This window comes from Brasilonema angustatum (assembly GCF_059505445.1).
Window position 1 is genome coordinate 1 of sequence record NZ_JCACKO010000149.1, and the last position, 57,671, is coordinate 57,671.

Annotated in this window: 47 protein-coding genes and 1 CRISPR repeat array (1 of these 48 running past the window's edge); of the genes, 27 read left to right on the forward strand and 20 right to left on the reverse strand. The window is 43.7% G+C overall.

Features of this window, described 5'->3' with window-relative positions; all coding sequences use genetic code 11:
• A partial coding sequence (locus tag AC5JM2_RS31105) for a hypothetical protein (RefSeq protein ID WP_495839262.1) occupies positions 1-190 on the forward strand: 190 nt, incomplete at its 5' end.
• Positions 191-201: 11 nt separating this feature from the next.
• Here AC5JM2_RS31105 and AC5JM2_RS31110 read toward each other — a convergent pair.
• Complete coding sequence (locus AC5JM2_RS31110; RefSeq protein WP_495839264.1) at positions 202-3,069, reverse strand: two-partner secretion domain-containing protein; 2,868 nt, start codon at positions 3,067-3,069, stop codon at positions 202-204.
• A 729-nt stretch (positions 3,070-3,798) separates the two neighbouring features.
• Here AC5JM2_RS31110 and AC5JM2_RS31115 point away from each other — a divergent pair.
• From AC5JM2_RS31115 to AC5JM2_RS31140, 6 genes are all read left to right on the forward strand, one after another.
• Positions 3,799-4,797, forward strand: a complete 999-nt coding sequence (locus AC5JM2_RS31115; protein ID WP_495839266.1) for an AfsA-related hotdog domain-containing protein — start codon at positions 3,799-3,801, stop codon at positions 4,795-4,797.
• 128 nt (positions 4,798-4,925) lie between these two features.
• Positions 4,926-5,753, forward strand: coding sequence for an alpha/beta fold hydrolase (locus AC5JM2_RS31120; RefSeq protein WP_495839268.1), 828 nt, complete (start codon positions 4,926-4,928; stop codon positions 5,751-5,753).
• A gap of 9 nt (positions 5,754-5,762) precedes the next feature.
• Positions 5,763-6,410: a methyltransferase family protein gene (locus tag AC5JM2_RS31125; RefSeq protein ID WP_495839270.1), complete on the forward strand. Its 648-nt coding sequence runs from the start codon at positions 5,763-5,765 to the stop codon at positions 6,408-6,410.
• 12 nt (positions 6,411-6,422) lie between these two features.
• Positions 6,423-7,454 carry an NAD-dependent epimerase/dehydratase family protein gene (locus AC5JM2_RS31130; RefSeq protein ID WP_495839467.1) on the forward strand — a complete coding sequence of 344 codons (1,032 nt, stop codon included), beginning with the start codon at positions 6,423-6,425 and terminating at the stop codon, positions 7,452-7,454.
• Positions 7,435-10,125, forward strand: coding sequence for a PEP/pyruvate-binding domain-containing protein (locus AC5JM2_RS31135; RefSeq protein WP_495839272.1), 2,691 nt, complete (start codon positions 7,435-7,437; stop codon positions 10,123-10,125). The genes AC5JM2_RS31130 and AC5JM2_RS31135 overlap by 20 nt, the downstream gene beginning before the upstream one ends.
• Positions 10,126-10,137: 12 nt before the next feature.
• Positions 10,138-11,091 carry a UbiA prenyltransferase family protein gene (locus tag AC5JM2_RS31140; protein ID WP_495839274.1) on the forward strand — a complete coding sequence of 318 codons (954 nt, stop codon included), beginning with the start codon at positions 10,138-10,140 and terminating at the stop codon, positions 11,089-11,091.
• Positions 11,092-11,482: 391 nt separating this feature from the next.
• On the opposite strand, the gene AC5JM2_RS31145 is transcribed toward AC5JM2_RS31140, so the two are convergent.
• From AC5JM2_RS31145 to AC5JM2_RS31155, 3 genes are all read right to left on the reverse strand, one after another.
• On the reverse strand, positions 11,483-14,023 hold the full coding sequence (locus tag AC5JM2_RS31145) for a CHASE2 domain-containing protein (protein WP_495839276.1): 2,541 nt from the start codon (positions 14,021-14,023) through the stop codon (positions 11,483-11,485).
• Between the two features lie 100 nt (positions 14,024-14,123).
• Positions 14,124-15,308, reverse strand: a complete 1,185-nt coding sequence (locus tag AC5JM2_RS31150) for a DUF1822 family protein (RefSeq protein ID WP_495839277.1) — start codon at positions 15,306-15,308, stop codon at positions 14,124-14,126.
• A 10-nt stretch (positions 15,309-15,318) separates the two neighbouring features.
• Entirely contained in the window at positions 15,319-16,515 is a 1,197-nt protein-coding gene (locus AC5JM2_RS31155; RefSeq protein ID WP_495839279.1) for a sigma-70 family RNA polymerase sigma factor, read from the reverse strand.
• Between the two features lie 126 nt (positions 16,516-16,641).
• On the opposite strand from AC5JM2_RS31155, the gene AC5JM2_RS31160 reads away from it, so the two are divergent.
• The 4 genes from AC5JM2_RS31160 (at position 16,642) to AC5JM2_RS31175 (ending at position 26,185) form a co-directional block, all read left to right on the forward strand.
• Entirely contained in the window at positions 16,642-17,331 is a 690-nt protein-coding gene (locus AC5JM2_RS31160; RefSeq protein WP_495839469.1) for a Uma2 family endonuclease, read from the forward strand.
• 2 nt (positions 17,332-17,333) lie between these two features.
• Complete coding sequence (locus AC5JM2_RS31165; RefSeq protein ID WP_495839281.1) at positions 17,334-18,272, forward strand: RluA family pseudouridine synthase; 939 nt, start codon at positions 17,334-17,336, stop codon at positions 18,270-18,272.
• 327 nt (positions 18,273-18,599) lie between these two features.
• The gene (locus tag AC5JM2_RS31170) at positions 18,600-20,705 is read left to right on the forward strand and encodes a caspase family protein (protein ID WP_495839283.1); all 2,106 of its coding nucleotides are present in this window, start codon (positions 18,600-18,602) and stop codon (positions 20,703-20,705) included.
• A gap of 125 nt (positions 20,706-20,830) precedes the next feature.
• Positions 20,831-26,185: an nSTAND1 domain-containing NTPase gene (locus AC5JM2_RS31175; protein WP_495839285.1), complete on the forward strand. Its 5,355-nt coding sequence runs from the start codon at positions 20,831-20,833 to the stop codon at positions 26,183-26,185.
• A 28-nt stretch (positions 26,186-26,213) separates the two neighbouring features.
• On the opposite strand, the gene cpcF is transcribed toward AC5JM2_RS31175, so the two are convergent.
• The gene (cpcF, locus tag AC5JM2_RS31180) at positions 26,214-27,026 is read right to left on the reverse strand and encodes a C-phycocyanin alpha-cysteine-84 phycocyanobilin lyase subunit CpcF (RefSeq protein WP_495839287.1); all 813 of its coding nucleotides are present in this window, start codon (positions 27,024-27,026) and stop codon (positions 26,214-26,216) included.
• 157 nt (positions 27,027-27,183) lie between these two features.
• Here cpcF and AC5JM2_RS31185 point away from each other — a divergent pair, with 157 nt between their 5' ends.
• The 3 genes from AC5JM2_RS31185 (at position 27,184) to AC5JM2_RS31195 (ending at position 28,599) form a co-directional block, all read left to right on the forward strand.
• Entirely contained in the window at positions 27,184-27,375 is a 192-nt protein-coding gene (locus AC5JM2_RS31185) for a hypothetical protein (protein WP_495839288.1), read from the forward strand.
• Entirely contained in the window at positions 27,368-27,709 is a 342-nt protein-coding gene (locus AC5JM2_RS31190) for a type II toxin-antitoxin system PemK/MazF family toxin (protein WP_495839290.1), read from the forward strand. The genes AC5JM2_RS31185 and AC5JM2_RS31190 overlap by 8 nt, the downstream gene beginning before the upstream one ends.
• A 173-nt stretch (positions 27,710-27,882) precedes the next feature.
• Positions 27,883-28,599: a hypothetical protein gene (locus AC5JM2_RS31195; protein WP_495839292.1), complete on the forward strand. Its 717-nt coding sequence runs from the start codon at positions 27,883-27,885 to the stop codon at positions 28,597-28,599.
• Positions 28,600-28,785: 186 nt separating this feature from the next.
• On the opposite strand, the gene cpcE is transcribed toward AC5JM2_RS31195, so the two are convergent.
• Positions 28,786-29,613: a C-phycocyanin alpha-cysteine-84 phycocyanobilin lyase subunit CpcE gene (cpcE, locus tag AC5JM2_RS31200; RefSeq protein WP_495839294.1), complete on the reverse strand. Its 828-nt coding sequence runs from the start codon at positions 29,611-29,613 to the stop codon at positions 28,786-28,788.
• A gap of 608 nt (positions 29,614-30,221) precedes the next feature.
• Here cpcE and AC5JM2_RS31205 point away from each other — a divergent pair.
• The gene (locus tag AC5JM2_RS31205; protein ID WP_495839296.1) at positions 30,222-30,635 is read left to right on the forward strand and encodes a hypothetical protein; all 414 of its coding nucleotides are present in this window, start codon (positions 30,222-30,224) and stop codon (positions 30,633-30,635) included.
• Between the two features lie 42 nt (positions 30,636-30,677).
• Positions 30,678-33,248: a CRISPR direct-repeat array (repeat unit 37 nt; unit sequence GTTTCAATCCCTAATAGGGAGAAAGAGAAATTTCGAC).
• 340 nt (positions 33,249-33,588) lie between these two features.
• Here the strand turns inward: AC5JM2_RS31205 and AC5JM2_RS31210 are convergent.
• The 4 genes from AC5JM2_RS31210 to cpcB all read right to left on the reverse strand — a co-directional run bounded on the left by AC5JM2_RS31210 (position 33,589) and on the right by cpcB (position 36,732).
• Positions 33,589-34,440, reverse strand: coding sequence for a phycobilisome rod-core linker polypeptide (locus AC5JM2_RS31210; protein WP_495839298.1), 852 nt, complete (start codon positions 34,438-34,440; stop codon positions 33,589-33,591).
• A gap of 75 nt (positions 34,441-34,515) precedes the next feature.
• Positions 34,516-35,331, reverse strand: coding sequence for a phycobilisome rod-core linker polypeptide (locus tag AC5JM2_RS31215; protein ID WP_495839300.1), 816 nt, complete (start codon positions 35,329-35,331; stop codon positions 34,516-34,518).
• 266 nt (positions 35,332-35,597) lie between these two features.
• Positions 35,598-36,086: a C-phycocyanin subunit alpha gene (gene cpcA / locus AC5JM2_RS31220; RefSeq protein WP_495839302.1), complete on the reverse strand. Its 489-nt coding sequence runs from the start codon at positions 36,084-36,086 to the stop codon at positions 35,598-35,600.
• 127 nt (positions 36,087-36,213) lie between these two features.
• Positions 36,214-36,732, reverse strand: a complete 519-nt coding sequence (gene cpcB, locus AC5JM2_RS31225) for a C-phycocyanin subunit beta (protein ID WP_495839304.1) — start codon at positions 36,730-36,732, stop codon at positions 36,214-36,216.
• A 405-nt stretch (positions 36,733-37,137) separates the two neighbouring features.
• Between cpcB and AC5JM2_RS31230 the strand changes: the two genes are divergently transcribed.
• Positions 37,138-37,293 (forward strand): ribbon-helix-helix protein, CopG family, encoded by a 156-nt coding sequence (locus AC5JM2_RS31230; RefSeq protein WP_071654251.1) that lies wholly within the window; start codon positions 37,138-37,140, stop codon positions 37,291-37,293.
• A gap of 75 nt (positions 37,294-37,368) precedes the next feature.
• Here the strand turns inward: AC5JM2_RS31230 and AC5JM2_RS31235 are convergent, their stop codons facing one another.
• The 3 genes from AC5JM2_RS31235 to AC5JM2_RS31245 all read right to left on the reverse strand — a co-directional run bounded on the left by AC5JM2_RS31235 (position 37,369) and on the right by AC5JM2_RS31245 (position 39,745).
• Complete coding sequence (locus AC5JM2_RS31235) at positions 37,369-38,121, reverse strand: phycoerythrobilin:ferredoxin oxidoreductase (RefSeq protein WP_495839306.1); 753 nt, start codon at positions 38,119-38,121, stop codon at positions 37,369-37,371.
• Positions 38,122-38,266: 145 nt separating this feature from the next.
• On the reverse strand, positions 38,267-38,998 hold the full coding sequence (locus AC5JM2_RS31240) for a 15,16-dihydrobiliverdin:ferredoxin oxidoreductase (protein ID WP_495839308.1): 732 nt from the start codon (positions 38,996-38,998) through the stop codon (positions 38,267-38,269).
• Positions 38,999-39,112: 114 nt separating this feature from the next.
• A complete protein-coding gene (locus tag AC5JM2_RS31245; RefSeq protein ID WP_495839310.1) occupies positions 39,113-39,745 on the reverse strand; it encodes a phycobiliprotein lyase in 633 nt (210 codons plus the stop codon).
• Between the two features lie 11 nt (positions 39,746-39,756).
• Here AC5JM2_RS31245 and AC5JM2_RS31250 point away from each other — a divergent pair, with 11 nt between their 5' ends.
• From AC5JM2_RS31250 to AC5JM2_RS31265, 4 genes are all read left to right on the forward strand, one after another.
• Positions 39,757-39,882, forward strand: a complete 126-nt coding sequence (locus tag AC5JM2_RS31250; protein WP_495839312.1) for a hypothetical protein — start codon at positions 39,757-39,759, stop codon at positions 39,880-39,882.
• A 39-nt stretch (positions 39,883-39,921) separates the two neighbouring features.
• A complete protein-coding gene (locus AC5JM2_RS31255) occupies positions 39,922-40,743 on the forward strand; it encodes a pentapeptide repeat-containing protein (RefSeq protein WP_495839314.1) in 822 nt (273 codons plus the stop codon).
• 307 nt (positions 40,744-41,050) lie between these two features.
• Positions 41,051-41,728, forward strand: coding sequence for an AIM24 family protein (locus tag AC5JM2_RS31260; protein WP_495839316.1), 678 nt, complete (start codon positions 41,051-41,053; stop codon positions 41,726-41,728).
• 224 nt (positions 41,729-41,952) lie between these two features.
• The gene (locus AC5JM2_RS31265; protein WP_495839318.1) at positions 41,953-42,918 is read left to right on the forward strand and encodes an acetamidase/formamidase family protein; all 966 of its coding nucleotides are present in this window, start codon (positions 41,953-41,955) and stop codon (positions 42,916-42,918) included.
• A 130-nt stretch (positions 42,919-43,048) separates the two neighbouring features.
• Here AC5JM2_RS31265 and AC5JM2_RS31270 read toward each other — a convergent pair whose 3' ends face one another.
• The gene (locus AC5JM2_RS31270; protein WP_495839320.1) at positions 43,049-44,254 is read right to left on the reverse strand and encodes an MFS transporter; all 1,206 of its coding nucleotides are present in this window, start codon (positions 44,252-44,254) and stop codon (positions 43,049-43,051) included.
• A 616-nt stretch (positions 44,255-44,870) separates the two neighbouring features.
• Between AC5JM2_RS31270 and AC5JM2_RS31275 the strand changes: the two genes are divergently transcribed.
• Entirely contained in the window at positions 44,871-45,062 is a 192-nt protein-coding gene (locus tag AC5JM2_RS31275) for a hypothetical protein (RefSeq protein WP_495839322.1), read from the forward strand.
• Position 45,063: 1 nt separating this feature from the next.
• Here AC5JM2_RS31275 and AC5JM2_RS31280 read toward each other — a convergent pair whose 3' ends face one another.
• From AC5JM2_RS31280 to AC5JM2_RS31295, 4 genes are all read right to left on the reverse strand, one after another.
• Complete coding sequence (locus tag AC5JM2_RS31280) at positions 45,064-45,834, reverse strand: SDR family oxidoreductase (RefSeq protein ID WP_495839324.1); 771 nt, start codon at positions 45,832-45,834, stop codon at positions 45,064-45,066.
• A 122-nt stretch (positions 45,835-45,956) separates the two neighbouring features.
• Entirely contained in the window at positions 45,957-46,865 is a 909-nt protein-coding gene (locus AC5JM2_RS31285) for a helix-turn-helix domain-containing protein (RefSeq protein WP_495839326.1), read from the reverse strand.
• Between the two features lie 281 nt (positions 46,866-47,146).
• Positions 47,147-48,127 (reverse strand): 2-dehydropantoate 2-reductase, encoded by a 981-nt coding sequence (locus tag AC5JM2_RS31290; RefSeq protein WP_495839328.1) that lies wholly within the window; start codon positions 48,125-48,127, stop codon positions 47,147-47,149.
• Positions 48,128-48,134: 7 nt separating this feature from the next.
• Positions 48,135-49,667, reverse strand: coding sequence for an acyl--CoA ligase (locus AC5JM2_RS31295; protein ID WP_495839330.1), 1,533 nt, complete (start codon positions 49,665-49,667; stop codon positions 48,135-48,137).
• A 381-nt stretch (positions 49,668-50,048) separates the two neighbouring features.
• Between AC5JM2_RS31295 and AC5JM2_RS31300 the strand changes: the two genes are divergently transcribed.
• The 3 genes from AC5JM2_RS31300 (at position 50,049) to AC5JM2_RS31310 (ending at position 54,173) form a co-directional block, all read left to right on the forward strand.
• The gene (locus AC5JM2_RS31300; RefSeq protein ID WP_495839332.1) at positions 50,049-51,191 is read left to right on the forward strand and encodes a BMP family ABC transporter substrate-binding protein; all 1,143 of its coding nucleotides are present in this window, start codon (positions 50,049-50,051) and stop codon (positions 51,189-51,191) included.
• Between the two features lie 339 nt (positions 51,192-51,530).
• Positions 51,531-52,112: a sporulation/spore germination protein gene (locus AC5JM2_RS31305; RefSeq protein WP_495839471.1), complete on the forward strand. Its 582-nt coding sequence runs from the start codon at positions 51,531-51,533 to the stop codon at positions 52,110-52,112.
• 534 nt (positions 52,113-52,646) lie between these two features.
• Positions 52,647-54,173 carry a DICT sensory domain-containing protein gene (locus AC5JM2_RS31310; protein ID WP_495839334.1) on the forward strand — a complete coding sequence of 509 codons (1,527 nt, stop codon included), beginning with the start codon at positions 52,647-52,649 and terminating at the stop codon, positions 54,171-54,173.
• Positions 54,174-54,386: 213 nt separating this feature from the next.
• On the opposite strand, the gene AC5JM2_RS31315 is transcribed toward AC5JM2_RS31310, so the two are convergent.
• Together AC5JM2_RS31315 and AC5JM2_RS31320 are read right to left on the reverse strand one after the other, a co-directional pair.
• Complete coding sequence (locus tag AC5JM2_RS31315; protein WP_495839336.1) at positions 54,387-54,587, reverse strand: hypothetical protein; 201 nt, start codon at positions 54,585-54,587, stop codon at positions 54,387-54,389.
• 509 nt (positions 54,588-55,096) lie between these two features.
• Complete coding sequence (locus AC5JM2_RS31320; RefSeq protein ID WP_495839338.1) at positions 55,097-55,759, reverse strand: HEAT repeat domain-containing protein; 663 nt, start codon at positions 55,757-55,759, stop codon at positions 55,097-55,099.
• Positions 55,760-55,877: 118 nt separating this feature from the next.
• Between AC5JM2_RS31320 and AC5JM2_RS31325 the strand changes: the two genes are divergently transcribed.
• The 3 genes from AC5JM2_RS31325 to AC5JM2_RS31335 all read left to right on the forward strand — a co-directional run.
• Positions 55,878-56,117: a DUF8630 family protein gene (locus tag AC5JM2_RS31325; RefSeq protein ID WP_495839339.1), complete on the forward strand. Its 240-nt coding sequence runs from the start codon at positions 55,878-55,880 to the stop codon at positions 56,115-56,117.
• A 133-nt stretch (positions 56,118-56,250) separates the two neighbouring features.
• On the forward strand, positions 56,251-57,168 hold the full coding sequence (locus AC5JM2_RS31330; RefSeq protein ID WP_495839341.1) for a HEAT repeat domain-containing protein: 918 nt from the start codon (positions 56,251-56,253) through the stop codon (positions 57,166-57,168).
• A gap of 280 nt (positions 57,169-57,448) precedes the next feature.
• On the forward strand, positions 57,449-57,671 hold the start of the coding sequence (locus tag AC5JM2_RS31335) for a DUF3598 family protein (protein ID WP_495839343.1). The gene runs 737 nt beyond the window's last position; only the first 223 of its 960 coding nucleotides appear in the window; its start codon is at positions 57,449-57,451; its stop codon lies beyond the right edge, outside the window.

Sequence of the window (57,671 nt, forward strand, 5' to 3'; positions counted from 1 at the left end):
TCCTAGACTTTGCCACCAGTACAAACGTTTAGATACCCCAGACATTGCACTCTCCTATGAGAAAGGAAATTCAGCTTGCAATCCTCAATTAAGTATAGGTGTCAGGGTGCTCGACTTATTCACAAGCTTTGGATCTCAACACATTTCCAAACAAGAGCTTCTACCGCCGAGGAATGGATTAATCAGATAATGTCAAATAAATCATTTTGAATTTAGACAAGAAGCAGGAGTTTGCCAAGAACTGTGAGGCGTGACACCAGGTGCTTGCGCCACGAGTTCTACATTTCCATTGCGATCAACTACCCAACCAGTAGCTTCCAGAATTGTCGTTGCAGCAGCAACTTTGGTACTATTTGAGACTGCTGTTGGTTGTGGGGAAATTGTTGTTTTAGCAGAATTTTCTGGTTTTGGTCTTAATCTCACCCACGCAGACAGAGTGCTTGTATCTTGTAATGGTTCAGTCGGACTGATGGGTAGTCCACCGCGCCCTGTTGACACAAACGAACTTTGGCTTTGCCGACTTCCAGGAGTGCAGGCGGTGGAAATTTGCCCAGAGACATCAACCAGATTTGTTGGGAGTTCGATTAAGCCGTTAGTGGGGTCTAAATCAAGTACAGCGATTTGCACATTACCGCTCAAGGAGCGAGTTAGCCCGGTGGCGGTGATGTCGCTATCCGGCGTGAGTGCATCCCGAAACTGAAGACCAAAGATACCTTTAGTATTGATTCTGACATTACCGCCACGAAAGTCCTCAGAGTTGGCACTGATGTTGCTATCTTGAAAGCCAGCCAGGACCGAGGCATTAATATTGATGTTGCCGCCGATCACGTTTGCTCCTGTGGCGTCGGTTCTGATGTTGCTACCGCGAGTCATGATCAAATCTTTGGAGTTAATGTTAATTGTCGCCTGTTCTTTATTCGAGTCAACTTTAGGGCTGCCTGTATTGGCGCTGAGTGAAGCATTGTTGTCTAAACGGATAGAGCGAGCATTTATTGTCAGGTTGCCTGCGGTTCCTGTTTTTAAACTCTCCACAGCTACTTCAGCTCCATCTTGAACTAGCAAGGTATTAGTTCTTAGCGTAAGATTACCCGCATCCCCTGTTGAACTTCCCACTGTAGAAGCACTCAAGCTACTAGAATTCTTAGAGCCTTTACCAATCACTTGTACACTATCAGCAGTGACTGTTAAATTCCCTCCGTTGCCAGTAGCACTTTCTCCTGTGTCAACACTTACACGTGCTCCATCCCGAATTAGTAATTCACGAGTGTTAATCGTCAAGTCTCCTGCATCGGCTGTACCTTGAGTTTGAACACCCAAGCCACTGAATTTTTTAGGATCAATGGAGGAAGTACCAACCACTTGTACACTATCAGCAGTGACAGTCAATTTTCCCCCCTTGCCAGTAGGAGCAACATTATCATCACGGTTCTTAATTGCGCCTGCACCTATCTGTCCCCCACCTTGAATCAGTAATTCACGAGCTTGAATATCTAAATTCCCCCCGTTGCTTCCACCAAGACTGCCAGCATGAATCCGTGCCCAATCTTGAACCAGTAATTCACGAGTGTTAATCGTCAAGTCTCCCGCATCCCCACTTGCCTTGCTGTTAGCTTGAGCAGTCAACGTGCTGGGATAGGGTTTGGCATCACTACCAATCACTTGTACACTATCAGCAGTGACAGCCAACTTCCCCCCCTTGCCTGCATCATATGTGCCAGCATCTATAACTGCTCCATCCTGAATTAGTAATTCACGAGTGTTAATCGTCAAATCTCCCGCATCGCCTTTACCTTCAGTTGCAGTAGACAATTTGCTGCTGGTTTGAGGATCGGAAGAACCAATCACTTGTACACTATCAGCAGTGACAGCCACATTCCCCGCTTTGCCAGCAGCACCAGGTGATACAACAGCACGAACCTGTGCTTCATCTCGAATTAGTAATTCACGAGTGTTAATCGTCAAGTCTCCCGCATTGCCTGCACCATGTGTGCTATCTTCTACAGATGCCCGATCTCGAACTAATAATTCACGAGTGTTAATCGTCAAGTTTCCCGTATTCCCAGTTGCCCTTGGGTAAACAAAAGCGTTCAAGCCTTTGGGACCACCTACTTCTACTGACTCAGTAGCATTCACTACTAAATTTCCTCCCTGTTTTGCCCCCAGAGTACTTGTCTCTATCTGCGAACCATTTGTTACGGTGACACGTCTGCCTTGCACTTGAATATCACCACCACCTTCCCCGCTTGCATCCACGTTTGCCTGTTGGGATAATTGAATATTCCCAAAATTTTGCACGCCACCATAGCCTAAAGCAAAACCTTTGTTAGTCGGTGTGAGGCTAACTAAACTATTTGGGGCGACAGAGCCTAATTCTATCCTTCCACCTGCAGTTTTCAGTGTTGCCCCTTCTAAATTAACATCACCACCGACCAATGCTAAAGTTTTATCAGGTTGCACCCGCAATGCATTTTGTGTATCAATGATCGGAGAATCAACCTCTCTTGCTCCCTGACCATTACCCTGTACCTGAATCAAACCAGGATTCGCTCCAAATTGCAAACCAATAGGTACGCTAATAGTTAATAAAGGTGTAGGTTGAGGATTTTGAGCACTAAATTCAAACCCATCCGCAAATTTCATACTATTGGCAGATGTGGCAAAAAAAGAACCGCCAATATCTAACCGAGCATTCTGACCAAATATAATGCCGTTAGGATTGATCAAAAACAGATTCGCCGTACCTAAGCTGCGAATCAAGCCATCAATATTAGAAATTGACTTACCCGTTACTCGTGTGAGGATGTTCTGAATATTGAGTGCATTATTGAACAAAGCTGTCTGGCCTGTGGGTACAGAAAACTCAGAGAAACTGTGGAACAGATTAGCACCTCTTGTGGTTCCACCTGAAATAATTCTAGTATTGCCTTCTAATCTGACGTTGGAATTATTTGGCAGAGTGTTATCTGGCGTAATTTGAGCAACTGAGCTATTTGTATATAAGGCTATTACGCTCCCAATCACAATTCCTAGACCTTGCCACCAGTACAAACGTTTAGATACTCCAGACATTGCACTCTCCTATGAAAAAGGAAATTCAGCTTGCAATCCTCAATTAAGTATAGGTGTCAGGGTGCTCGAGTTATACACAAGCTTTGGATGTCAACAAATTTCTCGCTACTGGTATGACTTGCAAAAAACGAATCGTCATCCAAAGCAGGCATTGTTGTCAAGTATAGTGCAGTGGAAATTCGGTTAAAAAATATTAAGCTAACCGTCATTCAAAGCTCAAGACTTATAGGTAATTTTCCCCCTAATCAAGGCTCAGCCTTGCTTTGCGCCTATCCGGAGTCCTCCCAACGGCTCCAGATCCGTGAATAAACTTATCTCACTGCTACCAATTAAGAATCAGAAGGCAAAGCTAAAAAACCTCTGATTCCCAGCCGTGAATAAACTTATCTCACTGCTACCAATTAAGAATCAGAAGGCAAAGCTAAAAAACCTCTGATTCCCAGCCGTGAATAAACCAATCTCACTGCTACCAATTAAGAATCAGAAGGCAAAGCTAAAAACCTCTGATTCCCAGCCGTGAATAAACCAATCTCACTGCTACCAATTAAGAATCAGAAGGCAAAGCTAAAAACCTCTGATTCCCAGCCGTGAATAAACCAATCTCACTGCTACCAATTAAGAATCACAAGACTGATTACTTGGGTAAAACTTGTGGGAGAACTACTGCACTCAGGCCTATGATCCACAGACAATTTTGTTTCAAAACAAACATAAAGGATTTATAAACAAATGACAAACGTCGTCGATGCTCTGGTCGTTAACGCGGGTGATTCGGCAGTGGTTAGTTTCGAGCAATTAGTGCCCCGGCATTGGGTACACAAGACGTTGCAGGAAAACGTGTATCTAACCAGTGTGGCACGACAGAGCGACAACAAGTTTTTATGCGGCGCCATTATTCCTCAGTTGCAGCAGCACTTTTTAAATGCGGCTACCAGACCGGCCGAAAATATTCTACTGCTCACCGAGATCGCTCGTCAGGTAGGGATCGCCTGCACTCATCGCCTGTTTAATGTGCCCTTTAATTTTACTTTTTTGTTGAGCCAATTCGTTTGTGACTTAGATATCCACAATCTATCATTGCTGCGAAACCGCATGATTAACGAAGTCACAATCTATATGACCATGCGTGATACCGTAGACGGTACCACAGAGAAACTCACCACCATGAACTCGGATTTCAGCTTTTTTTATGAACAGAAGTTGATTTGGCGAGGCAAGTTTGATTGGTCGTTTATGCCGTCCAAACGCTACAAACGGTTGCGCAGTCTGACGCGGCAGAAACAGGTTTTGCCAAGCAACAATCTCCCCCCCCTACCCACTCAGGTCAGCTGGGAGGCACAGCGGAAGCAACGCGGCACAAGATCTCCTACTGCCAGCGTGCTTGCAGTCAGCAGCGATGCAGTGGAACTAGTCAAAGAAGCCACTTTAGTTGTGGATGAGCAAGACTTGTTTTTCTTCGATCACTATTGTGACCACGTGCCCGGTATGCTGATCTTTCAGGGCTTTAATGAGTTGGCAATCCGTTACTGTGCAGACTCTGCTCCCAACTATGTCACGCAAGCAGAGTTAAATTTCCATAACTTCGCCGAGCTAAATCTTCCAGTAAGACTAAGCGTGCTCGGCTGCAACAGCAACTCACTGAGCCGTAGCGTGCAACTGCAAGCGACACAAAACAATCACCTGCTGGCTCAAGCGACTCTCAGGGTATCCAATTTAAAGGAAATATGATGGATAACGCTCAAATCGCTTGTTATTGCACTACTTGAACAAAAAAACGTCCAGCAATCCCCATGTTCTCGGTGTAGGACTGGTTAGCGATTGCTTGTGACAGTTGCGTAAGTCCTGGAGAAGTGATTATGCCGACAATTCAAATCAACGGAATTAATTTGTTCTACGACATTAAAGGAGTACCTGACAACGAATCGTTGCTATTAATTGCAGGTTTTATCGCTGACATTTCGGCGTGGGACGCAATGATGCCATCACTGGTTGATCGGTATCAGGTGATTCGGTTTGACAATCGAGGAATTGGTCAAAGTTCAGCCCCAGATAAACCTTATAGTACCAAGCAGATGGCTACTGATGCAGTAGCACTGTTAGACTATCTGGGGATTTCTAAAGTACACCTCATCGGACATGCGATGGGGGGTCAGATTGCTCAGGAAATGGCGTTGACGTATTCAGAAAAAGTCACAAGCCTGATATTGCTTTCCTGCTGGGCAAAAGGGAATGACAAATTCCATGCGCTCGTCGAGACGTTTGGTGATCTGCCCTCAGCATTAAATAGGCAGCTTTATTGGAGAGTCTTACTTCCCTGGATGTTTACCGAGGAGTTCTATTCAACTCCAGGAGCAATAGAACAAATCCTCAGCATGTTCGAGAAAAATCCATTTCCACCAACATCCCACGGAATTTATCATCAGAGCCGAGCTATTCTGGACAGTGATACTTCAGAACGGCTCAAAGATATTAAATCGCCCACGCTTGCTATGGTGGGGAGGAAAGATCTAGTCACGCCTGTGCAATTTTCTGAGCAACTTGCTCAAGGCATTCCGAATGCTGAATTTGTCATTCTTGAGCAAGGTGGTCACGCGTTCGTGGTAGAGTCCGCCGACGCTGTGGCAACAGGTATACTCAACTTTCTGACGAAGCAAAGCACACAACAGTTGTATTTCAAAAACTAAGAGAATGGTATGACTCAACTGAGCGGACGTATACCCCTACTTTTTGGCACGCTCCTGTTAGTGCTGTTAGTTGTTTTTGGCTACTGCAAACAGAGCGCTTGGGACGGAATAATGTGGTGGATTGGTTGGGGTATCTTAATTATATATATGCTGTGGCTGCTTTTAGAGGCAAATGTGGCAATCACTGAAGTGAGTAAGGGCGGTAGCCCGCAGGACAAGGGCAGCTGCGAAGCCTACGCGCTGAGCCGCGCTGCCTGTATTTTATCCGCACTAGGTTTTGAGACCTGGTGGCAGTCACCAGGGTTGTCGATACCGATAGGGGTAGCACTATTTCTTGGCGGCATTGGCCTCCGCTTATACGCTATCAAGACCCTAGGTCACTTCTACTCTCATCGAGTGCGAATTGTGGACAACCACCAAATCATCACCCACGGTCCCTACCGCTTTGTCCGTCATCCGGCGTATACAGGGATGCTATTGGCACACTGTGGTATCGTGGTGCTGTTTTTCAACCCCTACTGCTTAGTGGCGCTATTGGGCTTGTTACTCCCGGCGATGATCCACAGGATCAAGGTAGAAGAGCTGTACCTCTACCAGTTGCAGGGATATACCGAGTACGCCAGGCAGTGCTGTGGGTTGCTCCCCTTTATTTGGTAGAAACTAAGCGTGATGACAGCCTCCTTTACCTTGATAGTCACCGGTGCCAACGGCTTCATAGGCAATGCCTTACTACATGGTATCGCCAGACATATGCCGGATCTGTCTGTCATAGCACTAGTGCGCAGCGAAGCCGCCTGCGAAAAGTTGACCAAACTGCCTATCAAATTGACGCTACGGCGCGGCAGTTTACAGCAGCTGCCGAGCGATCTCTTACCGCAGACACCCCATGTGTTAGTGCACCTAGCTGTTAAACAGATTGATCTTAACGGTCGCGGCTTTGACGAAGATAATATCGACGGCACACGACGCCTATTGTCGCAAGTCAACAACTACACGTGGGGGATTATTTACAACAGCTCACTGTCGGTTTATGGCGAAGACCCTCAACGTGGCATTAATGAGTCGGTGCCGCTCAACCCGCAAACGCCGTTAGCGCGCAGCCGTGCAGCTGCTGAGCAGCTGATAAGGGAGCATATGGCTGCCCGTAATCGCTGGGCACTGCTGTTGCGCCCACGCTTTGTGTTGGGTCGCGGCGATCGCTTCGTATTGCCCGGCTTGTTGGGACTCAGCAGCAAAGGACTTAGTGTGGGCAGCGGACAGCAGCGCTTCAGTATCATCAATGTAGACGACTACGCAGCAATCTTGCTGCATTTAGCCCATCATATTGCCCAACAACTAGAGTGCCCCCAACAACAGGCATTAAATGTGGGCTATCGGAGGCCCGTCCGCTTTGCTGCCTTAATCGACGCACTGCGTGAACGTTACTCTCTGACAGCACCGCGCCTAACGATACCCGCCCCATTGTGGTTAATACGTATTTTCATCTGGTTGCCGATACCAGCACTGCAATATATTGCTAGAAAACTTTCGCTTATTGGGCTGGACCACTACGCGGACACCAGCGCGCTAGCCGCATTAGTGGGCAATGATATCGTTGGTCGCTCACCTCAGATAGCACTAAGCCTTGCCGTTACAGCACTAGCTGTCTGTGAAAACCCATTGAATCACACAGGAGAAAGCAGTGAACCCAATTCTGTTTAGCCACAAGTTATTGTCACAAGAGGCTGTTGGCGGCAAATTTGCTAAACAAGCGACCATGAAAGCAGCCAATATTCCGGTCCCCCCTTTTTTCTGCCTCAGTAAAGCCTTTTATGACACTGTATTCGCTTCGCTGCATCCCCAAGTGGCAAATATTTTGGCAGCAGGCAATTTTACCAGTAAACAAAGTATTCACGCCGCTGCCAACGCCATCCAAGAACTGTTCGTCAACTTAACATTAAACAAGCAACAACAGCGACAAATCCTGAGTGCATTTGACAAACTGTTCAATGCAGATACCCTAGTTGCGGTACGTGCCTCAATAGTGGGTTCCCAAAACGAGGAGAGCGAAGACTCTGCGACTAATCCATTTGCAGGTATGAGCGAGAGTTTTCTCTACGTGCGCCGCGATCAGGTGTGCGACAAGATCAAGTACTGTTGGGCATCAGGCTTTTCTGAAGAGTCTTTACTGTACCGTTACTCTCAAGGTATGGATTTGATGGGCTTCAGTGTCGCGGTGGGGGTGCAGCAGATGGTTATGGGCGAGCGCTCTTTTGTAATGTTTACCTGCGAGCCGAAAACGGCGGCTAAAGACATCATTCTTGTGGCTGGCTACGGTATCGGTGAAGGCGTTGTGCAGGAACAAGTAGCGGTAGACCATTACTTTATCAACAAAAAAAGTGGCGAGGTTCGGCGCACTATTGCTGAAAAACGGGATAAGCTCACGATCAATGCGGTGAAGGGTCACGGCGTGGAGCGCTCTTTTGTACCATCGAATCTGCACAAAGCTCCTTGTCTGAATGACGCCGAACTCCACTGCCTTCGCGACTACAGCCAGCGTATTGAAAAGTTGTTTGGCACACCGCAGGATATCGAAGGCACCTTTACCATCGATGGCACACTTTACTTTTTGCAATCGCGTCCTATCGCCCTGGACTATCAGCGCCAGCGGGTATGGAGTAATGCCAATATCACGGAAAGTTTTCCCGGCGTCACCACCGCATTAACTTATTCATTTTCGCGCTATTTCTACCGGGTAATTTTCTATGACCTGTATCGGCGGCTAGGTGTTACCAGCAAAATGCTGATGCACAACTTTGAACCACTGGATAAAATGGTTGGCTTTTTGGGCGGCCATATCTACTACTGTTTAACTTCTTTCTACCTGTTGCACCAGCAAAGTCCCCTGTTTCCGATCTTCCGCAAACACTGGGAAAATACGATTGGGCTGAACAGCTCTTATCAAACCAACTCCAGCAGCTATTTGGACAAAGTGTGGAGCAAAATCAAAAGTAATGTGCTGTTTTTCGCCTACGCAATTTACACTGTCGGTGATTACCTGACTCACAATCGCAAGATAGCACGGTTCCACCGCTGGTGGGAAAATCTAGTGGCTCCGCTACGCGGTAAAGATTTCTGCCGCGAAGACCCCATTACCCTGGTTGATCGCTTCAACCATATGTGGGCGGAAGTAGGCGAGAATTGGGGGGTTACCCTGACCAACGACGCCTATCTGATTCTGCTCTACGGCTGGGCAGAAACCCTGTTCAGCAAATGGCATCTGAGCGATGATAACCCGGGACTGTTGAGCGATTTGCTGTGTGGCGACGAACAGCTGCTAAGTGTAGATATTTTGCTGTCCGCAGTCAGCTTGGCCGAGGGGGTACGAAATAACCCTGAGCTGCTCGAACAGTTTTCCTCCCTCGACGAGAACACCCTGTGGCAGCGCTACTGCGAGAATCGACTGCCGAAAGCGTTCAGCGAAGCTCTCGAGAAGCATCTGCACTATTTTGGCGATCGCGGCTTACAGGAGTTGAAGCTGGAAGTGCCTAGCACCCGTGACAATCCACAGACGTTGCTGCGTTCGATCAAACAGTTCGCCCAGCAATCGGTCACTGTATGCAGTGTCAGAGAACACGAGGCCAAAGTGCGCCGTGCCGCTGACCGTGAACTGGCGGACAAGTTAACAGCACAGCCGAGCAAACACTGGGCGATGCGCTTCCTGCTGTCGCGCCTGCGCAAGTTAATCAGCTACCGGGAAAACTCCCGCTACTGCCGTAGTGAACTGTTCGGTATCAGTAAAAGAATCTTCAAAGCGCTGGCTGTTTACTTGGTGCACCAAGGGGTGCTAGAGCAGGAAGCAGACATTTACCATCTCACTAAAGAGGAAATCTTCGGCTATATCGACGGTACTGGCGTCACTCAAAACCTAGCCGCCATCGCCGCTGTGCGTCGCGAAGAGTACGAGCAAAACAGCCAGCGGAAAGTTCGGGAAAACATCACTACGCTGGGTCCAGTGCATACAAACGACCTGTTCATAACCGACGCCGATACAGGGGGCAAGGGCGGTCAACTGAAAGGATTAGGTTCTAGTGCTGGTAAAGTGCGCGGAGTAGCCAAAGTGGTGACAGAACCCGCCACTGTTACCAATATTGCCGATGATACGATCTTGGTGGCACGGGAAACCGATCCAGGTTGGCTGTTTTTGATGCTAGCAGCAAAAGGCATCATTGTAGAAAGGGGCAGTATGCTTTCGCATACTGCCATCACTGGGCGTAAGTTTGGTATTCCTACCGTGGTAGCCCTGCCCAATGCAACCACACGTATTCCCGACGGTGCCCTGATCGAAATAGACGGTTCTACCGGTTGGGTACAGTTGCTAGAAACTACTTGAAGGAGAGCGAGTATGTCCCAATCGAGTACAGCCCCAGTAACTCCTAACGGCTTTTGGTCAAAACTGCGCTTGTTCGCCGTTGCGGTGTATGAACCCAAATTGCATACCGCCTTTGCCCTGTTATGGGCACTGTCTTTACAGGGCGCACTCTTTGCACTCGCCGACCCGCAAACCTCATGGGCGTTCGATTTTGATGGGGTAGTAGTTGGCTTGTGCTTCTTTTTAGTGTTGTTTTTCCTGCGCATTATCGACGAAATCAAAGACTACGATGACGACAAGCAATTCAAGCCGGACCGACCGCTGGTCACTGGCGTAGTGAATTTTACAGACGTGAAACGATTTGCTTGGCTGGTGGCTACCAGTACGTTGGCTATCAACTTGATGCTAGATTGGCGTCTAGCGCTATTCGCACTGGCCAATATGCTCTATGGCGTACTCTTATTTTATTTAGAGTGCTGGTCGGAGCATATGCGTAACGGCATTATGCTAAATTTGTTAATTACTTTTCCGGTCAGCGCTGCACTGAACGTGTACGCCCTATTGTTTTTAATATGGCGGCACCAAGTAGCTTACGTAGGTACCATGGGCTGGATGATTGTTGCCTATATCTGCGCGTTTCTCCACTTCGATGTTGGGCGCAAAACTGTCTGGCCGCACCTGATGAAGCCGAATGAAAAGCTCTACGCCCATGAGATCGGTGGTATGGGGTCGGCTCTCTTGGCGCTGGCACTGGCACTTACCGCCTGCGGTGTTCCCTGGCTGCTGTATCAGCCTTGGCAACACAGTGGTTCACAAGCCATCCTTGGCTGGTCGCTGCTGCTGCCGTTGGTTGCATCTGTCGCGGGCTTTATAAAATTCACTGGTACCCGTGACAGACGCTATGAGCCGCGACCGTTCTACATGGTGTTTGTCATCCTTTACTATTTTATTCAACTCGCCAACGGCGTTGCCGCCCTGAGGGGGTGACATAAAAGCTAGAAAGCAGTATTAACGTTATTATGGCCACAATTACAAGAGCGTTCAAGAATCCATAATTCTTTTTGAGGAAAGCAAGATTGATTGCTGATGTGTGACGTTGTTAAATATTCCAGTTGGCGTTTTCACTCCCACCAGATAAGGACAAAAGATCAGGTTTGTTTACTCACCTTGCTTGTCTAAGCACAAACCTCTCTACTGATTAATTCTGAAGTTTAGACTAAATTCTATTTTTTAGGCTACAACCCTTGTATAGCAAGCATTTTAGATTTTTGAATCCGAAAGCGGTTATAAATTGTAAAAGGCAGTCTGGATAGGGGTTTTGCGGTTTGAAAGCCAAAATTAGTCTAAACTCCAAATTAATTGGTATGCCCTGATATTTTTATTCGCGTAAAGAGTGGGTAGGAATGAAAAATTCCCCATAGCGTTGAACAAACAACACAACAACACCACTTGCAACTACAGCAAAGGCTGAGGGAATAAATGGTAACCATACCCCTTGCTTGAAAATGGCGATGCTCCCAAAAGGAATTGCCCAAAGAGCGATCGCACAAACTCCATACAAAACAACAACTATCGCAAACATGGCGCATCCCTTATTTGACAGCGAACGAAAGCGCCAAACAATCAAACCAGACACACTCGACCATCCCCATATCCAGAGAATATCACCCCAGAAAGGCAAAACCCCAAGAATTGGACGTTTGTCTAAAACTGCACTCAGAATTTGGCTGACCATTTGCGCTTGTATAAATATACCTGGTGTTGCTTGGTAAGGTTGCTGTGCAGCAGAGTAGGGAGTTGACCAAGTATCACTGATAGTGTTAGCTGTCACCCCGATAAGAACTACCTTATCTTTGAACCAATCAGAGTTAACTTTATCACTCAATACATCTTCAAGAGAAACTCTTTGGTAATCAACATCACGGTAATTAACAAGTATTTGAATTCCACCTAAATCAACACCTTGTTGATAGCCACCACTACGACTAGGCTTTAAGCGTTTAAATACTTTAGAACCAAACTGTACATAATCTTCATTGAAATTAAGTTGAATATTTTCGTAAGATAAATAACGAGCAGCCAATTGCAACGAAAGTGAGTAAGGCGTTGTACAGGGGGACGAAGGCTCTTGTGCCATCATCAAAATTTGACGACGGACGATACCATCTGGATCTTGAATTGCATCAGTAAAACCCTGACGTTTTTCAGGTACTTCTTTCGGAGGTTTAACACCTTGGGGATCATATGTGCTATCTTGGCTTTTGCAGACAACAATAACATTTTCTTTACTCAGTTCAGTGGAAAGTTGTATCGGCTTTGATTTATTTGGGGGGTCAACAAAATCTCTATAAATATCTAATCCAATAACTCGCGGTTGATGCTTTTGTAATTTGTTGAGTAATTGAGCTAACGTACTATCAGAAATCGATTTCAGTCCTTGAGTCATCTCTTGTCGGGATTGAATATCTTTTTCGGTGATTTCGACAACGAGCAATCTTGAATCTAACTCTTCCTTTGGTAGCAGGAGTAGCATTTGGTCAAAGGTTTGCAGTTCGAGTTTTTCAAAAAGCCCCAAGTATCTCAGACCGATTGTTGAAAGAGTCACAATAACAGTACTCAGCAGTACAGTCCATAATTTGGTCTTTGAAGTCGAAATTCTGCTTTTAGTCTTTGGGGTCGAAATTGTGCTTTTCGTCGAAACTTTGCCGCGAGTCTCAGTGTCATCCCAATACGGTTCGGATAAGTACTGGACAGAAACTCGGTTTTTTGAAGAAACCGGGTTTCTCTGATCGACTATTACGTCAACCGAACCGTATTGGGTGTCACCCCAAACACCGCGCAGTTCTTGCCAAGTTATCGGAACAGTTGTAGGATTCTGGCAAATCACTGGTAACCAACTAGCACAAGGGAAGTCATTTTCCAATCCCTGAAGTCTTTCCCGCGCTTCTCGCACAGCTAGGTAAAATGGCTTTCCAGCCGCAAAAGCGACAAGAAAGTTTTTCAAGAACTCCTGTGCGACTAAATCTGGCACCCCTTCCCGCATCACAATTATTTGGGGAATGTTCAAATCAGCTAAATTTCGCGCTAAACCAATTCCATCACAAGAGTTGAAAATTGCCAGTTTTAAACCGCGTGTAATTGCTGTTTTTAGTGCATTTTTTAACTGAGAAATTGTTAAACTCTCGCTTTGATTAATGTAAATTTCCCCTCTCTCCCCATCTGCAATACTAGCGCTATGTCCTGCAAAAAACAGAATATCCCAATCCTGATTCCACAGTTGCTCGTCAAGTTCTTTTCGTGTTGGTTCGACAATAAACCTAGTTTGAGTATCTGTTAAACTTTGCAACAAAGAGGAGTCTTTATCAATATCAATACCAAAACTGTTACCTAGAATTGCTAAAATCTTGACTTGACCTGTGGAAGGTTTTCGCACTACCTGAGGAGATGCATACTCATGATTGCTCAAAGCTAATTCAGCTTTAGGGTAATCTTCAAAAAAATCCCACAGATGCCAAGGTAACCGATGCAGTAGAGCTATATTTGTTTCAAAAATAACTCTAATTTCATCATCCCGACTGAGTAGAGTTCTTAACTGCCGCTCAATATTTTGGAAGGATTCAGATTTCAACCAAGCATTGATATGTGCTTGTAACTGATGACACACTTCATCGAAGTCATTCACAGAAATATTAGTAATATCTTGTGAATGCACTTTTATACGTTGATTGCTGCCCAAACGTTGATGCACAGCTTCGTAGAGTAACTGCCACCTTCTATAGAGTTCGTTTAGTTTTGGTACTGCTGGCAGACTCCCTATTATTTTAAAAAATTGGTGATTGTGCCAAAGTTGAGCCGTGACAACAGGAAATCCTTGATTTAAGTCTCCTCCCAACAAGCTGAAGACGACTAGCTTACTCATTTCTCAAAAGTCCTACCCAAGGGATACGCCTTTGAAAGCGGGTGTGTATGTCATTAGTTATTAATCATTAATCATTCGTGATTAACGCTCTGACTAATGACTAAATAACGAAATTTTCTATTCTCTGGCAACTATCAAAAGCAACTTGGATGCTAAAACATTCTCCTGCTTCTCCATCAAAGCGTTTCAATTGTATATAATTATCTTGAACTCTTGCTTGCACTTCCTGAATGATTTCCCCTGACTCTAAAAGCAAAGCTAACTTGATATTAACAGGTAAGTAAGATTCTCCACCCGTCGGATGAAGTTGCACGCGAATACTAACTTGTTGCCTATCCTCTGGTATGAAGGCAACTAATAGCACCACTTTTTGAGACTCTATTTCCATTCCCAAGTCAATGAGTTTAGCTCGTTTGATACTACCAAAACCAAACTCAGAGCTACTCCTGAAATTAACAGCAAAACTGTTGGAATTTGACTGCAAAAATGTCTCTATTGCTTCCCAAGAATTATCGTATATACCTTCTAGCCAACGACTGAGATTCACTTGCATTTGGGAAGATTGTGACTGTTGTCGTTGTTGATACAAGCGCTGCCGCCACTGCTCATTCTCTAGTACTGCTCCCCAGGTTGCAAATTGTACTCCAAGCCTAGAGAAAGTCACAGAGGAATTGCCTAACCGTTGCACAAGATTTTCTGCTTTCTGGGTGGATAATTGTGGTAAAGGAGCGATCGCAACTTTTATTTGTTCTTCTCCACAAAATTGATAGCTCAAAGAGAAAGCATTAAGGTCTTTTGTCAAATGCCGTGCATCCATACAATAAGTCCTATCCACTGAGTCATAGTGAGCCAGAGATTTCAGTTCTTTATGGGTTGTGTAACCCCAAATTCGCACCCACTCGCCATCTGGTTGGACTTGCACTGCTAAATAGTAGTCTGCTGCCCAACTGGGAATGTCCACCCATTCCTGAGGAACTTCTAATTCGCTATCATCAATTGCCTCACTGGGGATCAACACGACTCGCCTCCCCTCTAACAAAATTGCTGTGCCATTGACAAATTCCCAAAAAGCTGGTGTACCAGGGAAACTGTACCAAACACTCGCTTGAGGAAAATCTTCAGTTGAGATCCAATCCAAGAAGGCATGGAGACAAATTTGATTAATGTAAGCGCACCAACGACTACTAGGCGTGGCATAAACCTGGCTTTGCTGCCAGGATTGCGCCTGAATTGTTGGTGATATTTCTAACAACCATTCTCTTGGATCAGTAAATACATAAGTCATTTTTAGTACCTTATATAATTCTGTTAGACTCAGCATACTGGTTTCTCAACCATTCTTCCAAAGCAAGACTCATATCTTTAATTTGGTTGGAATTAACAGAAATATTCAAATCCTGACTCCACTTAATAAGTGCTGCAAGCATTGATTCTCTGCCTTTAAGCAGTCTACGAGACACTGTAGGCTGACTCATCTGCAACTGTTGCATAATCTGCTGCTGAATGAGTCCCTGTTGATAGTAAAGCTTAAATACTTCTTGGGTTTTTACATCCATGTTCTGTAAAGCTTTTAACAATACAGCAGATATCTGAGATGTTTGGTTTTGTCGATTTTGCACATCCTCTGCGGCTATCATATCAGCTATTGGTGAGTCAGAGGATGGGTCTGGTAAATCAAACGTTACTGTGGTGCCATCATTTTGCTTGAAAGCATTTAGAGATTTCACAGGTGGAAACAGATAAGCACGCACGTAGATAGCTGTTTGGGTTAACCACTGTTCAATTGTCTGTGCGTTGCATGCGAGAGTGGGTTGAGTGAGTTGGTTAAAGCGTTCGTGATTGTAGAGGTTGGTAATAGCTTCCCAAAGTTGACGATTCGGTTCTGGTAACTGACTGGTGCTTCCTGGTTGCTTTTGGACGTACAGTTCTTTGAAACAAGTCCAAGCTAAGCGATATTGGGCAATTGCGCTTTGTGATAATCCAGCTTCACTAAGAGCTTCACTAAGCAGCTTTTTGCTCACTTTGCGTAACAATCCCCAATTGGTGCAAATATCAGCTTCCCTGCGTTGGCGTAAAATATCTCTCAGCCGCCTGGGAATTGCCATAATGGCGTAGGCTTTTAAACTAGAGCATTTTTCTGGGTTGAAGTCTTTAAGAATTATTTCGACTTCAGCGATCGCCATTTGGAAGTAATCAGCTAGAGTGTATTGGCTAAGAGTAAATTTAGCAACTGCTTTTGAAGCCGTCCAATAACATGGTTCTTGTAAATAAGCCAACAAATGCATTCGCTCAAGGTTATTGAACCCAGAACGCCATAGCTTATACCAGTAAAGCGCCCAAAAGTTTTCTGATTTAAGTGCTTCTGACGATCGCTCCAAGTGATTTTGGATATTTCTATACAGTTTAGTATCAGTCAACCATTTACTGAATCTGTCTCCTTCCAACTGCAGGAATGTTGAGAACATATCCCTAATTTCTTGGCGAGGACGCATAAGCAATTAAAAATATAAATTGAGCGAGACTGCAAATAGCATGCCTTCTTGGTGTTGGCGTTCAGGCACACGCACTTGCGTTCGTTAAAATGAACTATGCCACGTGCAAGAATAGGATTTACTGGAATGGTTACTCAGCTATCATCTTACAACCAAAGGGATATCATTTACCCGGAAACCGACGGACAGCCAATAGCAGATAACACAAAGCAATTTGAGTTGATTGTACTCATTAAAAAAAACTTGGATCTGCTGTTTGACAATCACCCGAATGTGTTCGTTGCAGGGGACTTACTGTGGTATCCTATTGAGGGCAATAACATCATTCGCAGAGCGCCTGATGTTATGGTTGTCTTTGGCAGACCAAAAGGAGATCGAGGTTCTTATTTACAGTGGCGAGAAGACAATATTCCCCCACAAGTTGTGTTTGAAATTCTTTCCCCCAGCAATAGCGCCAAAGAGATGATCAATAAATACAAGTTTTATGAGCGCTATGGTGTGGAAGAATACTACTTGTATAACCCAGACACAGGTGAGTTGACTGGTTGGTTACGCTCTGGTGATGAATTAGCAGAAATTGAGCAAATGATCGGTTGGGTGAGTCCTCGTCTAAGCATACGCTTTGAAATGTCAGACGGCGAACTTCAGATTTATCGTCCTGATGGACAGCTGTTTCTAAGCTATCTGGAACTAGCACAGAAACAAGAACAAGCTGAAGTTAGGGCAGAACAAGCTGAAGCTAGAGCAGAAAAAGCTGAAGCAGAATTACAAGCACTCCGTGCTTTACTTCAAGAACGACCAGTGAATCCAAATTAAGTGTGAACGAATTTTATCTAGAAGTCAAACAACATAGCGATCGCCTAGACCGCTACCTCTCCCAAGAGTTACCAAATTTATCGCGATCGCGCATCCAACAACTCATAGAACAAAGTCACGTCCAACTCAATGACAATGTTTGCACATCAAAGAAAATTGCTGTCAAAGCAGGCGATCGCATAACCATAAAAATACCAGATGCAGAACCCTTAGAACTCCAACCAGAAGATATTCCTCTCGACATTCTTTATGAAGACGACTCCCTACTTATCATCAACAAAAGCGCTGGGTTAGTCGTCCATCCAGCACCAGGTCATCAAGACGGTACTTTAGTCAACGCTATTTTAGCTCACTGCCCTAATTTACCAGGAATTGGGGGAGTCCAACGTCCGGGAATTGTCCATCGATTGGATAAGGATACAACCGGGGCGATCGCAATTGCCAAAACAGAACACGCCCATCAACATCTACAAGCTCAACTCAAAGCAAAAACTGCACGGCGAGAATACCTCGGCATTATCTACGGCGTACCCAAAACAGAAAGCGGTACGATAAATTTACCCATCGGTCGTCATCCAGTTGACCGCAAAAAAATGGCGGTTGTTCCAGTTGAACAAGGGGGAAGAACTGCAGTTACTCACTGGAAAGTGAAAGAGCGTTTTGGTAACTATACATTAATGCACTTCCAACTGGAAACCGGACGCACCCATCAAATTCGTGTCCACAGCACCCACATCGGTCATCCTATTGTTGGCGATCCTATTTATAGTTCTGGTCGTTCCGTTGGTGTGAATTTACCCGGTCAAGCCCTCCACGCTTGGCGACTCAGGTTAGAACATCCTGTCTCTGGAGAATGGATCGAAGTCACTGCACCTCCTCCAGAGGAGTTTACAACTCTGTTGGAAGTTCTCAGGCGACGAGTTAGCATGTCTCAATTTTGATTAAGAAAGTACTCACTGGAGTTTAGACAAGTTCGCGGTGCGAAACTCCAAACCTTTATGCTCAGATCTTGCAGCATTCTCAACAAGACCCAAAAAACCGGGTTTCTGAACCATAAATTAAGGTTTCTACGAGCAGACATTCTCAAGAAACCCGGTTTTTCACTTCATGCAAGATGTGAGAATAGCCATAAATGTTCTCTAAAGTTTTTCAAAACTGCATAAGTTATTTTTGTTTACATCTATATAACCTTGTAAGGATTTACGGTTGTTTCAACCAACTAAATTCATTCACACCTATCGTTGAAAACGTCTACAGGTTATTAACGAATGAGCTACTTGTACGCTTTGCTAATAGGTATTGATTGTTATTTACCTAACAAATTACCTGATGATGCTTCTTATAAAAGCCTTAGGGGATGCGTGCGTGATATTAACCATGTGGAAGCTTTCCTAAAGCGCCAGTTTAATCTACCATCCGAGCAAATTTACAAGCTAACTGCTTCTAATGTTGACGGTTCTGATGAGCCATCCGAACCACCTTCAAAGTGGCCAACCTACGAGAATATTGTAAAGAAGTTCAAAGAACTTACAGAAATTGCTCAACCTAAAGACCAAGTTTACATTCACTACTCTGGTCACGGCGGACGTGCAGCAACAACTCGTCCAGAACTCAAGGGAGAAAAAGGATCTGATGAAACGCTTGTTCCCCTTGATATTGGTAAATCAACATCTTGTTATCTTCGGGACTTCGAGTTAGCAGCACTTGTGCAAAACATGGTGGATAAAGAGTTAGTTGTCACAGTTGTGTTAGATAGCTGTCATTCAGGAGGAGCAACGCGAGCCGGAGATTCTGACATTCGTGGCGCTGACACAAATACTGTTGACACAACGCAACGACCAACAGAAAGTTTAGTGGCATCGGCTGAGGAATTGGTGAAGATTTGGCAAAACTTGACAGGAGGAACTCGTAATGCGACTGCTGTAGGTGGGATGCTTCCGGATGTTAAAGATTATGTTTTACTAGCGGCTTGTCGTCCGTCGGAATTTGCCATTGAATATGCCTTTAACGGTAAAGAACGTAACGGAGCTTTAACGTATTGGTTGTTGGATTCTCTACAGAACCGCAGTCTGGATTTGACTTATAACGAACTTTACTCACGTATCAACGCCAAAATCCACAGTCAATTTCAACAACAAACGCCCATGCTGCTAGGTGAGGGTAACCGTTTGGTTTTCGGCAACAACTACGAATCTCTCCAGTATGCCGTCACCGTGATGCAAGTAGATGCAGCAAATAATCCAGTGCGAGTTAAATTAAATGCTGGCATAGCCCAAGTTGTGGAGGAAGGATCTCAGTTTGCTATTTACCCACGCGGAATAAAGGATATTACCCAACAAGACAAGCACTTAGCTATAGCTGAAGTCACAGAAATCGGTGTCACTGATGCTTGGGCGGAAGTTATTAAGACGCTGCGTGCAGGAGAAATCGAGCAAGGAGCTAGTGCGGTTATGCTATCCGCACCCGTGGATCTTATTCGCGGAATCCGTTTGATTGAATGCACACCAGAGAATACAGAATTGGAGGACTTACCACCAAAAGAAATAAATCAGCAAGCAGCTTTACAAGCAGTTGCGATTGCTGCTTCAGGAAATGGCTGGGTGAAATTAGTTGCTAATGAACAAGCCGCTGATTACCAAATTTCTATCAACAAACATGGTGAATACGAAATTTGTGAGCCAACAGGTAAGCCTTTTCCTAATTTACGACCTCCATTAAAGGTGGGCGAAACTGATGCATCTGCAAAGTTGGTGAAACGTCTAGTGCATCTTACTAAGTATAAAGCTACAGAGGAATTGGATAATTTTGGGACTCCTCTAACGAAAAAACTTGTAGTTGAGTTAGTTGGCAAGCAAGCTAATTATAGACGTACAAGGCAACCATCTCCTCAGCCATTTGATGACAAGAGTAACCCTAGTGTGCAAGCAGGGGAAACTGTCTTTTTGCGTATCCGCAATGAGTCTTCCCAAGTTCTCAACGTGGTTGTACTGGCTTTAAGTTCCGATTGGTCGATTTCTCAACTCAACATACTAGGAGACAATGCAAATTTTGTTCCTTTCGACCCCGGACAAGAAGAATGTATTTCACTCGAAATGAGTCTTCCAGAAGGTTATCAAGAAGGAACAGACAAATTTAAAGTGTTTGTCACAGTTGAACAAGCTAACTTCCGGTGGCTGGAGTTACCGTCCCTCGACCAACCAATTCCCGCTAGTAGCACTAGAGGACTGAAAGCACCCAGGAATCAACTAGAAGAACTTTTAGCCGCGGTGGGTGCTGATGACGAACCTTCCACAAGTAGAAACGTACAAGTTGTCGCCGATCCAAGTCGTGGATGGACGACAAAACAAGTAACCCTAAAGGTGATAGCGAATTAAATAAGAGCAAAGCATTGCATTCGTGAATCTGTAGTCAAAACCAAAATTCTTGATTCTGTAATGCTTGCTTCTTTTTGCCTGGTAAAAGCCACACAAAAGTATTCCGACAAACTAGGTACGCAACTATGAGCCAAACAAATACGTTACCCAACGCACAAAATAGAACAGGTTTCAAGCGCAGTTTAGCAATCGTCATTGGCATCAACGAATACCAGAACAAGATTCCCAACCTACAGACAGCTAGAAATGATGCTGAGAAACTAGCAGAGATATTAGCGAAAGAACATCAATATAATGAAGTGATTTTAATCACCGATAAGACTGACTGTAAACCAACCCTACAGAACTTATCAACTCTGCTTAAAGAAATTCGTCTGACAAAAGACGACCGTTTACTCTTCTACTTTGCGGGACACGGAATAGCACGCGATAGTGATAAAGGACCTGCAGGCTATCTCGTACCACAGAATGCAGATTTAGAAAAAAATGAAAATCTGCTCTCCATGCAGAAATTACACGACTGTTTGAGCGCACTTTCGTGTCGTCACCTACTAGTCATTCTTGATTGTTGCTTTGCTGGAACTTTCCGGTGGTCAACTGCCAGATTAGCGACAGTCATTCCGACAGTCATTTGTCAAGAACATTATGATCGCTTTATCAAATCTCCTGCATGGCAAGCAATTACTTCTGCAGCACATAACCAAGAAGCATTAGATATTATACGTCTGCGCGATAACCGAGGCGGCGATAAACACTCACCTTTTGCGAAAGCTTTATTCGACGCTTTGCGGGGTGAAGGAGATATATATCCTCCAGCTAAAAATGGTAAATCCGCAGGAGATGGAGTGATTACAGCAAGAGAACTTCATATTTACTTAGAAGGAAATGTAGCAAAAGATTCTAATGGGAGTCAAACGCCGGGGATATGGACTTTATCAAAACATGATAGCGGCGAATATATATTTCTAGTTCCTGGTGCTGAACTGAAATTAAAACATGCACCAAATTTAATTGAAGAAAATAATCCTTATCGAGGGTTACAGTCTTTTGAAGAAGAGCATTCACAATTATTCTTTGGCAGAAAGCAACTGGTAGAAGAATTGTATAAGAAGGTTTCCAATGCCTCTAGTTGGCTAACTGTTGTTTTAGGAGTTTCCGGTTCTGGAAAATCCAGTTTAGTCAAAGCAGGACTCATTCCCGACTTACGCAAGCAGGACAAAAAGTGGCACGTTCTCAACCCTATGCGTCCTACTGAATCTCCTTTTACAGCTTTGGCTAGGACTCTTCTGCAAATTACTAATAATAACGATATTTTTGTCAGCGATCAACTAGACTCTTTACAATTGGTTGATAAAATACTACAACAAGAAATTACAGTTTTAAATAAGGAAATTGATGATTGCGATAGAAATAGTGAAGAAGACGAAATTTTCCGATTAAAACAAAAAGTGGAGAAATACGAGAAATTTGTTGAGATTTGGAAACGAGAAACGAAAGAAACAAAGCAGCGTTTAATTGTCGATTATTTTGAGGAAATCAATATTGTTGTCAGCCAGAAACTAGAAAATTTATACTCAATTGTTCAAATAATACAAACAAAAATTAAAAGCTTAAATAAAACAATTTATGATTGCGATAAAAATCATAATAGTATTAAGAAATACGAGAAATATATTGATATTTTGAACAGAGGATTTAAAGAAAAAAGCCCAAATTTCATTTTATCTTATTTTGAGGAACTCAATAATTTGTGTTCCGATGAGTACCTCAAAAGGAAACGTAATATGCCCTTCGGGCACGCTCCACAAACGCAAGAATCGGATTTTAGCTTTTTTGGTGTTGACCAACTTAAAAACGAACAAGAAGCAGTTTTAGATTGTCTCAATCCACTTAGCAAACGCCTACAAGAAGACTCAAATAAATTTATCGAAATTGTCAAAACATGGAGTCAAAAAAACTCTGATAAGAGACTGTTACTAGTGATAGATCAATTTGAGGAGTTAATCACCTTAAGTTCTCAGAGTAAAGAAGATAAGCAAAACAAGCAACCGAATCTTACGGAGTCGCAACAGTTCTTAAAACTGCTAGAAGAAACTCTAGCAGCTAAATTGCCGCAACTGAGCATAGTGGTAACATTGCGTTCCGACTTTGAACCGCGCTTCCTCAACTCGGAGGTGCTCAAGTCGTATTGGGCAGACGCTCGCTTTCCAGTCCGTGCTATGTATTCCAATGAGTTGCGAGAAGCGATTGAGCGTCCCGCCGCAGAAAAGGCGCTTTACTTTGAACAGCTTCCAGATCAGCGAAATCCGGTAGACAGATTAATTGATGAAGTCGGGCAAATGCCTGGTGCTTTACCCTTGCTATCATTTACACTCAGCGAACTTTACATTAAACTTGCTAAAAAGTGGATACCTGGTGGAAGTAGCGATCGCGCCCTGAAACTTGATGCTGAATTTGACAAAGCGGGAGGCGTTGCTGGTTCTCTAACACGGAGAGCAAATCAGGAATATCAGGACTTACCCGATGATGCTCACAAAGATACGATGCGGCGGATGATGCTGCGGATGGTGACTGTTGAAAATGGGGAATCAGCACGGCGTCCGGTGCCATTGTCAGAATTAGTGTACGCACACAAGGATGACCCAAGCAAGCCGGATGACGAAGAAAATCAGCGAGTCAAGTTCGTTAAAAAATGTCTTATTGATGCTCGCTTGATTGTCAGCGGACAACTGAAAATGGGAGAACCTTATGTAGAGCCAGCCCATGATTTTCTAGTGAAAAGCTGGGATAAACTACTGGAGTGGCAAAAGGAACAAGATTTACCCCTGCAACGGCGACTGACACCTAATGCCTTAGACTGGAAAAAGCAGAAACCGTCAGCAAGTATTCTTGGAAAAGCTGAACCTGTTCTGAGTTGGTTTGATAAAAAAATTGACTCTGGTGAGGACTGGTTTGAGGAACACTCACCAAGTATTCTTGGAAAAGCTGAACCTGTTCTGAGTTGGTTTGATAAAAAAATCCACTCTGCTGAGGACTGGTTTAACAAAATCAAAAAGAATGCTCAAAAACACCAAACCAACAAGGATGCTGAAGAACCCCAAACCAACAAGGACGCTCAAGAACGCCAACGAGAGAAAAAGACTCAGTTTCTTTGGAATGGTAATCCTTACCTTGATGTTTTAAGAAAGAAACTCAAATCTCTCGAATCTAAGGATTACTACTGGTTCAACCAGGTAGAAACAGAGTTCGTGCAGCGCAGTATTTGGCAAAGACGCAGGAATGTTAACTTGCGTTGGAGCATTGCGATTGGCATAATTCTGTTATCGAGCGGGTTAACGATCTGGGCGCTAAGTGGTCAGAAACAAGCACTAATAAAACAAATGAGCGCTGATAAAAATTCCACGGAAACTATGTTACGCACAAATGAGCTGACACTAGATACTTTCATAAGTAGTTTACGGGCTGGAAAATCCCTAAACAACTGGCTTTTTTGGGTAGGATTTCTTAAACCACAACTAAACGAGCAGCTACAAAGTCAAGTCATCGAAACTTTGCGAACAGCATCTTATGCAGTAAGAGAACAGAATCGTTGGCAACTACGTCCAGGTTGGATAGCACGAGATATTGTTATTGATGAGAACAAAATATTAGTAGCTGCTACAACCAATGACAATAACATTTGCGTTTGGAATATACAATCTGATGAAAAGCCACTTTGTCATGAGTTCTCCGATAATCAAAGCTTACTTGCAAGTCCCATGCTTAAGTTTAGCCCTGATAACAAGAAATTAGTCATCAGTGACAGTGACTCTGTTAAACCAACTGAAATTGTTTTGTGGAACTTGGAATCCGATCAGATTCAGAAGTTAAAGGGAGATTTCGTTCCTGATGGCTATAGTTTTAGCCCTGATAGTAGAAAACTAGCTTTCATTAAAGATAAAACTGTTTATTTATGGGATGGGGAAAATACACCAGAATTATACCCATTAGAAGAATTGCAAGGCGATGTCAAAGGCATTAATTTTAAACCGGATGGAAACCTACTAGTGGCTACTGCTATCGAAGAACAAGACTCTCCTACGCTTGTTCATGTATTGGACTGCTCCTCAGGTGAAGAAAAGAAGTATACATTTCCAGATTTGAACAAAGTTATAAATATTATCATTGGTAATAACGGTCAACCGCTTTACATTACCAGTTTTTACGGACTGGGTATGGCTGATGTTCCCTATATTTATTTGTGGAAACGATCCGAAGAAAAGTTACAGAGGTTAGACTTTGACGAGAAGGTAAGTTTTAGCCCGGATGGAAAACAACTAGTTATCACACAATCAGATGGTACTATCCAGTTACTTAACTCAGACAGTTCTGAGGAGCAACTAACTATTCAAGGTCATCAAGGCATTTTCAGTAACGTGAGTTTTACCCGAAATGGCAAGCAACTGCTAACTGCCAGCAATGATGGCACGATCAGTCTATGGAATTTAGAGCAAAAACTTATTGATCCAACAGCAGCAATAGATTTTCCCGACTTAATTGATGGATTCAATTTCAGCCAAGATGGTCAGCAGCTAGTCACGCTAAAAGCAGGTACTGTTCACTTGTGGGATCTGTCGTCTATTCAAGAGTTAAGCTTGCCAAGTTTGCTCCAGCAACAGCAGTACGATAAAGAAAGCAAGTTTATTTTAAGCCCAAATGGTAACCAATCGACACAACTGGCAATCTTGGAACCAATTGATAATAAATCCCAAAAAATTCATGTGTGGGATTTATCTTTGGGCAAAGAGCAGGTTTATCCGATTAATAACCACTCTTTCAACAACAACAAATTTGAACTAGGGCGTTTTAGCCCAGATGGCAAGCAACTAGCAATTTTATATAAATATGATTCTATATACCTGCTAAATCTTACAAAGAATGATAACAACAAAAAGTTAACATGCAAAGCGAAGGATATTTATGCTTTGGCTTGGACAACAGATGGGAGACTAGTTGCGGCTACTCTTGGTCAAGATAGTATTGATATCTGGGAACTTTCTCCTGATTCCTCCTGCTACGAAAAACAGTTGGCATCCCAACGCTTTGGAGATGAATTCCCAAGAGATTTTCGCAACAGCAATCATAACATCAGTTTTAATACTGATGGTAGCTTGGTTAATATTTCTTATCAAGCTCATATTATCTTATGGGACTGGCGGAGGAATCTGCTTGTTAAATTTGATCAGGATACAGATGGATATAATCTCATCAGCCCTGATGGCCGCACGCTGGTTTCCTTATTAAATTCTAATGAGGATCAAACTAATAATGAGGATCAAACTAAGTTTCAAATTAAGTTATGGCGGCTGGGAGGATTAGATGAACTGCTAAAAAGCGGTTGCGAACGAGTGCGTGATTATCTAACTACCCTTGATGAAAATAACAGCGATCGCCATCTGTGTGACAATGTACCATCAGCCCCCGTAAATCCCGACAAGTAGGTTTAACTACTCGTCATTCTTCTTCAAACTAAGCATTCGCCCTCGCGATCGCAGCCGCAACCTCACGAAACTTGCGCGGATCGCCTTCGCTCAGGGGTTGTTCCTGACGCTTACGCGCATAAAGTTTTTCGAGAGTTGCTTGCCAGTCGATGTCCAAAGTGCTGACAGTTGCAGCAGTTGCCTTATCGAGTACCTCAACGGCATACTCCTGAATTTCTCTCTGCGCCAGCCAAATCCGAGCAATCACTGTGAGATTGTCTTCAGATTCGACCTGGCGGTCAAAATGTGTTATAATTTGCATCGCCCAGTCTGTGTGAGAAATGGCAACGGCGATCGCCAACTTCTGCAATCCAGTCACCGCTGCATAACGCACCACCCATTCTGGATCTTGGGACACTTGTAGTAGAGTCTCTAGCACCTGAGTTTGTGCGCTTTGAAGTTGCTCTGGTGGTAAATCTTCCCAGGCGATCGTACCTAGTCCCCTAGCAGCGCCTCGCCGGACACTGAAAGAAAAGTCATTTTTTGCCGCATCCAGCAATGTCTCCAATCCTCGTGGATCGCCAATTCCGGCAAGGGCGCGAATTGCCCAAGCCCTAGCACCATAGTTGTAGCCATCCAGCAGTTCCATTAAGGGCGTTACTGCTGGCTTGCCGATTTGAATTAATCCCTCAACTGCTGCAACCGCCGCCCCTGGGTTGTTATAGCCTAGCGCTGCAATCAGGGTTGGAATCGCCGCTTCCAGACGGGCGGCTGACAATTGCTCGACAGCTTCCAGTAGACGGGCAGAGGAGTCTGCTTCTTCAACGGCGCGGATTAGGGTTTGGGCAAGATTAGCAGTCATAAACTTAATTTTTAATATAGGGATGGCTGGACGTTGAATTTTTTATATAGTCTGAGTTCTTTGTATTGTTTCAATTTTAGACTAGTCGCTGGTCAATAATGAATGAACTCATAAATGAGGTTTGTGCTATTGTGAAGTGTATTCAAGCAAAAGAATTATGACTCCTGTAGTAAAAGAATTCCTAAGCACCTTTGATCGCTTGCCAGACTCAGAGCGGCTAGAGATTGCATTGGAAATTTTGAAGCGGGTGATTCATGTAGATTTTCCGCCTTTATCGGATGAAGATTTAGTCTTAAATGCTGAAGCAATTTTTTTAGAGTTAGATAAGCAAGAAGCTGCCCATGAATAATCCTGATCGTGGAGAGGTGTGGCTCGTCGATCTAGGCTATGCAGCAAAAGTTAGACCATGTTTGGTCATTAGTATTCCAGCTTTGGAACAAGATCGTGCCTTGGTAACCTTAGTTCCTCACACAACTAGCCCACGTGGTTCGAGATTTGAAGTAGAGATCAAAGTCAACTTCCTTCGAACTGGAGTGTTTGATGTGCAGAACATTATTACAATTCCTCATGCAAAGTTACTGCGAAAGCTAGGAAGTTTGACGCCAAAGCAAATGACACAAGTGGAAGAAGTATTACTCTTGTGGTTAGGATTTAACAAAGCAAGCATTGAAGACGAGGATTAATCTGTGTGTCGCTCGCTGCGGCATCATACTAAAGTAGCCCATCCATTAGCATCATTACCCGAACAGCACCCTCGGATAATTCATCGGAAGATGACATATAAATCTGATGTTCAAGTAGTCCTTTGAGCGCAATTAATTTTATACTATTTTCAGGCAAAGTTTGAGCGAATGAAATGCATAAAATGCAAATTTCAAGAAACGATTTGTGGCAAAAAACATCATTTTCTACATGCTCATATCTTAAGTCGTTAGACAGTGAGCGTGCATCTATTGTTCGTCGTGCTATACAAAGCTGGGATAAACTACTAGAGCTTCCTTTTGCTGAAAAAATATTTTTAGATGATAGTAGCCCTGATTTCAATGGGATGAAAATACTTCAATCTTCCAATCAAATTAATAATTTTGATTGTGTCAGATATAATACTATGACCCATCCGCCTCATAGTAATTTTGGAATTCTTATTAGTCTGAATCTTTGTAAATCTGATTATATTTTACATATAGATGACGATAATAAAATAGTAGGAACACCTCAAGACTGTATTAATATCTTGGAACATGGTCTTACTATTCTTCATGAAGATAAAAATATTCTGGGAATAAATTTGATGCATATAGATCTAAATACTTGGAAGTGGAGTCCAAGTAAAAATTATTTGGGAAGTGATGTCTTTTCTCATCCCATTGAATATTTTGGAAATTCATCATGTTTAATTAGGAGAGAACTTCTAGATGTGGTGAGTTTAAAAGATATTTTTAATTGGGGCAAAGAACAGCCAGCTAATTGGGAAGAGTTAGTCTCAAAGGATACTTCTTCGTTTCTTGTTGCTAAGGTTGAAACTCCCTTTACAATTGAGAAGGACGTATTTGTATATAAAAGCACATCATAAGGCTTCAGGTGCCTGAAAAAGGAATAAGCCAAGAATAGGCAATTTTATGACCAAAGCGGAAGGTTCAGCCGTTTGGTGCTGTAGGAGGGGAGGCAAGACCAAAGACGGGACGAAAGTCTCATCTGAGGCACTCGCCTATGAGTACAGAAGCGCCCACCATACCGCTTGCAGTTGGTGGTGGGTAGTTCACAGCAGCCCATCCATTAATGTCATCACCCGAACAGCGCCCTCAGATAACTCATTGGAAGGTGACATATAAATCTGGTGTTCCAGTAGTCCTTTGAGAGCAATCAGTTTTATACTATTTTCAGCCAAAGTTTGAGCGATCGCCTCTGCTGCTGGCAAGTAACCAATGGCACCCAAGTCTGCAAGTGCAGATCGACGCAGTTGCAAATCTTTACCTGCCAAGGCTTGCACCAGGCGTTCTCCATAGATCACATCTTGAGTTAACTGGTACATGGCTCGTGCTGCAGCATACTGAATCCGCTCGATTGGATGATCCAAGAACAGCGAAATCAGCGGAACAGCGACGGTTGCTCCTAGGGTTCCTAAGGCTTCTAAGATGGCATCATAAGGTTGAGAGAAGTCTGGCTGGTTTGGAACGAGGTGATTTCCTTGCAAGCCTACTTTGAGTAGGGAAATCAAATTGGGGATACAAACTGGATCGTCCAGCATCTCTAGGGATTGAGCTGCAGCTTCCCGGACGTAAAAATCTGAGCAGTCCAAAGACTGAATCAGGGGTAGTACTGCTTGGCGATCGCCCAATTTTCCCAACGCCCTAGCAGCATTCCGCCGTAACGGGTATCCACCTTCTTCTGTGCGATCGGCTTCGTCTTCTAATGCCTGGATGAGAAGTGAAACTGCTGCAGCTTCCCGTACCCGAAATCTGCCCAGCCACCAAGCCGCATACATGCGCAACCCCAAGTCTTCTCCTTGGAGATTGGCGATCGCCTGCTCGATTGTTAAAGATTCACTGCTACTCGATTCATCCGGTGCAAACACGTCTAAACTCATGCTGTTTCTCTTGGGAATGTAGAAAACGTGATCCTAAAGACCACGGAGGAAACATGACACGGCTAATTTATTAGCTATCATACCGCCTTGGAGTGCCTCAATACCGTGTTGTTTTGCATTCAACTTTCGTTCAGGCAGTTATGAAGTGATATCTAAGCACTCTGTACGCATATGATTTTGCTCAAAAGAGCCTTCCCTTTCGGGAGTAAAGTTAGCCGAACCTAGGAGGTTCCGCTTCGCTAACGACAATGTTAACGGTCGGTAACTATACCAAAGACACTGGCTTAGCCCTCTAAACCTGTTTAATCCCTGGTTTCTAGAGCTTGGGACTGGCTACGTATCCCAAAATAGGAACTTGAACACTTGCCGTTAACGTAGTACCCGAAGGTGCTAAGTCTGGTCAGCTAATCCTAAAAGTTTGAGGCTAGAAGCCCCTTGCCTTTAGGCAGCGGTGCTGACAATATGACCATTCGCTTTTTTTATCATACAGATCTTATCAATCATAAAAGTATTGGGAAAAGGCGGCGATCTTCGGTTTTATGGCAAATTTCTAGATGGAGTCTTGCACTTTCCTGGTTTAGCAACAGAACATTAATCCAAAATCAGATATGAGTAACCTTGAATTAAAAAATCACCCAGTTTGGCATGATTTTACTGAAATCCTAAAAAACATAGATGCCAATACACTTGTTAAAGAACATCTTTCTTTATGTGATTATAAAGTGTGCGGTTATTGGGATGAGCAAGATAAATATTATGAAGAAATTCCCCTACCACGCACCCTCGAAGCTGAATTAACTAGTAGTTCCATTGGCGTAACACAGAATAAACGCTTTCTCCAATTGAAGTTTATCCTCACAGCTTCTAGAAATGGTGTTGAAGATAATTTAAGCCATAATAACAGACTGCGTATTGGCGAGTTAGAACTTGTTTATGATGAAAATCTAGAATTTATAGATGAAAATTGGCAATTAGATATTGATTATCCTTTTCTGGATATTCAACACGCTTTACAAGAATAGTTGTCCACTTGAATCAACGTGCTGCGCATACAAATAAAATACGTTTCAATCCCTAATAGGGAGAAAGAGAAATTTCGACTCCAAAAAGAAAGTGCGAACCAGGTGAGCCTGAGTTTCAATCCCTAATAGGGAGAAAGAGAAATTTCGACGACAGTTGACGCGGTAGCGCTGGTACAGCAGCTTACTCAAGTTTCAATCCCTAATAGGGAGAAAGAGAAATTTCGACCACTGCTGACACTTGCCATTCTGAATCAAAAGCTGTTTCAATCCCTAATAGGGAGAAAGAGAAATTTCGACTGTAGAAACCCTAGACAACACAGTGTTGAGAGCACGTTTCAATCCCTAATAGGGAGAAAGAGAAATTTCGACATTGCCTCCGCGCCCATCTGTAAACATAGAGCAAGTGTTTCAATCCCTAATAGGGAGAAAGAGAAATTTCGACAAAATCTTGGACATACTTGGTAGCTTCTTTTTGGGTTTCAATCCCTAATAGGGAGAAAGAGAAATTTCGACTCTTAAGCTTAGCTGTTATGTTGAGTTTGAAGTGGTAGAAGGTTTCAATCCCTAATAGGGAGAAAGAGAAATTTCGACTTTAATCTTGACTTCCCAATGACGAAAACGGAAGTTTCAATCCCTAATAGGGAGAAAGAGAAATTTCGACTCGACGAGCGCGGTTTCATAACGTCTTAGAATATCTGTTTCAATCCCTAATAGGGAGAAAGAGAAATTTCGACTGTTAACTGTTTCCTGTGCGGTCATTATTATAACGGGTTTCAATCCCTAATAGGGAGAAAGAGAAATTTCGACGACATCCGAGCTTGGCTTGCAAAATGGGGAGTGAACGTTTCAATCCCTAATAGGGAGAAAGAGAAATTTCGACGTAAACTCTCGTGCTATTGTGGTGCTGATGGAATAGTTTCAATCCCTAATAGGGAGAAAGAGAAATTTCGACTTTTGACTGAGTGCCAAAGCAGAGGGGGAATAATGTTTCAATCCCTAATAGGGAGAAAGAGAAATTTCGACCTTATCCCCCCATTCCCTTGCTGCCAACTCATCAAAATCGTTTCAATCCCTAATAGGGAGAAAGAGAAATTTCGACTCAGCGCTAAAAAGGATACCAGCTACAAAGACAAGTTTCAATCCCTAATAGGGAGAAAGAGAAATTTCGACAAGTTGGCGTAGTGCGTTAAAGCGTGAGTCAAGTTTCAATCCCTAATAGGGAGAAAGAGAAATTTCGACTTCTCACCTCTTGTCATGACAAAACAAAAAAAACGTTTCAATCCCTAATAGGGAGAAAGAGAAATTTCGACCTTGAATTGTCAACATGGTACCACTCCTAAACTCCTTGTTTCAATCCCTAATAGGGAGAAAGAGAAATTTCGACCTCACCCCAAATCGCTTGCTGATTTCAGTATCTGATGTTTCAATCCCTAATAGGGAGAAAGAGAAATTTCGACGTATAGGATTTGATATCTATTACTTTTGCGGTCAAGAAGTTTCAATCCCTAATAGGGAGAAAGAGAAATTTCGACTAGTACTAAGAGATGAAGCATCTGAATTAAGAATAGTTTCAATCCCTAATAGGGAGAAAGAGAAATTTCGACCTGGTACACTTCGCCCGGTCTTAGGCGTGTGTCCATGTTTCAATCCCTAATAGGGAGAAAGAGAAATTTCGACACTCATCCAGTGTGCCAGACTTCCAAGCGTTTATGTTTCAATCCCTAATAGGGAGAAAGAGAAATTTCGACATTCTTGCTTGTTGCTGGATAGCAGTGGAATGCGTTTCAATCCCTAATAGGGAGAAAGAGAAATTTCGACCATCAGTAGCGTCATAATTCTCTTGACAGTATTCAGTTAGGTTTCAATCCCTAATAGGGAGAAAGAGAAATTTCGACTTGGATTGAGAAGTAGGTCATAACATTGTAACAAAAGTTTCAATCCCTAATAGGGAGAAAGAGAAATTTCGACTTTGACCCCAATTTACTGCGGCAATATATAGAAGTTTCAATCCCTAATAGGGAGAAAGAGAAATTTCGACGTTGTGGTTTGTTTGCTTTCTTACTATATTATACGTTTCAATCCCTAATAGGGAGAAAGAGAAATTTCGACTTATATTCATCATTCCAGGGGGCTGCATTTCGTAGCGTTTCAATCCCTAATAGGGAGAAAGAGAAATTTCGACCAGGTACTGTCGCACTGGCTGATGATACCAGATTCACTGTTTCAATCCCTAATAGGGAGAAAGAGAAATTTCGACACACACGCGACACTTACCAGATTTTCAAAAGTAGTTTCAATCCCTAATAGGGAGAAAGAGAAATTTCGACGACTATTGCTGGTACACGGTCGAGAACGAAAAACGTTTCAATCCCTAATAGGGAGAAAGAGAAATTTCGACCAGGACATCCGGTAACATCACCTTATGGATATCGCGTTTCAATCCCTAATAGGGAGAAAGAGAAATTTCGACAAATGCTGAGGTTAGCAAAAAGACTAGACTTCATGTTTCAATCCCTAATAGGGAGAAAGAGAAATTTCGACTTGTGATTTTCGTTGGTGCATCGTTGGATCATTTGGTTTCAATCCCTAATAGGGAGAAAGAGAAATTTCGACTGCGGCAATTAGAAAACTGCACCATATAAAGTTTTCAAGGTTCTAAATCGCGGATGATCTAATGGTAGCATCATAAAAAGTAAATTGGTTGACAGGTAAATGGCTGAAATCCTGTCTGGGCAAGGAGCGCGGATGGTTTTTAATAATTTTTCTCCAAAAGTCTTATCCTGTAAGCAATCCAGCCATTTTTTTTGAAACCCTTTTTCCAACACCTACCCATCCGCGCATTCGGCAAAGAAAATCCTGTTATTACGGAAAATCGGCAATCAGCAGTTGGAAGGCTCCATAGCTGATTGCCGGTTGTAGTTTTTTCCACCAAAGGACGACTCACCAAAGGGGACTACAAAGGTGTGATACTGGCTATCTTGCCTCCTTCGCGTTGCACCCGTTGCATGTAATCTGATAGCTGTTCATAAGGAATGACAACAGCTTTGTTGCTACGGCGTACACGCGGATATTTGGGAGTTAAAATAGCAGACACTTCCACACGGTACAAGCGGCGATCTCCATAAATGGTTGAGCCACCGAAAGCAGTATTGGGAGTCACTCCCTTGCCTGAGGGACGATAGCCATAGCCAGGGCTACCCGGTGCGACAACGGCTGTTGCGGTATTGCGTCCCAACTCTGTGACGAGGTGTGGAGAATTGCCACCAAACTGAGCGCGATCGCTGTTGGCATAGCCGCGATATAGTTGGAACATCCGGCTAAACCCAACAGTTTTCTGTCCGGTTTGAGTCGCGAAGCCGCGATAGTAGGGTACTATGTATTCGCCAAAATTTGCTTGATACTCAGGTGAATCAATGTAAGCATCTATGTCGGCGTCGTAGCCTTTGTTTTGATACAAATCCAAGTGATTGATGATTTCAGCTTCGTCATAAGGTGCCCGACCCAACAAATGCTTATAATTCAGTTCAATGGTTCGGGTTTGGAAACTGTTGTAGAAAAACTTGGATTTATACAGTTCTGATTTTGCCACCTGCCGGACAAATTCTTGGACTGTAATCCTGCCATTTGCCAGGAGCGATTCAATACTGGTGAGGCGTTGCGATGCCATTAAATAATCGTTGCCCAATAGCTGACGATAGACAGCGGCAATAACATTTGGCACATCTGCCGGACTACGCAGTTCTACAGGGGAAAAATCAGTAAAGGCAGAGGTTCCAAGGCGGGATGCTTCTGTTGTAATAGCCATTTAAAAAATCTCCTTATTAACCAAGTTCATCATTTGTCATTTGTCTAATACCAATGACCTATGACCTATGACTAACTAAGAAAGTGTGATGCTCATGACCTTGAAGCCCTTGCTGTTCAGTTGTTGCAACTTGCTGGAAAGCTGCTCAAAAGGCACAACAACTTCACTGGTTGCACGCCGGAGTACGGCTGATTTAGAAGACGGCGGTTGCATAATCCGCAGTCGATAGGTACTTCCGCCACGGCTACCTGTAGAGACACCTGTCAAGGAGCCACTGGAGGCTGCGTAGATGGGTGAAGCTGTATTCTGGGCTACTTCCCGAGTTAGCCGTCCTTGATTTTGTTTTTGGGCGCGATCGCTACTGGAATAGCCCCTAAACAGTTGGAACATCCGGCTAAATCCGACATTTTTCTGACCTACTTGAGTCGTAAAGCCGCGAAGGTAGGGTACTATATTTTCGCCAAAATTTTCTTGATATTCGAGTGAATCAATGTAGGAATCTATATCTGCTTCAAAGCCGCGCTCATCTAATATCTGACTGTGAGCAACCATTTCACTGTAGTCATTTGGAGCACGACCAAGTAAATGTTTGAAGTTCAACTCAGTTGTGCGGTAACGGTAGCAATTCTCAACGAACCGCGAACGGTAAAAATCCGACTTAGCAATTTGCCGTACAAACTCGCGAACTGAAATCTCACCGCGCTTGAGTTGGGATTCAGGGACAACGAGTCGCTCACTTTCCATCACATAGCAATTGCCCAAGACCTGTCGATAGACAGCGCGGATTACCACCTCGACTTGTTCTGCACTGTCATCTGGGCGCAGTTCTATCCATACTGAAGCTTCGCTCGGTGTAATCCCTAGTCGTTCCGAACCAGCGAAAACTGCCATATTTGCCTCCCTATTTCAACCAGTTATCAGTTACCAGTTATCAGTTATCAGTTACCAGTTATCAGTTACCAGTTATCAGTTATCAGTTGTTACTGTTCCCTGTTAAGCGTTCCTGTTCCCTGTTAAGCGTTCCCTGTTAAGCGTTCACTGTTTCACTGTTTTGATGTGCTTCATCGGAATAAAGCAGCCCGGTAAAGTGAACAACTCAATCATCAATCATCATGATTGCTAACAAAGCTGTTTACCCTACCGGGCCTGTGTGTTTACTAGCTTAGAGCGTTAATAGCGTAGTCGAGGTAAGAGTTAGCTTCTACAGCTGGATCTCCGCTCAGACCGTGGTTAGCTTTAATGTGCTTGAGTGCTTCAACGTACCAGCTAGGAGACAGGTCGAAGGTCTTGTTAATTTCAGCTATTCCAGCAATCAAGTAATCATCCAATGGACCTGTACCACCAACAACCAAGCAATAGGTGACCATCCGCAGGTAGTAACCGATGTCACGGACGCACTTTGCCTTGCCACGAGAATCTGCAGCATACTGAGGTCCCTGCATTTGGGTGGTGTAAGGGAACTTTTGGTATACAGCGTTTGCAGCACCTTCAGCCAAACTTTGAGCTTTAGAGGTCAAACCTTTAGCAGCTTCCAAGCTAGCGCTAGCTTGACGGAAGCGACCAAACGCAACTTGGACTTCTGTGCTGCTCAGGAAACGTCCTTGGGAATCAGCAGCGCTAACGGCTTCAGTGAGTGGAGTTTTCATTGCTTTTCGTATCTCTTGTATTGTTTTACAAAGTTTTGCTTGAAAGCGAGTTTGTCTAAAGTCATTTGTCCACTAGTCAGTTGTCTAAAGTTAATGACTATTGATGAAATGACTGGTGACTAAAGATTTAAGCAACTGCAGAAGCTGCACGATCAAAGTACCCAGATACTTCGGACATCAACGCGCTGCAATCTCCTTTGGTGATACCGTTGGTGTCATTCGCAATTTTTAAGGCTGCGTCTTTCATTTTTTGAACACCCACTGCTACAGAAGCACCAGGGGTTCCTAGCGCCAAGTAAGTTTCCTTCAGACCGTTCAAACAGCGATCGTCGAGTATGCTAGCATCTCCAGAAAAAATAGCGTAGGTGATGTAGCGCAAGATAATTTCCATGTCGCGTAAGCAAGCTGCCATCCGACGGCTGGTATAAGCATTGCCACCAGGAGCGATCAGCTGGGGTTGTTCTGCAAACAGACTGCGAGCAGCATCAGCAACGATCGCGGAGGAATTGCTGGTAATGCGGTTGACAGTATCCATCCGCTTGTTGCCATCTGCGACCATTGCTGTCAGAGCATCTAGTTGACTAGAGCTCAGGTATTCACCTCGTGCATCGGCTTGAGAAACAACTTTTGCAAATGCGTCTAGCATAAATTTGGTCTCCTAATTCCTTTGTTTGAGTTACGATTTCGTTTCACTACGGAATCGTTCAGCAATCGTGAATTTTGCCTGTGTGGGCAGCTTAGAAAGGCTATACAGTGATAGAGGGCATGACTGGTTCTCAGCAATTCTCAGATTTGCCTGTTTCGGTATGTTGATAACAGTGTTAAGTTATTTAACGAATCTGAGACAAACTCCTCATTTTCTATTTTAGAGGTAACTGAGCCATGAGCTGCTTCTCATTTTTGCCTTCCTAAATCTTTATACAATGGAAAGGGGAACTTTGTGTGTTAAAAGTTGTTATAACTTACTTTTTTTTTACAAACGGTAACAATCCAGATGCAGTCTAGCTTTTAAGCTTGACAATACGTACCATAGTTACACCACTTTTGCGCCGTGGCAACGAAGAAAAGTAGACTAAACGTTACATTAAACGACATTGAACGGGAGAAGTTAGAAAAGCTCGCCGAAGAGTCTGGACTCTCCCTATCTCGTACTATCGCCCAATTAATTCGCAAAGCAAAGCTTAAACCAAATGATAAGGAAAGTTAACGTTTAGCAGGGAACAGGGAACGCTTAACAGTGAACAGTGAACAGTAACAACTGATAACTGATAACTGCTTACTGTTAACTGACAACTGACTCGGTCAGCTTTCTCTCTAGATCAAACAGGAAGCCATGAATGTATTCCTCTGTCCACTCTTCGCCGTAGAAACGCTTGAACATTCCTCGTGCTGGGTCTTTCTCGGCCCGATACCGCAAATAGCGCAATTGTGCCTGCTTGATGGTAGCTAGGGCTTGAGCATCCTTCACAGGTTCCGCCTGTTCTACAAAATCCAAGTATGCCTTGAGGTAATCTTTAAACGCGGCGAACACATGGGTTTCAACATCAGTAGTCTCTTTGGGGCGAGTCCAGAGAAATGCTGGCGAAAAGAAAGGGCGGGCTTCTTCGGGAAAGTCTCCACCCCACGGTAGGTGTTGCCGATAGCTCTCAAAGATGGGCAGAATTGGTGCGCTATACTTTGCTTGATAGTCCGGATCATCCCGAAACAACGGTTGCATATCTAGGGCAATCAGGTGTCCTCCTGGCAAGGTTACCAAATCCCCTCCAAAAAATGGCAGATCGTAGTTCAGATCAGGAAAAATAACGAAATTGAGAACTTGGAGTGATTTGCCCCCCTGTACGTGCGCTGCCCGAATCTGTCGAAGTTTTGGTGCACAAAAGCCATAACTGGTCGTCACAACTTCCTCTTGATTCTTGCCCTTACCGGTGATCGCACTTTTGTATTCAAACCCTGAAGGAATGGGATAGGGCATGAGTTCTAATCGCGATTGTAAATAGGCGATCGCATAATCGAGAAACGGTTGATAAAGAGTCATTGGTTATTAGTCATTAGTCATTAGTCATTAGTCATTAGGAGGCAGTGCGGTGGACGGGTTTCCCGGCATAAAGCACCTGCCGTTCATCAGTCATCAGTAATTTTTTTTAACAGATGACTAATGACAGAACACAAGGAGCAAAAAACTACTTTTTGGCGGTAGCGGCTAATGGTACTGCATCTTCAAACAAAAACCCGTAGAGGAAGCGTTCTGCCCACTCATGACCGAAGTAACTGCTGAATAGACCTGACGCCGGATCGCGTTCAGCACTGTATTGGTCGTAATCTTTTTGCGCCTTGACGATTCGCGCAATGTCTTCTGGATCATGTAGAGGTTCCGCCTCATCTAGCATTTGCCAGTACAAATTCAAGTAGTCCTTGAACGCTGCAAGTAAGCGTGTCGCGACGGTTTCGGCATTTGTTTTGGCAAACAGTAGGTATTTAGAGAAATATTGATTGGCATCATAAAACTTCATCTCCAAGTTTTGTGCCAAATCTGGATATTTAGCGTGTAGGAATTTCAATGGCTCAATGTACTTGCGCTGATACGCCTCATCTTGGAACAGAGGCTGAAAATCAAGCACAACCAAGTTTTTTATTTTACCGAACGACAGAAAATCTACTCCCAACAAGGGTAAGTCGTAATGATGGTTAGGATAAATAACGCTATTGAAAATTTGAGCACTTTCGCCCGCATCAATGTAGGTATAGCGAATTTTCCGCAATTGTGGGCATTGATAGCACCAGCTTTGAATGGTTGCTGGGTTTCTGCCGCGATCGCTGACCTTTAACTCTAACCCTGCTGGAATTGCCCGATTTTGTAAATTGAATCTGTTATACAGTTCATTTTCTAAATGTTTTACAAAGGGCTTGTACATTGATATTAATCCATATTTATAAGACTTTCTCGACAACAATAAAGGATTCTGAGAACCTCTGTCCCATTTCTTTACAAGGATGCAATAATTTGTGACATACTCCAGTTACCAAACTTAACTTCCTGATGCTCTTGCCAAATTCTGTTCAATAAGTTGATTTAACGTTGCCTCTGATACGCAACGGCGTTCTGAGCAATATGTCATCATATATACACCACTCATCGCACGCACAGTACTAACACGCACACGAAAGTCATCAGTAATAAACCAGCACCGTTCTTGTCCCTGGTTTATATCATATTCCGTGTCCATTGTCAAAATGCCATCTTTTCCAAACCAGTAGCGACTAACAACGGGCATTTTTTCCACGTAGCCGCGATCGCGGATGAGTTTTCCAGACAACAAACTTTCATCATCTGGCACATCAACAAGCACCGCTGCTTGGTCTGGATTGGGTTCGCGATTGTCCTGGTTTTCCTGCCACATAAAACTGCCTCCCCCCATTGCCCTGGCAGGATCAATTCCTTGATTTTCACAAATCGTTTTCACTCTTGGATCTTCTGGTTCAACGACTTGAATAATCAAATTTGACTCCCCAGACTGATCCGCAGCCAGGTCAAAATGGTGGACAGTGCGTTGGGTAAACCACGTGCCTTGACTCTTACGAAAAAAGTCCATCATAGTCATGGGTGGAATCAGCCGCATTTCTAACCTCAACAGCAGGAAAAGTGTAAAGGAATGTAACAAGAATTTATCTGATGTCTCACATTGTACACTTTTATCAGTTATCAGTTATCAGTTATCAGTTACCAGGGGGTCAACAAATCGGTTTCCCTGTTCCCGTTCGGCTGACGCTCACCTTGGCGTTGCCTGTTAACTGTTAACTGTTAACTGTTCACTGTTCTAAGCGCTCCTTAAAGAAAATGACTGCAAAAAACTCCAATATTTCCTTATCTAGTAACATCGCAGCCCTCAAAGCAGGAGAGGCTCTCAATCATGAAGATTTGTATCAGTCCGACCTCAGGGGACTCGATTTGCAACGAGCAAACCTGCGCCAGATAAATCTGGTTGGAGCCAATCTGAGTGGGGCAATTCTGTGTGAGGCAGATCTGAGTGGTGCGGATCTGCGTAAGGCTGACTTGCAGGGCGCTGATTTGAGCAATGCCAATTTGCAAGGAGCATTTTTGCACCGGACATATCTTCAAAAAGCAAATTTCAGCGGTGCGAATTTGGAAGGAGCTAAGCTACAAGCAGCTCGATATGATCAAGACACGATTTGGCCCGAAGGATTTGCTTACAAAACCTGTGGGGCAATTGGTCCTGGTGCTAATCTTAATGGTGCTCACCTCAACACTGCCAATTTGAGAGATGCTGATTTGAGGAATGCAAATCTGTTGGGAGCATATCTGTGTGGTGCAGATCTCACTGGAGCAAATTTACAAAATGCACGCCTGAGTGGTGCGGATTTACGGTTAGCGTATTTGACAGGAGCTGACTTACGGAATGCGCGACTCAATAATGTAGATTTACAAGGGGCAGATTTACGAGCTACCAACTTCAGTGGTGTTGAAATCGAGTACCTTCAGAGCATTGCTGGAGCAGATTTTACTCTTGTTCAGGGATTGAGTGAGGCGATAAGAGCGATGTTACTCAGCCGTCCTGCTTTAGAATTGGATGCTTGGAATTCCTTTACTCGCAAAACAACGCGTCAAAGTTTAGAAATTGGTGATAGCGCAAATAAATAAGCCAGGACTTAGGCAAAAATAACCTACTTGCACCCGTTGCGACGAGGAGTGCGCAATCTCACAGTCTTGTTCTTTCATAACTCGTGCGTGAGTCCTATAGGCGTTACATTTTTGCGGGATAGTTTTATTTTATTTGCTTAAAATAAAACTATTTCTCTCGTTCCTTGTCTCTGGCAGGGAATGCATAACTGTGGGTTGCTGCTTCTATATAATTGTTGGAAGGTGAGGAGAGCGCGAATGACATGAAACAAGCAAACTTAGTCTTGGAAACAATGAATTTGTATTTCTGTAATAACAGAGGAAAGCAATGGCAACTTTTGAGGTTATAACAAAAGAAGGATTGCGCTTAGTCAAGGTTATTTTGCAACACGAAACCGTGAAAACGGAGTCTGGTGCTTTGTACTATATGCGTGGCAAAATTAATATGGAATCTAAAGCACCTTCAGCAGGTAGCTTTTTTAAATCTTTAGCAACAGGTGAAAATATTTTTCGACCCACTTATACAGGAACTGGTGAATTATACTTGGAGCCTTCTTTATCTGGATTTCACATCATAGAGTTAAATGGCACTGAATGGATTTTAGACAAAGGAGCATACTGGGCAAGTGATGGTTCTGTAGAAGTCAGTGTTGAGAGAAATAAATTATTTTCTGGTTTAGTCGGTGGCGAAGGTTTGTTTCAAACTAAAGTCAAAGGTAGAGGAAAAGTGGTCATGGTAGCCCAAGGACCTGTTGAAGAGATACATTTGCAAAATGACCGCTTGGTTGTCGATGGTAATTTTGCGATCGCTCGCACGAACACCCTAAAATATCGAGTTGAAAAAGCCACTAAGTCTATTTTGGGTTCAATGACTTCGGGTGAGTTTTTAGTCAATACTTTCGAGGGAACTGGTACCGTGCTACTTGCTCCTGTTCCTTATTGGGGAGAGATGTTGCTGCGTCAAATAATCTCAGCGCGTCCGACAAATACTTCTAGTTCAGAATAATTATGAAAGCGTAGAAAAGGAAGGAATTATAAATTGAGTTATTCCCTCTATGCAATTTCTAATTTAGAATATTTCTCTGGTTCCTTGTCTCTGGCAAGGAATGCATAAGTTGAGGCTCTGCCTCAGTATAATCATTGAGAAGCAAAGCCTCCTGCAGTGCATTCCTATGCAGAGCATAGGGAACGAGAGAAAAACACAAAAATAACAAAATACCATAATAAACAATGCCTCACCACATTCTCAAAGCCACTAGGGAAACTGTGCATCTAGGTGGGTTCTCTCATCTTTTAGAACCAGCACTCACGGTGGACTCTGGCGATACAGTTGACGTAGAAACATACACTGGTTACTACGTTTACGACAAAGCACCACCGGAGTTTCTCACACCTGCATTTGTTGATATTTGCCAAAATCTTTCTCCAGAACGCAAAGTTGCAGCAGGACCACATTTGTTGACAGGACCAATATATGTGCAGGGTGCGGAACCTGGAGATGTTTTGGAAGTCAAATTAGAAGCAATCACACCAAGTTTACCTGTTGGCTTCAATGCAATTCGTACAGGTTGGGGAGCATTACCACATCATTTTCATCAACCAGCTTTAAGATTTCTTCCTCTGAATTTAGAAGATAATATTACAGAATTTCCAATTGGTAGCGGTATCAAAATTCCTCTCAAACCCTTTTTTGGTATCCTGGGTGTCGCGACTACAGAAGCATCCCGAAACTCAATTCCTCCTGGTAATTATGGTGGTAATATTGATAATCAGGAACTCCAAGCCGGGACTAAGATTTTTCTGCCAATTTTTGTTCCTGGTGCTTTATTTTCTATTGGTGATGGACACTCAGTTCAAGGAGATGGGGAAGTTAATGTCACCGCAATTGAGACTTCAATGAACGGCACAATTCAGTTAAAAGTTCGCAAAGATTTACAATTGACAACGCCAATTGCCGAAACATCTACAGATATCATCACTATGGGATTTGGTCAAACATTAGATGAAGCTTTGGAACTGGCTTTAAAAAACATGATTGACTTTTTAGAACGCTTCATCAATTTGTCGGCGGAAGATGCTTATGTTTTGTGTAGTTTAGCCGTGAATTTTCGCATCACTCAAGTTGTCAACAGTCCGCAAAAAGGTGTTCATGGAATTTTATCAAAGTCCATTTTGCCTAAAGCAATTGAATTATAAAAATCTTATTTTTTTAATATTAGACATCTTGCAAAAATGAGATTTTACGACGTTCTGTTTCCTGTTCCCTGTTCCCTGTTCCCTGTTCCCTACAACTGCCACGAAGTCTATTGATTTTGTATGCTTACAGTTAAGATGGCGTATCACTGCTTTGCTTTAACTTAAGTAGAGGAATGAGAAACCAACAAAGCATTGTAAATACTGCACTAACAATGACAAGGATGGAAACTGGAATTCCCCGATTATATAAGTAACCACCCAAGATAGGACCCGGCTGTTTAGCCAGGTTATACACGGACATTAGCAGTGCGTAGGTTGTTGCTTCCACACCAACAGGACAAGCTCTTGCTGCTAGTTCTAGTACACCCAGCATAGCTATCATGTAAAAAAATCCAAAAAATATACTCGCCAGGATAGCACTCTGCACATTCTGTATAAACAACAAACCGATGGTAGAGACAGCAGTTAACCCAATTGCAAGATTAAGCAACAACTGTCGTGACATTCTGGGGGCAAAAATCCCAAAAACGATTGCACCTAAACCATTGGCAATAGCTTCAAATGTACCTAAAAGACCTATAAATTGAGCGTCAAATTTCAAAGTATCTTTATAGTAATATACCAGGTAATCTACCAGGGGCGGAATAAGAGTGAATTCAAGGCAAGCAATAAAGCCAATAATCGCTAGAAACCGTTGCGATTTTAGTGTTGACCAAAGGGATTTCAAACTACTTCCCATTGAAACAGTTGTGTGCTGCTTTTTTTCATCTCCAAGTAATATGAAGGTTCCAATTAAACCAATCAACGGCACAATTGCAGTTAGCCCAAAAGCGATGGATAGATTAGAATTTGTAGCGAGCCAGCCGCTGATATAATACAGAACCGCTTGACCAAAACTCAGAGCAGTCCATTGAACTGCTTGTAAGAGAGCTGTTTTGCCTAACATCGTGCCTTGAACGACCATGATTTTGTCTGTCAGCACATCGCTAAAAGATATGCATACATTGACTAAAAGAAGACCGCCTGCCAGCATGTTAACCGTATTAAATTGAAAACCGCATAATCCTAATAAAAGAATCAGCGCTAGCCCATAGCAAATAAAAAAATAGCTTTTGAACTGATAGCCAAAGAGCGGAATTGCATCCTGAATGATTCCGAAAAATGGTCTTATTAACCAAGGAATAAAAATAAAACTGGTGAAGCTTGCCAACTGTGCTGGTGAAAGTCCAAGGTTATCTTTGAGATAGATCCTTAATGGAAGATTGAAAAGTCCTGGATAACATCCATAAGATTGAATTAAATAATACAGAACCATCATGGAAATAAGTCGGCGCATTGCTGTCTAATCTTCCTTTGTTCTAATCTCCCTAGTATTGTTGCACACTAATTACATGTATTCTGTGCGTTAGATCAAGACGCAAAACCAAACTCCATTGCCGAAAGGTTGGTTTGGATGTCAACCACTTTTTCTAACTCAAAGCCAGACTTGTCAAACAAGTCCTGAAAATGTCGTCTTGTGCGCCATCCACGCCCAATATTTTTCTAGTAGTCCACTACATCAACTTTGAGGGGTAGATGAGGTGAAAAAATTTTTACTCTCCCCCAGCTTCACGGCAGGTGCTACAACGGAGGAAACCTCCCGCAGTCGCCACAACGAGGGGAACCCCCGCAAGGCGCTGCTCTCCGCAACGCACTGCCTCCCCTACTTCCCCTACTTCCCCAGCTTGCCTTAACCCGGCAATTTTGGGTTGTGAGAGCACTAGTACAGTGCGGCGTAAGTTTAGATAGGGTTATACTGCCAAACGCTTCCCCTTAAAAGTCCATATTTACACCCTAACCGAATTTACGCTTTGGAGTACTAGCAATTGCCAATCCCAATCCAGAACCCCCAGAGGTACCAGAGCGCTCTTTATTGAGTTCGTAGAAGCAGTCAAAAATCCGACTATGATGTTATGAAGCAATATTTAGAATATGTGCGCGATACGCGGAGCGTCAAGCGTATGCGCAAAGCGCACGCTGCGCGAACGACTGCCCTTCGGCAAGCTCAGGGATCGCGCTCACGCCGAAGTCCTCTGGCTTATCGCATTAGACAGGTCGGTCACATAGAACGACTGCCACACCCTGAGGGCGATGAACATCTGTAATTTACCGCGTCGTGTAACCGCCGTTGGCAAAGATAGTCTGTCCTGTGATCCACCATCCATCGGTGACCAAAAACAGCACAAGCGGCGCGATATCATTGATGTCAGTTAAGCCAGTCTTGGTAAACTTGCTCAAGTCTGCTGCTGCCTGATGATAAGCAGCCGACTCAGTAGTTTCTTGACCATAAAAGAACGGGGTTTCCATCGGTCCAGGCGCGACTGCCGTTACCGATATCCCACGAGAACCGAACTCTTTAGAGGCAGCACGAGTGAAGTGTTCTACCGGAGCCTTACTGCCTGCATAAATTGAATAGTAGCCCGTGAAAGCTGCGAGCAGCGACGTGACAATGGTGCAAATCTTGCCACCATCAGTAAGGCGCTTACCTGCTTCTTGCATAAAAAAGAATGCAGCTTTGGCATTGATGGCGAAGATTTGGTCATAGTCTTGCTCAGAAATTTCGGTGAATGGCTTCTTAATCACCATTCCGGCAGTATTGATAGCAATATCTACCTGACCAAAGTGCTGAATTGCTGCATCAAATAACTGGGTGACATTGGAAACCTGAGTTAGATCACCCTGAATGGCGAAGGCATCCGACCCCACTGCCTTGATCGTTGCCACCATTTGGTCGGCTGTGGCTTTGGAAGAAACACTGTTGTAATGGACGACAATCTTGGCACCCTGGTCCGCCAGCATTTTACTGATGAGTCCTCCTAAGTTTTTCGCTCCACCGCCCACGATAGCAACTTTTCCTTGGAGTGATTGATAAGTCATATCTTCTTCCTTAATGGGTTGTTAACTATGAGTCGCACAAAATTATAGAAGTCTGGCGATGGCAAAATCTTGAACAAAATCATGACCTTTGGAAGATTCCAACAATTTTATACGTTGCGGCTTCAGCCACCTCGTAATGCTTTAGGTGTTAACCCTGTGTGGCGGCGCATCAGACGAGTTAGATGGCTTTGGTCGGCGAATCCCGTCTGGCTAGCAATGTCTGAGATCGATAGCCTGGTTTGCGTCAGCAATGCTTTCGCTTTTTCGATACGTTGCGCTATCACATACTGGTGTGGAGCCAGCCCAGTAGATAGCTTAAAAAGAGTCATAAAATGAGAAGGACTTAGGTCTACTACAGTTGCAAGCACTTCTAATGAAAGTACTTCGCTCAGATGCTCATTAATATAGTCTTTCACTAATGCAACTTTAGATACTGACAATCCCTTGTTTGCTGGTAGCGCCTTGCTTCCTGCAACTGAATACCATCTTATCAGATGTGCAATCAGCGTATGAGTTAGGAATTCAGCGTAAACAGGATCAGGGGGTATGTCCTGCTCGAACTCAGCAATTAAGTTGAGCGCTAATGAACGTAGCAGTTCATCCCTAAACTGAAAGCGTGGTATCAGTTCTAACCCGCTATGACGATTCATTTGTTCTGCAATTCGAGTCATGAAGACGGGATCTATCCCTAGCAAGAGTATCTCGACCTCTGCACTCCAGCGTGGGGCAACAAAAAGACCTGCTGGATTGATAACTGTATCCCCTGCCGAGAAAAGCGATGTTTTGTGGCTACCATCAATTTTCCATTCCAAACTAGCAGAACTTCTGGAATGAACCACTATGACGTGTTTCGCTGCTTTGGCTGACGTGTTATTAAGCTCAACATTTGGCACATCAAGATTACGTTCAATGATAACTCCATTGAGCATGGAACCACTACCAGAAAGATTCAAAAGATCTGGCTTGATGAGCGAACGTTGTACAGATTCTAAATTATGCGTTCCGATTCTTTTTGGAGTTTTAAACGCCATTATGTCTCCATTTTGCCTATTAAATTACTTTGATATATAGGAATCCGGTTTGATTTGGTGTTCGCTTGCGTGGCTTTAGGCGCGCTTGCGTGGCGTCAGCCATAGCCATACTAACTCTTAACAGGTGAGTCTCCGTTCGGCACGGGGCCGTGCCCGCTCTTGCGCAGCTGTGGCCGTACCCACTAGTACAGTGCGGCGTAAGTTTAGATAGGGTTATACTGCCAAACGCTTCCCCTTAAAAGTCTATATTTACACCCTAACCGAATTTACGCCTTGGAGTACTAGTTCCCCATGTGGGTTTTCTCCAGCAACTTAACACTGGCATAGATAGCATTAATATGGGGAGTGGGAGTTTGCGTCAGTCTTCCCAGTTCTGCGACAGCACCAATGATCGCATCCACTTCTGTTGGACGAAACGCTTCAACATCCTGCAACATCGAAGTTTTGTGAGCACCAACTTTTTGGGCACCCTCAATTCGCTGATCCAAGGTGATGCCAAAATCAATTCCTAGCTTTTGGGCGATCGCCTGTGCTTCGCTCATCATCTGTTTTGCTAGTTCGCGAGTCAAAGGGTACTGGCAAATATGATCGAGTGTTGCACCAGTCAAGGCGCTGATGGGATTAAACGCTACGTTCCCCCACAACTTCACCCACAGATCAGTGCGGATTTGAGTGCGTATGGGTGCTTTCAAACCTGCTGACTTCAAAGCTTGCGCTAACAACTGAATTCGTTCGGTTTTAGAAGCATCGATTTCACCCAAACTGAAGCGATCGCCCTCAATATGTTTAATCACACCTGGTTCAACTATCTCAGCTGCTGGGTAAACCACACAACCAATCACGCGCTCAACATTAATATGAGCTTCAATGGTACCATCCGGATCTACAGATTGAATCGCAGTTCCTTCATACTCGCCGCCGTGCTTGCGAAAGTACCACCAGGGAATGCCATTCTGAGCTGTCACTACCATTGTTTCAGGTTTATAGAGAGAGGGGAGATTGGGAGCGATCGCCGCCACACTCGTAGTCTTAACAGCCAAAATCACCACATCCTGAGGTTCGGCTTGACTCATATCACTAGTTGCCAAACTTGGGGTAGCTATCTGGGTTGAGCCATCTGCCATAATCAGTTTCAGCCCATTTTTTTGAATTGCTTCTAAATGAGCACCACGAGCAATCAGCGTCACCTCATTGCCAGAGAGGGCTAACTTTGCTCCCAAATAACCACCAATAGCACCCGCGCCAACAATACAGATTTTCATTTTTTTATTACTCCCCTATCTTCAGCAACTTCGCCATATTCAACCGTTGCAACTTCCCTGTCGCTCCACGGGGTAGTTCATCTAAAATGTGAATTTGGTTAGGGACTTTGAAGTCTGCCAATAGGCTTGCACAGTAAGCCAAAAGTTCTTTTTCGCTGGTTTCACCCTTAAGGACGACAGCCGCGTGAATATCTTCTCCCAAGGATTTATGAGGTACGGCAAAAGCAAGGGCTTCAGCAACTGCAGGATGGCGCAGCAGTATATCATCCACTTCTAGTGGGGAAATTTTTTCACCGCCTCGGTTAATTAATTCCTTAATCCGTCCAGTCAGGCGCAGATACCCGTCAGCATCCAGTGTCCCCTGATCGCCAGTACGGAACCAACCATTCACAAAAGCAGTCGCATTAGCTTGTGGGTTATTCTCGTAGCCATCAATTACATTTGGTCCTTTTACCACAACTTCGCCCAAGCTTCCTTGAGGCAGTAAATTGCCATCTTCGTCCATAATACCGACTTCCACACCAAAGCCATAGCCAACCGTGCCCGGTTTACGTACTTTAGGCGGTAGCGGATTAGTCGCCATCAAGTGAGCAGCTTCGGTCATGCTGTAAGATTCTAAGACAGGAGCATTGAGCGTTGCTTCCATTTGTTCGATAATCACAGGGGCAAGGGGAGCGCTGCTAGAGCGAATGAAGCGGAAGCGGTTCGCTTTGATAATGGCTTCGTTGCGGCTAGCTCGCGCTAGGATTGTTTGGTGCATGGTAGGTGCAGCCGAGTACCAAGTGGGTTTATAAGTTTCCACCAGTTTCCAGAAACTTAGAGCATTGAAACCATCGGGTATAACGAGCGTTCCGCCAGATGCCAGAGTTGCCAGCATACACCCCACCAGCCCGTGAATGTGGAACAAAGGCATAAAACAGAGTGTCGTGTCAGCTGGCGAAAGTGAGTATGCACCGATAATATTATTAGCAGAAGCAATCAAGTTACGATGCCGAATCGGGACTCGCTTGGGACGACTCGTGGTACCGCTGGTGTGCAGAATCATCGCCACATCGTCGGAGTCGGGAAACTTTTGATTGCCCAAGGATTTCCCTTCCTCGGAAGCTGGTTTCACAAATTCAAAGCTTAATGTGCCGTTCTCGGTAACCTGAGCATGAATGTGTATCATGTCGGGCGTAGCAGCGGCAATTGCGGCTTCTGGCACGTCAGGCAGCGTAATCAACGCTTTTGCCTGAGTATCTTCGTAGTAAAAGCCAAATTCTTCTTGCTTGTATTTTGGATTGAGTGGTGCTGCAGTACCACATAAAGCCGCCGCAAGAAAGCTGAGTACCATAGGTACCCCGTTTGACATGGCAATGGCGATACGATCTGCGCGGAGCGCAGCAGCGAAGCTATCGCCCCGTTGCAAACCAAAACTGTTGAGTTGAGATACCAGTTCGACGACGTTCTCACGCAGTTGCTTATAAGTGAGTGTTGATCCCTCTGGTGCAACCAAGGCTGGATGATCGTCTTCCCCTGCTAAAAGCTCAAATATATTCATAGATAACACCTGGAGTAGCCAGGGGAATCATGGTTGATTGACAATATTGGCGATCGCCCGTACATGCCCGGAGGGCAGTTTGGAGAACTGCCCTCCCCCTGAGCGAAGCTCAGGGTAACAAAGCTCCGCTTTGTTGGGGTATAGGGCAGGCTATGCCATCGCTTTGCTGCGGCATAGCGGCACATCGCATTGTCAATCTAACTAATTACATATTTGTGTTGATTGAGCAATACGTGATTCCTATACAGTGGAAATGCACATTTTGCTACCGAGTAAACCAATGAAATTAGCAATTTACACGAGTTCACACGTGATTGTAATTACGGCAATTTCTGTTACTATAGGACACGCTAGGAGCGGCAATATCTTAATATTCTATTTATGGAGCGTCGTAAGTTTCTAAAGTATGCCACTTTAGCAGGAACTAGCTTTACATTTGCCGGCTGTAACCAAGGCGGTAAATTTCAACCACAGGGTGAAGTACCTGTCCCAGCTTCACCTATGGCGGCGAACGAAGTTCTTAAGGTAGGATTTATCTACGTTGGACCTATAGGTGAAGCTGGGTGGACTTATGCCCACGATTTAGGTCGCAGAGAAATGGAGGCAAATCTTCAGCAAAGGGTGAAAACCACTTTTTTAGAAAATGTTAGTGAAGATGCTGACGCCCAGAGGGTTCTTCGTCAATTGGCGTTAGAAGGTAATAAGTTAATTTTTGCGACTTCTTTTAGCTACATGAACCCAACTTTTGAAGTAGCAAAAGATTTTCCCAATGTTCGTTTTGAGCAATGTAGTGGACCCAAACGCGTTACAAATGTCGGTACCTATCTGGGACGCTTTGAAGAACCGCGATACTTAACTGGCATGATTGCTGGTAAAATGACAAAATCGAATGTGATTGGTTTTGTTGCTTCATACCCAATTCCTGAAGTGATTCGAGGGATAGGCGCGTTTACGCAAGGACTGCGGAAGACGAATCCAAAAGCAAAAGTAAGAGTGGTCTGGGTAGAGAGTTGGTATGATCCAGCCAAAGAAAGAGAAGCAGCCCAAACTCTGGTTAACTTAGGTGCAGACGTCCTAACACAAGATACTAACTCTGCTGCACCCATTCAACTAGCAGAGGAAAAGGGTATTTACGCTTTTGGCTACAACACTGATATGAGTAGGTTTGGTGCAAAAGCTTGTTTAACGTCAGTTCTGAATAAATGGGGTAAATTTTATACAGAGCAAGCCTTGGCTGTGATCAATGGTACTTGGAAGTCTGAAGAAGTTTGGTATGGAATAGCCCAAGAAATGGTGGATATTTCGCCCTTGAATCCTGTAATTCCTCAAGATGTTCAACAATTGGTGATGGCGAAGCGTGATGAGTTTATTAGGGGTGCAGCACATCCTTTTGATGGTCCGGTGAAAGACCAAAACGGTGTGCTGCGAGTCCCGAACGGTCAGGTGTTGAGTGATAGGGAACAACTTGCAATGGATTGGTATGTAGAAGGAATTGAAGGATTGATTCCAAAGGTACAATCGTGAAGGGCTAACTCTGATGAAAAAGCGCACGCTTTTTACAAAGAATTGGTTTTGATAGCTTTATTCGCGAAATTCTACAACATCGCGTTTGAGAATGACTTCATGATTACCAAAAAAGCTCTCAAGGAAAAAGACTTATAGGAATCCGGTTTGATGAGCGTGAATTGACAAAGTAGAGCCAGGGAACGCTTAACAGGGAACAGGGAACGCTTAAGAAGCAATAAAAGCGTACGGAGTTTTTTTAAAAAATCAAATAGGAGTCCTATATAAACCTCAAACCTTCTACGGATTGCATTGTCATATCGGTGTAGTCAATAGCAAAACCCAGGGGCAATAGTCATGATGAACCAAGTTATAAAATTAAGTAGAAAACATGTTGTTTCGTTTGTGGTTGTAGGGATAATTGTCAGCCTGAGCAGTTGTTGTTTTGGTTCCACCTCTGGTTATCTTGAAAGTATAACGCCAGCACTAGGTACAACAAAGAGCAAAACATCTACACCGACTGCACAACAAATACCAACTGAAGAAACTCTTATCCAAAATCAGACTTCCTCCAGTTCTGGTGCTGTGATAAAACAAACTGTCAACGTTAATTTGTTCACTAGTGATACTCAATGTCAAGAACTGATTCCACAAAAAGTTTCAGTCTCAGCCCAAGCACCTGTGACAGGTGCAGTCGGTAAAATTATAGAACAGTATAACAGCAGTGATTTTATTCTGTCTGGGTATCGTGTCACTGTTAAAGGTGGAGTTGCAACAGTTGATTTACGAATACCCCCCAATTCCGGGCGTCAATTCACTTCTCTTTCAGACTGTGAGCAGTTTGCTCTGTTTGGCAGTCTTCGCAAAACTTTATTAAGTAATTCTCAATGGAGTATTAAGGAAGTCCGTTTGATGGAAAAAGGAAAGGAAATAATTTTGTGAAAGAAACCAAGAAGGATAAGAGACTCTGGAAGTGTAGGAGCAAGGGGAAAAAAATTATTGAGCATTAACTCTTCCTTCCCTACTTTTATGTGTTCCTCTTTTTCTTTTTCCTTTCTCGTCATCCTCATGTGATGCCTTGATTTCACAACTAAAATAAGACTGTTATATAGGACTCGTATTTGATTTTTACGAAGCTAGGTATACTTTTCTTGCTTCTTAAGCGTTAAGCGTCTCTACTTTGTAATTCACCAAATTAAACCGGATTACTGTATATATAGACATTAAGTGGATAGGTAAAAAGAAACATAACTATATTAAGAAATGTAAAAGCCCCTAAAATCCTTATCAATGAATAATGACTAATGACTGCCTTAACGAGTTAACTTTATTTGTACTGACCTACTAAATACTTAATTATCTGTGTCTTTTTTATGTGAATCATCATAAGACAAGGTTTTTTTGCGACATTCTTTATTAAGATGAGAAGTTAGTGCAGTATTTTTTAGTTCATTATTTTCCTTGTTGTGCTAACCCATGAACTTTTCTTTTGCTCAGAATGTGTCCGTTTATCAGCAGTTGGCTTCAGGGATGCAAGCGCTTCCCCAACTATTGCCTCATAGTCCAGCGAGTCTACTATCCCTTTTGAGGTCACAAATTGATTTACTTCTTGAGCAACAAATTGCAGCTACTTTGTGGGTTAAGCTACCACCTGGAAAAATATGGCACTCAGAAATTCAGCGTTATCACCAACGACTGACGATGTCTGGTGTTGTTCATACTTTGCACATTCAAGAAACCAAAACAGGAGTAGAGCAAGAGCAAGCTGCCCCATCTTCACAACAGGTGCGCGCCACTAACACTAAACAAGGAAACTCTCCTGTGTTGACACAAACGCCGCGCCTTAGCAAAGCTTCTGTACAGGAGCATAGCAATGCTTCCCCTACATCCTCATTTTCCCAATCTTTCCTGGTTCAGAGCGTGCCAAATAGCGACGAGTTACAACGGGAATACTTTGTGATGGTGTTGTCGTCACAGTATTGCTGTCTGATTCTGGCTCATAGACCATTTAGAACACGCAAAAACAATTTGGCGAAAGCAAACACAAAAAAAACTGCACCGTTACTTGCTGTGACGATTTTTGAGGGACAAATCATTCAACTCGTGTTGGATGTGATGAAACAGGCCATAACACCAAAGTCATCCTTACTTATGCCTGCTGATTTTATTTGTCCCTCAGCACCAGAACCAACACTTATCAGTCAACTGTTGGCAAAACAACTTCAGCAACAAGATGAAATTTATCGTCAAAGAACGACAAAGCGTCTTGCTAAAATGCAGCAGAAAAATCAAAAACTCCAAGAGAATCTGCAACTCAAAGATGAATATTTGAGCAATGTGTGTCAGGAACTACGTGCACCTCTAACACACATGAAAACAGCTTTGAGTCTTTTAAATTCTCCTCATTTGAAAATCGCTTCAAAACAACGTTATTTTCAAATGCTTAAACAAGAGTGCGATCGCCAAAATGCTCTGATTACTGGAGTGTTTGATCTGGTGCAGTTAGAGCGCGATTTACCACAGATGCCTTTGGAGGTTGTACGTCTTTCGGAAGTTGTGCCTGGAGTGGTAAGTATTTATCAGCCCCTAGCCCGAGAAAAAGGCATCATGGTAGCTTACACTGTAGGAACTGAACTTCCAGCTGTTTGGTGTGTCAGTGGTGGACTCAGGCAGATTGTGATTAATTTGCTTTCCAACAGCATTAAGTTCACCCCCAAAGGTGGACAGGTTTGGGTACAAGGACGTCTTCAGGGTGATTATGTCCAATTGGAATTTCGCGATACTGGTATTGGTATTGCCGATAGCGAGATTCCTAAAATCTTTGAGCGCTTCTATCGCTTACGTCCAACCACAACAGAAGATTCTGGTAGTGTTGGCTTAGGCTTATCAATTGTGCAATTATTGCTATCTCGCTGTAGTGGCTCTGTTTCTGTCAGAAGTAAGCTAAATGAAGGTTCCATTTTTAGAGTGCGGCTGGCGATCGCTCTGGGTGATGCCTCTTAAGAAACACACCAGTCTAGGGGTGTAGGGGTGTAGGGGTGTAAGGGTGTAAGGGTGTAAGGGAAAGAGGTGTTTCTTTCATCCATAACGGGTAGCGAGTGCCGCCAGTCGGATGCTCATGACAATCACTTTGGGGTGAGTTTTAAATTAAAGTTTGTGTCTATCACCTTAATTGCAGATTATGCTGAAAACCGCTGCCATGAGAATTTGTGGATATCAAACTGTTTCCCACTTCTTTTTCAAGAGTGCAACAAATGTGGCATACCCTTCTGAAAAGTCGGGTGGATCAGGCAGAACATACTCTGGGAATTCCTTATAATACCGCCAAGGTTCTGAAGAATTGTGTCGCAGGTGCAACACACAATCTGTGGTACCTGGGGGTTTCCACGTCATTTGACCTGGGAGAGTGTCAGACATAAATAACCTCTTAAATATGAGCGAAACAACTGCATTTTAGTGTTTTTGTCTTTATGGATTTTGACAGACAGGTGAATAAAATCTGTCAACATTTATACTTTTTTCGTAATAAAATGATACAAAATAGATTCTTGGGTTTGACCAGCTCCTCCGGGGCGGGAACAGGGAATAGGGAACAGGCAACAGCAAAAAATTAGCCACGGATATTGGATTCAAGCCCCTTAATTTATTAATGGAAGAATTCAAAAAATTGTTGACAAATGCGTAGCACGATTCAACAAGACGTCCTTGTTTAAATCCCCTAATTTTAATTATGGGGATTCCCCTGTTGCCTGTTGCCCGTTCCCTGTTCCCTTTTTAAAATAAGTAGGTAGAAGTCTTTTTGATGGACTGTTAGGACTGCATCAATTTATTTTGCAAATTTCGATAAATTATGCATTTATATGATATAGTACTCTCCTTGGAATGCTGTATGCCAAGGAGAGCAATTCTTTTTGCATCAAAACACATCACTGCTGAAGCAAGTTTTCTAATGCAGCGGCGACGACTTGATGATCTGGGTCTTGGCGGAGTAGCCTCAGGGCTTCTTTTGCCTGTGGATGATCGAAGCGCTTCAGCGCCTGAACAACATGTATGCGAATTTGTTTAGACTCTGAACCAACCAGCGCCAACAACTGAGATAGAGCAGGTTCCTCAAGACTTGTTAGAGCAAATGTACTAAGCGCATCGATGGCATCTGCCTGTACGCTAGAATCTTCTCCCGCTAAAGCTTCGATGCAGATTTCAAACAATTCGTTAGGACACTCCAAATCAACCAGCACTGCCAGAATACTACGCCGCACTAACCAGTGATCATCCCGAAAAAAGGTGAAAACTAGATGAGACGCAGCAACTTTGCCAAACAGAGAAAGAGAACTCGCAGCCTCTGCCCGGACGTTGGGGGTGTTGTCAAATTTCATCAACTCCAACAAGGCAGCGAAGGATTCAGCCGTCTGCTGCTTCCCCAGTCCCATAGCAACAAACGATCGCACCAGAAATTCCGAATCACGAAGTTTACTGGTGAGTAGGGGAACGGCTACCTCTGGTGTATAGTCTTTCAGGGCGGCGATCGCTTTCAATCGATATTGAAAATCAGAATTATTTAAATCAGTTTCGATTTCGTGAATATTCATAGCAACATATGGCACAACTTTATCATCACTGTAATCAAAAAGGTTTGCTTGGTGGTGACGTGATCTGAGAAAATCGAGCGTAGGCTTTATATAAATACAAGTTTAGGAAAAACTCAAAATGACTGAAACTTCAGAACATACCCCAACAGATCAAACTTCCCCAGAAGAACTGAACGAGGTGATTGCAGAATTTGAGGAATATCGCGAAAGGTTGATTAGTCAAAGGCTAGCAACGGCGCAAAAGGCTAAGGTGATGAAGGCAACCGCACTCGCTCAACTTGAACCGGAACTTGCCAAAATTGATGCTGTGCTCAAAGAACTCCGCGATCGCGCTTCTGCTCTGACGACGAGTCATTAGTATAAAAGGGTAGCGATGAAGACAGGCGATAAACAAAGCTAATATGGTGAGCTTTTTAGTTTATTTTTAGTAGTCATTTTTGCCAAGCTGCACTAGCTCATCCCACACAGTCATTGGTGATAGGTAATTGATAATGAGTGATCTGCTCAATTGTGAAACGAAATCCGGCCAGAATTTAATACCACCCTCCCAGGAACAAACCGATGCTTTGTTGGAAATGGTTAAGGAGCAAATGGATCTGGACACCTTCAATCCCAATGACCATGAACTCCTCAAACGGATAATTGAGTCTTTAGGAGATTCACGGGGCTTGGTTAGGATGAGAGTTGCAGAGACACTCGGTCAAGTTGGTGAATTGGCAACTCCATTCTTACTGGAAGCACTGGCACATCACCCAAATGTGGTTGTGCGTCGCGCCAGCGCCAAAACTCTGACAATCATCGCCGATCCGAAGGCAGTTCCGACTCTAGTTCACTCTTTCCTCAATGATGAAGACACAGTTGTCCAGGGTTCATCAGTAGGTGCGCTGGCTAGGATAGGTGAGGCAGCTGTACCACCTTTGTTAGAAATTTTAGCATCCCGAAATTCCTCTGAAAATACCAAAGGTCATGCCGCATGGGCGCTGGCATTTATCGGCGCACAGGCAAAGGAGTATATTTATAAGGAAATTAACTCTGACTCGCCTGACGTTCGCGCTGCTGTGGTTGGGGCGATCGCCAAAATTCTCCAAGAAAACCCCCAAGAGGAAGCATTTGGGATTCTGGTTAACGCCCTGGGCGATTCAGACACAAATGTACGGTGCGAAGCCGCAGCAGTTTTGGGCAACTTGACCTATCGACCAGCAGTTGCTAACCTGCTTGAGTTACTGCATCATCCTGATTGGGAAAGTCGCAAAGCAGCAGCACTGGCATTAATGAAGATTGGCGATCGCACGGCGTTAGAACCCTTGCAAGCGGCGTTAGGGCAAGAAAGTGAAACAGGGGTTCAACCAGTGATCAAGTTGGCGATTTCTCAGATAGAGAAACAGTCAGAACACGATGACTGGGAATAACTAATTCAAAATGGACTGCGTCCCGCTGCGCTAACAAAATGGACTGCATCCCGCTGCGCTAACAAAATTTAACAGAAGAACTCAGGAGTCAGGAGCCAAAAGTCAGAATGAATATAGTAGCGACGCTTGGACTCATCTTGACCGTCAATGGGGGCGGCGACATCAGCTTGGGTTGCGCATCCCTATCCAATTGATTCTGACTTCTGACTTCTTTTTTAAAATGAAAGACTGTTTGAGTTGGAGATTTAATTGACGATAAAAAATCCAGGCTGGAAGTGATATGAAATCCCAATGGGACTGTGTATTGCAAAACCTGGGAGAGTGGCACGGATCATTCACCCGCGTCTCGCCCCAGGGAGAACTCATGGAGGACATCAAAAGCGTCATTTCCCTGGAAGGAGTGAACGACAATCAAGCCATTCACCTGGTTTTGCGTCGCTACCATCCTACTCCCGGTTCAGATGAGCTACAGCAGCAAGATTTGGTGCTAGACTTCAGTGCAC

Coding starts and splice junctions, on each gene's coding strand:
- AC5JM2_RS31235 (WP_495839306.1), bottom strand. CDS start 38,121: ATGACTCTTTATCAACCGTTTCTCGATTATGCGATCGCCTATTTACAA.
- AC5JM2_RS31275 (WP_495839322.1), top strand. CDS start 44,871: ATGAAGCAATATTTAGAATATGTGCGCGATACGCGGAGCGTCAAGCGT.
- cpcE (WP_495839294.1), bottom strand. CDS start 29,613: ATGAGTTTAGACGTGTTTGCACCGGATGAATCGAGTAGCAGTGAATCT.
- AC5JM2_RS31280 (WP_495839324.1), bottom strand. CDS start 45,834: ATGACTTATCAATCACTCCAAGGAAAAGTTGCTATCGTGGGCGGTGGA.
- cpcA (WP_495839302.1), bottom strand. CDS start 36,086: ATGAAAACTCCACTCACTGAAGCCGTTAGCGCTGCTGATTCCCAAGGA.
- AC5JM2_RS31310 (WP_495839334.1), top strand. CDS start 52,647: ATGAACTTTTCTTTTGCTCAGAATGTGTCCGTTTATCAGCAGTTGGCT.
- AC5JM2_RS31295 (WP_495839330.1), bottom strand. CDS start 49,667: ATGAATATATTTGAGCTTTTAGCAGGGGAAGACGATCATCCAGCCTTG.
- AC5JM2_RS31205 (WP_495839296.1), top strand. CDS start 30,222: ATGAGTAACCTTGAATTAAAAAATCACCCAGTTTGGCATGATTTTACT.
- AC5JM2_RS31155 (WP_495839279.1), bottom strand. CDS start 16,515: ATGCGTCCTCGCCAAGAAATTAGGGATATGTTCTCAACATTCCTGCAG.
- AC5JM2_RS31240 (WP_495839308.1), bottom strand. CDS start 38,998: ATGTACAAGCCCTTTGTAAAACATTTAGAAAATGAACTGTATAACAGA.
- AC5JM2_RS31120 (WP_495839268.1), top strand. CDS start 4,926: ATGCCGACAATTCAAATCAACGGAATTAATTTGTTCTACGACATTAAA.
- AC5JM2_RS31160 (WP_495839469.1), top strand. CDS start 16,642: ATGGTTACTCAGCTATCATCTTACAACCAAAGGGATATCATTTACCCG.
- AC5JM2_RS31170 (WP_495839283.1), top strand. CDS start 18,600: ATGAGCTACTTGTACGCTTTGCTAATAGGTATTGATTGTTATTTACCT.
- AC5JM2_RS31140 (WP_495839274.1), top strand. CDS start 10,138: ATGTCCCAATCGAGTACAGCCCCAGTAACTCCTAACGGCTTTTGGTCA.
- cpcB (WP_495839304.1), bottom strand. CDS start 36,732: ATGCTAGACGCATTTGCAAAAGTTGTTTCTCAAGCCGATGCACGAGGT.
- AC5JM2_RS31260 (WP_495839316.1), top strand. CDS start 41,051: ATGGCAACTTTTGAGGTTATAACAAAAGAAGGATTGCGCTTAGTCAAG.
- AC5JM2_RS31210 (WP_495839298.1), bottom strand. CDS start 34,440: ATGGCTATTACAACAGAAGCATCCCGCCTTGGAACCTCTGCCTTTACT.
- AC5JM2_RS31150 (WP_495839277.1), bottom strand. CDS start 15,308: ATGACTTATGTATTTACTGATCCAAGAGAATGGTTGTTAGAAATATCA.
- AC5JM2_RS31125 (WP_495839270.1), top strand. CDS start 5,763: ATGACTCAACTGAGCGGACGTATACCCCTACTTTTTGGCACGCTCCTG.
- cpcF (WP_495839287.1), bottom strand. CDS start 27,026: ATGACTGCTAATCTTGCCCAAACCCTAATCCGCGCCGTTGAAGAAGCA.
- AC5JM2_RS31115 (WP_495839266.1), top strand. CDS start 3,799: ATGACAAACGTCGTCGATGCTCTGGTCGTTAACGCGGGTGATTCGGCA.
- AC5JM2_RS31110 (WP_495839264.1), bottom strand. CDS start 3,069: ATGTCTGGAGTATCTAAACGTTTGTACTGGTGGCAAGGTCTAGGAATT.
- AC5JM2_RS31195 (WP_495839292.1), top strand. CDS start 27,883: ATGCATAAAATGCAAATTTCAAGAAACGATTTGTGGCAAAAAACATCA.
- AC5JM2_RS31250 (WP_495839312.1), top strand. CDS start 39,757: ATGTCTCACATTGTACACTTTTATCAGTTATCAGTTATCAGTTATCAG.
- AC5JM2_RS31215 (WP_495839300.1), bottom strand. CDS start 35,331: ATGGCAGTTTTCGCTGGTTCGGAACGACTAGGGATTACACCGAGCGAA.
- AC5JM2_RS31130 (WP_495839467.1), top strand. CDS start 6,423: ATGACAGCCTCCTTTACCTTGATAGTCACCGGTGCCAACGGCTTCATA.
- AC5JM2_RS31190 (WP_495839290.1), top strand. CDS start 27,368: ATGAATAATCCTGATCGTGGAGAGGTGTGGCTCGTCGATCTAGGCTAT.
- AC5JM2_RS31270 (WP_495839320.1), bottom strand. CDS start 44,254: ATGCGCCGACTTATTTCCATGATGGTTCTGTATTATTTAATTCAATCT.
- AC5JM2_RS31290 (WP_495839328.1), bottom strand. CDS start 48,127: ATGAAAATCTGTATTGTTGGCGCGGGTGCTATTGGTGGTTATTTGGGA.
- AC5JM2_RS31185 (WP_495839288.1), top strand. CDS start 27,184: ATGACTCCTGTAGTAAAAGAATTCCTAAGCACCTTTGATCGCTTGCCA.
- AC5JM2_RS31265 (WP_495839318.1), top strand. CDS start 41,953: ATGCCTCACCACATTCTCAAAGCCACTAGGGAAACTGTGCATCTAGGT.
- AC5JM2_RS31145 (WP_495839276.1), bottom strand. CDS start 14,023: ATGAGTAAGCTAGTCGTCTTCAGCTTGTTGGGAGGAGACTTAAATCAA.
- AC5JM2_RS31315 (WP_495839336.1), bottom strand. CDS start 54,587: ATGTCTGACACTCTCCCAGGTCAAATGACGTGGAAACCCCCAGGTACC.
- AC5JM2_RS31255 (WP_495839314.1), top strand. CDS start 39,922: ATGACTGCAAAAAACTCCAATATTTCCTTATCTAGTAACATCGCAGCC.
- AC5JM2_RS31285 (WP_495839326.1), bottom strand. CDS start 46,865: ATGGCGTTTAAAACTCCAAAAAGAATCGGAACGCATAATTTAGAATCT.
- AC5JM2_RS31320 (WP_495839338.1), bottom strand. CDS start 55,759: ATGAATATTCACGAAATCGAAACTGATTTAAATAATTCTGATTTTCAA.
- AC5JM2_RS31305 (WP_495839471.1), top strand. CDS start 51,531: ATGAACCAAGTTATAAAATTAAGTAGAAAACATGTTGTTTCGTTTGTG.
- AC5JM2_RS31325 (WP_495839339.1), top strand. CDS start 55,878: ATGACTGAAACTTCAGAACATACCCCAACAGATCAAACTTCCCCAGAA.
- AC5JM2_RS31175 (WP_495839285.1), top strand. CDS start 20,831: ATGAGCCAAACAAATACGTTACCCAACGCACAAAATAGAACAGGTTTC.
- AC5JM2_RS31300 (WP_495839332.1), top strand. CDS start 50,049: ATGGAGCGTCGTAAGTTTCTAAAGTATGCCACTTTAGCAGGAACTAGC.
- AC5JM2_RS31330 (WP_495839341.1), top strand. CDS start 56,251: ATGAGTGATCTGCTCAATTGTGAAACGAAATCCGGCCAGAATTTAATA.